Source organism: Sodalis sp. RH22, assembly GCF_047324165.1.
Taxonomy (GTDB): Bacteria; Pseudomonadota; Gammaproteobacteria; order Enterobacterales; family Enterobacteriaceae; genus Acerihabitans.
The window spans coordinates 2,528,981-2,586,651 of the sequence record NZ_CP178731.1 but is presented as its reverse complement, the minus strand read 5'-3'; the positions used below and the strand labels follow the sequence as shown (position 1 = coordinate 2,586,651).

The 57,671-nt window shown below is 58.6% G+C and carries 50 protein-coding genes (2 of these 50 running past the window's edge); 33 read left to right on the top strand and 17 right to left on the bottom strand.

The window, feature by feature from the left end; all coding sequences use genetic code 11:
- Positions 1-576, bottom strand: the 5' portion of a protein-coding gene (locus ACL2XN_RS11850; RefSeq protein ID WP_413730877.1) for a hypothetical protein. The gene continues 258 nt to the left of window position 1, outside the view; only the first 576 of its 834 coding nucleotides appear in the window; it begins with the start codon at positions 574-576; the stop codon falls past the left edge of the window.
- 179 nt (positions 577-755) lie between these two features.
- Positions 756-1,676 carry a hypothetical protein gene (locus ACL2XN_RS11845; protein WP_413730876.1) on the bottom strand — a complete coding sequence of 307 codons (921 nt, stop codon included), beginning with the start codon at positions 1,674-1,676 and terminating at the stop codon, positions 756-758.
- Between the two features lie 359 nt (positions 1,677-2,035).
- Between ACL2XN_RS11845 and ACL2XN_RS11840 the strand changes: the two genes are divergently transcribed.
- From ACL2XN_RS11840 to fusA, 3 genes are all read left to right on the top strand, one after another.
- Entirely contained in the window at positions 2,036-3,109 is a 1,074-nt protein-coding gene (locus tag ACL2XN_RS11840; RefSeq protein ID WP_413730875.1) for a fatty acid desaturase, read from the top strand.
- A gap of 554 nt (positions 3,110-3,663) precedes the next feature.
- Positions 3,664-4,362, top strand: coding sequence for an extensin family protein (locus tag ACL2XN_RS11835; protein WP_413730874.1), 699 nt, complete (start codon positions 3,664-3,666; stop codon positions 4,360-4,362).
- Between the two features lie 262 nt (positions 4,363-4,624).
- Positions 4,625-6,724 carry an elongation factor G gene (gene fusA, locus ACL2XN_RS11830; protein WP_410016238.1) on the top strand — a complete coding sequence of 700 codons (2,100 nt, stop codon included), beginning with the start codon at positions 4,625-4,627 and terminating at the stop codon, positions 6,722-6,724.
- Between the two features lie 906 nt (positions 6,725-7,630).
- On the opposite strand, the gene ACL2XN_RS11825 is transcribed toward fusA, so the two are convergent.
- Positions 7,631-9,529, bottom strand: a complete 1,899-nt coding sequence (locus ACL2XN_RS11825; protein WP_413730873.1) for an autotransporter outer membrane beta-barrel domain-containing protein — start codon at positions 9,527-9,529, stop codon at positions 7,631-7,633.
- Positions 9,530-9,827: 298 nt separating this feature from the next.
- Here ACL2XN_RS11825 and ACL2XN_RS11820 point away from each other — a divergent pair, with 298 nt between their 5' ends.
- Entirely contained in the window at positions 9,828-10,229 is a 402-nt protein-coding gene (locus tag ACL2XN_RS11820; RefSeq protein WP_413722236.1) for a hypothetical protein, read from the top strand.
- A gap of 536 nt (positions 10,230-10,765) precedes the next feature.
- Here ACL2XN_RS11820 and ACL2XN_RS11815 read toward each other — a convergent pair.
- Positions 10,766-11,590, bottom strand: a complete 825-nt coding sequence (locus ACL2XN_RS11815) for a DUF2076 domain-containing protein (protein WP_410016235.1) — start codon at positions 11,588-11,590, stop codon at positions 10,766-10,768.
- A gap of 303 nt (positions 11,591-11,893) precedes the next feature.
- Between ACL2XN_RS11815 and ACL2XN_RS11810 the strand changes: the two genes are divergently transcribed.
- From ACL2XN_RS11810 to ppnP, 7 genes are all read left to right on the top strand, one after another.
- Entirely contained in the window at positions 11,894-12,571 is a 678-nt protein-coding gene (locus tag ACL2XN_RS11810; RefSeq protein ID WP_413722237.1) for an epoxyqueuosine reductase QueH, read from the top strand.
- A 352-nt stretch (positions 12,572-12,923) separates the two neighbouring features.
- Positions 12,924-14,132 carry an OFA family MFS transporter gene (locus tag ACL2XN_RS11805; protein ID WP_413730872.1) on the top strand — a complete coding sequence of 403 codons (1,209 nt, stop codon included), beginning with the start codon at positions 12,924-12,926 and terminating at the stop codon, positions 14,130-14,132.
- A 222-nt stretch (positions 14,133-14,354) separates the two neighbouring features.
- Entirely contained in the window at positions 14,355-14,492 is a 138-nt protein-coding gene (locus tag ACL2XN_RS11800) for a hypothetical protein (protein WP_410016232.1), read from the top strand.
- Positions 14,493-14,615: 123 nt separating this feature from the next.
- On the top strand, positions 14,616-16,157 hold the full coding sequence (locus ACL2XN_RS11795) for an FAD-dependent oxidoreductase (protein ID WP_413730871.1): 1,542 nt from the start codon (positions 14,616-14,618) through the stop codon (positions 16,155-16,157).
- Between the two features lie 287 nt (positions 16,158-16,444).
- Positions 16,445-16,969, top strand: coding sequence for a shikimate kinase AroL (gene aroL / locus ACL2XN_RS11790; RefSeq protein ID WP_410016230.1), 525 nt, complete (start codon positions 16,445-16,447; stop codon positions 16,967-16,969).
- Between the two features lie 71 nt (positions 16,970-17,040).
- Complete coding sequence (locus ACL2XN_RS11785) at positions 17,041-17,232, top strand: hypothetical protein (protein WP_413722238.1); 192 nt, start codon at positions 17,041-17,043, stop codon at positions 17,230-17,232.
- A 217-nt stretch (positions 17,233-17,449) separates the two neighbouring features.
- On the top strand, positions 17,450-17,740 hold the full coding sequence (ppnP, locus tag ACL2XN_RS11780) for a pyrimidine/purine nucleoside phosphorylase (RefSeq protein WP_410016228.1): 291 nt from the start codon (positions 17,450-17,452) through the stop codon (positions 17,738-17,740).
- 280 nt (positions 17,741-18,020) lie between these two features.
- Here ppnP and rdgC read toward each other — a convergent pair whose 3' ends face one another.
- Together rdgC and ACL2XN_RS11770 are read right to left on the bottom strand one after the other, a co-directional pair.
- Positions 18,021-18,932 (bottom strand): recombination-associated protein RdgC, encoded by a 912-nt coding sequence (rdgC, locus tag ACL2XN_RS11775; RefSeq protein WP_413722239.1) that lies wholly within the window; start codon positions 18,930-18,932, stop codon positions 18,021-18,023.
- Between the two features lie 113 nt (positions 18,933-19,045).
- A complete protein-coding gene (locus tag ACL2XN_RS11770) occupies positions 19,046-19,936 on the bottom strand; it encodes a LysR substrate-binding domain-containing protein (RefSeq protein WP_413727077.1) in 891 nt (296 codons plus the stop codon).
- Positions 19,937-20,047: 111 nt separating this feature from the next.
- On the opposite strand from ACL2XN_RS11770, the gene ACL2XN_RS11765 reads away from it, so the two are divergent.
- Positions 20,048-21,130, top strand: coding sequence for an SDR family oxidoreductase (locus ACL2XN_RS11765; protein WP_413730870.1), 1,083 nt, complete (start codon positions 20,048-20,050; stop codon positions 21,128-21,130).
- On the opposite strand, the gene ACL2XN_RS11760 is transcribed toward ACL2XN_RS11765, so the two are convergent.
- The gene (locus tag ACL2XN_RS11760) at positions 21,090-24,764 is read right to left on the bottom strand and encodes an AAA family ATPase (protein WP_413730869.1); all 3,675 of its coding nucleotides are present in this window, start codon (positions 24,762-24,764) and stop codon (positions 21,090-21,092) included. The two genes, ACL2XN_RS11765 and ACL2XN_RS11760, sit on opposite strands and share 41 nt — an antisense overlap.
- On the bottom strand, positions 24,761-26,074 hold the full coding sequence (gene sbcD / locus ACL2XN_RS11755; protein WP_413730868.1) for an exonuclease subunit SbcD: 1,314 nt from the start codon (positions 26,072-26,074) through the stop codon (positions 24,761-24,763). The genes ACL2XN_RS11760 and sbcD overlap by 4 nt, the downstream gene beginning before the upstream one ends.
- A 211-nt stretch (positions 26,075-26,285) precedes the next feature.
- Between sbcD and phoB the strand changes: the two genes are divergently transcribed.
- The 6 genes from phoB (at position 26,286) to proY (ending at position 33,828) form a co-directional block, all read left to right on the top strand.
- Entirely contained in the window at positions 26,286-26,975 is a 690-nt protein-coding gene (phoB, locus tag ACL2XN_RS11750) for a phosphate response regulator transcription factor PhoB (RefSeq protein WP_162367673.1), read from the top strand.
- A 24-nt stretch (positions 26,976-26,999) separates the two neighbouring features.
- A complete protein-coding gene (gene phoR / locus ACL2XN_RS11745; RefSeq protein ID WP_410016222.1) occupies positions 27,000-28,337 on the top strand; it encodes a phosphate regulon sensor histidine kinase PhoR in 1,338 nt (445 codons plus the stop codon).
- A complete protein-coding gene (locus ACL2XN_RS11740) occupies positions 28,334-29,272 on the top strand; it encodes a PstS family phosphate ABC transporter substrate-binding protein (protein ID WP_413730867.1) in 939 nt (312 codons plus the stop codon). The genes phoR and ACL2XN_RS11740 overlap by 4 nt, the downstream gene beginning before the upstream one ends.
- A gap of 250 nt (positions 29,273-29,522) precedes the next feature.
- Entirely contained in the window at positions 29,523-30,626 is a 1,104-nt protein-coding gene (locus ACL2XN_RS11735; RefSeq protein WP_410016220.1) for a cobalamin-independent methionine synthase II family protein, read from the top strand.
- A 431-nt stretch (positions 30,627-31,057) separates the two neighbouring features.
- Positions 31,058-32,377, top strand: a complete 1,320-nt coding sequence (brnQ, locus tag ACL2XN_RS11730) for a branched-chain amino acid transport system II carrier protein (protein ID WP_413722246.1) — start codon at positions 31,058-31,060, stop codon at positions 32,375-32,377.
- A gap of 71 nt (positions 32,378-32,448) precedes the next feature.
- Positions 32,449-33,828 (top strand): proline-specific permease ProY, encoded by a 1,380-nt coding sequence (gene proY, locus ACL2XN_RS11725; RefSeq protein WP_413730866.1) that lies wholly within the window; start codon positions 32,449-32,451, stop codon positions 33,826-33,828.
- A gap of 974 nt (positions 33,829-34,802) precedes the next feature.
- Here the strand turns inward: proY and ACL2XN_RS11720 are convergent.
- The gene (locus tag ACL2XN_RS11720; RefSeq protein WP_331122721.1) at positions 34,803-35,405 is read right to left on the bottom strand and encodes a peroxiredoxin C; all 603 of its coding nucleotides are present in this window, start codon (positions 35,403-35,405) and stop codon (positions 34,803-34,805) included.
- 213 nt (positions 35,406-35,618) lie between these two features.
- Positions 35,619-36,206 (bottom strand): ACP phosphodiesterase, encoded by a 588-nt coding sequence (locus ACL2XN_RS11715; protein WP_413730865.1) that lies wholly within the window; start codon positions 36,204-36,206, stop codon positions 35,619-35,621.
- Between the two features lie 104 nt (positions 36,207-36,310).
- Here ACL2XN_RS11715 and queA point away from each other — a divergent pair, with 104 nt between their 5' ends.
- The 5 genes from queA (at position 36,311) to secF (ending at position 41,816) form a co-directional block, all read left to right on the top strand.
- Entirely contained in the window at positions 36,311-37,384 is a 1,074-nt protein-coding gene (queA, locus tag ACL2XN_RS11710; RefSeq protein ID WP_410016216.1) for a tRNA preQ1(34) S-adenosylmethionine ribosyltransferase-isomerase QueA, read from the top strand.
- Between the two features lie 97 nt (positions 37,385-37,481).
- Positions 37,482-38,630 carry a tRNA guanosine(34) transglycosylase Tgt gene (gene tgt / locus ACL2XN_RS11705; protein WP_410016215.1) on the top strand — a complete coding sequence of 383 codons (1,149 nt, stop codon included), beginning with the start codon at positions 37,482-37,484 and terminating at the stop codon, positions 38,628-38,630.
- Positions 38,631-38,963 (top strand): preprotein translocase subunit YajC, encoded by a 333-nt coding sequence (yajC, locus tag ACL2XN_RS11700; protein ID WP_162367683.1) that lies wholly within the window; start codon positions 38,631-38,633, stop codon positions 38,961-38,963.
- 27 nt (positions 38,964-38,990) lie between these two features.
- Positions 38,991-40,838 (top strand): protein translocase subunit SecD, encoded by a 1,848-nt coding sequence (gene secD, locus ACL2XN_RS11695; protein WP_410016214.1) that lies wholly within the window; start codon positions 38,991-38,993, stop codon positions 40,836-40,838.
- A gap of 9 nt (positions 40,839-40,847) precedes the next feature.
- Entirely contained in the window at positions 40,848-41,816 is a 969-nt protein-coding gene (gene secF / locus ACL2XN_RS11690; protein ID WP_410016213.1) for a protein translocase subunit SecF, read from the top strand.
- A gap of 79 nt (positions 41,817-41,895) precedes the next feature.
- Here secF and ACL2XN_RS11685 read toward each other — a convergent pair whose 3' ends face one another.
- Entirely contained in the window at positions 41,896-42,486 is a 591-nt protein-coding gene (locus tag ACL2XN_RS11685; protein ID WP_410016212.1) for a DUF3251 domain-containing protein, read from the bottom strand.
- Between the two features lie 176 nt (positions 42,487-42,662).
- Here ACL2XN_RS11685 and nrdR point away from each other — a divergent pair, with 176 nt between their 5' ends.
- The 6 genes from nrdR (at position 42,663) to pgpA (ending at position 46,805) form a co-directional block, all read left to right on the top strand.
- Positions 42,663-43,112 carry a transcriptional regulator NrdR gene (nrdR, locus tag ACL2XN_RS11680; protein WP_410016211.1) on the top strand — a complete coding sequence of 150 codons (450 nt, stop codon included), beginning with the start codon at positions 42,663-42,665 and terminating at the stop codon, positions 43,110-43,112.
- Between the two features lie 10 nt (positions 43,113-43,122).
- Positions 43,123-44,256, top strand: a complete 1,134-nt coding sequence (gene ribD, locus ACL2XN_RS11675) for a bifunctional diaminohydroxyphosphoribosylaminopyrimidine deaminase/5-amino-6-(5-phosphoribosylamino)uracil reductase RibD (protein WP_413730864.1) — start codon at positions 43,123-43,125, stop codon at positions 44,254-44,256.
- 84 nt (positions 44,257-44,340) lie between these two features.
- Positions 44,341-44,811 (top strand): 6,7-dimethyl-8-ribityllumazine synthase, encoded by a 471-nt coding sequence (gene ribE, locus ACL2XN_RS11670; RefSeq protein WP_413730863.1) that lies wholly within the window; start codon positions 44,341-44,343, stop codon positions 44,809-44,811.
- Between the two features lie 15 nt (positions 44,812-44,826).
- Positions 44,827-45,246, top strand: coding sequence for a transcription antitermination factor NusB (nusB, locus tag ACL2XN_RS11665; RefSeq protein WP_162367690.1), 420 nt, complete (start codon positions 44,827-44,829; stop codon positions 45,244-45,246).
- Positions 45,247-45,317: 71 nt separating this feature from the next.
- Positions 45,318-46,295 carry a thiamine-phosphate kinase gene (thiL, locus tag ACL2XN_RS11660; protein ID WP_413722249.1) on the top strand — a complete coding sequence of 326 codons (978 nt, stop codon included), beginning with the start codon at positions 45,318-45,320 and terminating at the stop codon, positions 46,293-46,295.
- A 15-nt stretch (positions 46,296-46,310) separates the two neighbouring features.
- On the top strand, positions 46,311-46,805 hold the full coding sequence (gene pgpA / locus ACL2XN_RS11655) for a phosphatidylglycerophosphatase A (protein ID WP_410016608.1): 495 nt from the start codon (positions 46,311-46,313) through the stop codon (positions 46,803-46,805).
- Between the two features lie 145 nt (positions 46,806-46,950).
- On the opposite strand, the gene ACL2XN_RS11650 is transcribed toward pgpA, so the two are convergent.
- On the bottom strand, positions 46,951-47,925 hold the full coding sequence (locus tag ACL2XN_RS11650) for an aldo/keto reductase (RefSeq protein ID WP_413722250.1): 975 nt from the start codon (positions 47,923-47,925) through the stop codon (positions 46,951-46,953).
- A gap of 216 nt (positions 47,926-48,141) precedes the next feature.
- Between ACL2XN_RS11650 and ACL2XN_RS11645 the strand changes: the two genes are divergently transcribed.
- The gene (locus ACL2XN_RS11645; protein WP_413722251.1) at positions 48,142-49,398 is read left to right on the top strand and encodes a dicarboxylate/amino acid:cation symporter; all 1,257 of its coding nucleotides are present in this window, start codon (positions 48,142-48,144) and stop codon (positions 49,396-49,398) included.
- Between the two features lie 690 nt (positions 49,399-50,088).
- Here the strand turns inward: ACL2XN_RS11645 and dxs are convergent.
- Genes dxs through xseB form a run of 3 tightly spaced genes read right to left on the bottom strand, consistent with a single transcriptional unit; the run spans position 50,089 to position 53,132 of the window.
- On the bottom strand, positions 50,089-51,951 hold the full coding sequence (gene dxs / locus ACL2XN_RS11640; RefSeq protein WP_410016205.1) for a 1-deoxy-D-xylulose-5-phosphate synthase: 1,863 nt from the start codon (positions 51,949-51,951) through the stop codon (positions 50,089-50,091).
- A 38-nt stretch (positions 51,952-51,989) separates the two neighbouring features.
- Positions 51,990-52,886, bottom strand: coding sequence for a (2E,6E)-farnesyl diphosphate synthase (gene ispA, locus ACL2XN_RS11635; protein WP_410016204.1), 897 nt, complete (start codon positions 52,884-52,886; stop codon positions 51,990-51,992).
- Positions 52,887-52,889: 3 nt separating this feature from the next.
- Entirely contained in the window at positions 52,890-53,132 is a 243-nt protein-coding gene (gene xseB, locus ACL2XN_RS11630; RefSeq protein ID WP_410016203.1) for an exodeoxyribonuclease VII small subunit, read from the bottom strand.
- 229 nt (positions 53,133-53,361) lie between these two features.
- Between xseB and thiI the strand changes: the two genes are divergently transcribed.
- Positions 53,362-54,810 (top strand): tRNA uracil 4-sulfurtransferase ThiI, encoded by a 1,449-nt coding sequence (gene thiI, locus ACL2XN_RS11625; protein ID WP_413722254.1) that lies wholly within the window; start codon positions 53,362-53,364, stop codon positions 54,808-54,810.
- 84 nt (positions 54,811-54,894) lie between these two features.
- Here the strand turns inward: thiI and yajL are convergent, their stop codons facing one another.
- Both yajL and panE read right to left on the bottom strand, forming a co-directional pair.
- Positions 54,895-55,488: a protein deglycase YajL gene (gene yajL, locus ACL2XN_RS11620; RefSeq protein WP_410016201.1), complete on the bottom strand. Its 594-nt coding sequence runs from the start codon at positions 55,486-55,488 to the stop codon at positions 54,895-54,897.
- Positions 55,448-56,365 carry a 2-dehydropantoate 2-reductase gene (gene panE / locus ACL2XN_RS11615; protein WP_410016200.1) on the bottom strand — a complete coding sequence of 306 codons (918 nt, stop codon included), beginning with the start codon at positions 56,363-56,365 and terminating at the stop codon, positions 55,448-55,450. Before panE ends, yajL begins: the two co-directional genes overlap by 41 nt.
- Positions 56,366-56,561: 196 nt before the next feature.
- Here panE and ACL2XN_RS11610 point away from each other — a divergent pair, with 196 nt between their 5' ends.
- Together ACL2XN_RS11610 and ACL2XN_RS11605 are read left to right on the top strand one after the other, a co-directional pair.
- Positions 56,562-57,053 carry a YajQ family cyclic di-GMP-binding protein gene (locus ACL2XN_RS11610; protein ID WP_331122703.1) on the top strand — a complete coding sequence of 164 codons (492 nt, stop codon included), beginning with the start codon at positions 56,562-56,564 and terminating at the stop codon, positions 57,051-57,053.
- 598 nt (positions 57,054-57,651) lie between these two features.
- Positions 57,652-57,671, top strand: partial view of an RHS repeat-associated core domain-containing protein gene (locus tag ACL2XN_RS11605; protein ID WP_413730862.1) — the 5' portion only. Its footprint extends 5,026 nt past the window's final position; 20 of the gene's 5,046 nt are visible here — the first part of the coding sequence; the start codon lies at positions 57,652-57,654; its stop codon lies off the right edge, out of view.

The following is a 57,671-nucleotide window of genomic DNA, read 5'->3' as shown; positions in this document are numbered from 1 at the left end:
CGCGTTGTTTCTGTCGCCGTCCATAAGATGATCCTCCAGGGACAGCGTAATAAGGCGGGGAGGATGGGGCAGCAGCGGCGCCAGGCTGTTTTCCAATGTGCAACGGGTTGTCTCGCGCGGTTTCCCCTCCTCGTCATGCAGTATCATTATCAGCCGTCGCCCGAGATCGGGAAAACGGTTCTGCAAGGCGGCCAGAAAACGGATTTCCGGCTGAGCCAGCCCCGGCTGGCCCGCGCCGTGGACATACAGGATCCAGTCCGCGCCGATAGCGCCGGCCAGCGCGCCGGCGGGGGAGTCGTTGATATCGTCGATAAAGAGACAGCGGCGGGAGGGGTGATCAACGCCGCTTTTTTCTGGCGAATGGCGGTCGCTCAGGGCCGTGCGCGCATTACCGCTGATGGCGGCAGGCAATACCTTCTCCAGGACGCGTTTGCCCGTACCGCGTAAACCGCACAGCGCGATACGGTGTTCGGATAACGGACGAGCATGATTTGTCCGAAATTCCCGATAAAAAATGGCAAATTCAGGATCTTCTTTGCATAAGTAGTGCAAATTATCGCGCTCAGTCCTGTTCATTCTTCATGATTTCCCATGACATACTTAAGTCCCGCTAAGGTTATCGGCAGACCTTGCCTGATGTTTAACCTTCTGTTGCCCGGGGATGGCAGGAATGGTTCGATAATGCCGGGTCGAAAGCCCGCCGACCCTCATGAGCCATGAGGTTTTTGCTTATCAATACGGCGAGATATAAAACTTCAGGCAAGAAATAATTTTACTGAGCGGCTAATAAGGTTAATGTCTTCTCCCATTTGTATTATGGCACTGATATTATTAGTTTCTCTTGGCGTTGACATGTGCTCATTGCGTGCCTGTAGCAATCTTTCATACAAGTATTGCCCAAGCGCTGTTTCAGCAGGGAGATCCGTAATAAATGTCTCTTCCGACAGGCTATGGGCCAGGGCCAGATATTTACTCATAAAAGGCACGACGAGATATTTTAGCAGATGGTTGCCTGGACTAAATACGTTGGCAAACATTTTGTCTAGACATTCCCGCAGACGTTCGGAGATGCTCTCCAGTTTATCCTGCAGGCGGCCGGTTTTCCCGGTGTTAAAATGCGAACGTTGATCATAGATGTCCGTTGCTAAGATAACACCCATTTCTTTCATGATGCTAAAATAAATAGGCGCGGTTATTATGGTTTTTTCAGGGTTGTTCTTAATGTAATCTTGCACCAGGTAATGTAATTCAGCATAACTTTTAATAAAATATAAATAATTTTTATCCCTTCGGTTATGGTATTTGTTTTTAACCTTGTGCGCCGACTTTCCCGCCAGGGCAAAAAAAAGGGTTAGACTGCGCTGCGAATATTCCTGCTCGAAACTGTCTGTTCCCATTCCCTTGGCGGCAAGGAGGGCGCGGACATCGCCTTGCGGCGCGTTTGTTCCGCGGTCACCCGGTGTATCAACGGCGGCGACTGGTGCGGCGCCGCTATCAGCGCGCGATTCATCGCCGGCCATAGTGACGTGGCGGGTAAAAAGGGGAACAGGAGCGGGTCTTGCCAGGACCAACGCGTTCCGATAGTTATTCTGCCGTGGCTGTGTTTCCCTGCCGCACAGGTTGGCGCCATAAGAAAACGTGCAGGCAATACTCGTTTGCGAAATAATGTTACCCATTATGCTCCGATGGCGTTTAAGCGAACCACTATCAATAAAATAATATGATTGTAGTTTGAAAATAACCGTTATTGTCTTTTGCCATGCCTGTTGTCAGGTCCTGCATGGGATATTAACAGAGGGAAATAACTTCGTAAACGCCGGTAATGACAAGAATATTGCGCGGACGATCATCCTACGTAATGAATTATAGATGATTATTATATTTTTTATAAAATCAGGATGGTGTTTTTTTAATGCCCCCAGCGCCGGCGGTACACCTATAACCTGATCTTTCGTCGTGGTGCTTGCTGAGGCCCCTTATCTCATTTCTCGCCATTCTATTGCCGTTTTAATTCGTTGGTTGCGCCGCCGGGGTGATGAATACTGACAAAAAAACCATCGGGGTAGACGCCATGTCAGAGCCAGGAAGAAAAACCGCGCACTATTTGCATGACGGCCAGCGCGATCGCATCAGGCAACTGGCGTCCACCCGATTGTGGCGCTGGGAACTGCCGACCTGGGGCCTGATCGCGCTTATTTATGCCGGGTGGTTCGGCACGGTGCATTACTGGACGGCGCTGGGGCCGTGGGTCGGCACGCCGCTGCTTATCTGGTTCACTACCTGGTATCTGTCGCTGCAACATGAGCTGATTCACGGTCATCCTACGCGCCTGCCGTGGCTGAACCAACTGTTTGGCCTGCTGCCGCTGGCGGTATGGTATCCCTATGGCCTGTACCGCGATTCACATTTGCGCCATCACCGCGACGATCATTTGACCGATCCGGTGGAGGATCCCGAGGGCTATTATTTCAGCGGCGAGAGCTGGCAGGGATTTTCCGCGCTCCGGCGGCGTCTGGTCCGGGTACGTAACACCTTGGCCGGACGTGTGCTTATCGGGCCGGCGCTGGATATCTACCGCGCGCTGCGCGGCATGGTGGCGGCCGTGGCCGGCGGCAATCGCCGCGCTGTCGGGATGTGGCTTATGCATGGCCTGCTGCTGCTGGCCCTGCTGCACTGGGTGGCGTCATCGGGTTTGCCGGTAGGGTATTTTCTGCTGGCCATAAGCTATCCGGCCCTGGCCATCACCAAAATCCGCTCGTTTATGGAGCATCGCGCCGCCCGCGATCCCCAGGCCCGCTCTGTTATCAACGAGGCGGCGTGGCCCTGGCGGTTGCTATTTCTTAACCTGAACTATCATTTAGTCCATCATGATTTACCCGCCGTGCCCTGGTATGCGCTGCGCCGGGTCTATCTGGCCGATCGGGCCGCCTATCAACGGCGCAACGGCGGCTTTGTCGTGCAGGGTTATGCTGAATGGCTGGGCGAGTACGCCTTCAGGCCGGCCGAGGTCGAAGTACATCCGTCATCGTTGGGCGACACCAGGCTTTCCGGGATGCCGGAACCTGTAAAGGACGCTTTTATTGCCGGAGCGGGATATCCACCGCAATGATGCCGGGATGGTCTGCAGCGCGTTGATTTACCATTGGATAAAGTATGCTGTGGCGAGGAGTAAGCCGGGAAAAGGGTTGGGAAAAACAGGAGGATGAAGCGGGTAGGATGCCCCGAACCGAAGTTCGAGGCGTAAAGTCTAGCTCATTGCTACATGAAACCGACGCAAGTATGGACCTAAATACCGGATCCGTAAATACGCATAGCGACAATTTTCGCATCCCGGCGGGTGATTGCTCAGCAACTGTTCAATACAGGCGGTAATGACGGACATGAAGAGCGGGCCTGGCCGACGGCGGGCGTAAAAAAAGCCCGCACAGAGGGGCGGGCAAAGACTTCACAGCAAATCAAACAGCTTAGTTGATGGATGAGTTCGATGGCGTAAAGCTGGGTATCGCCTTCATTTTAATCATAGCCAGTACAAATAAACATCAGTACAACCACTTTCAAAATTACTAATTGAATCATGTGGCAATAACTTAATTACTTCTACGTCTATACTGATTAACAACGTCGGCGATGGGCCGGTTTTAACGCTATAGGGGTGAAGTAAAGGTGCGACTGCTGACCTGCCTGTTGGTTCTGGTGGTGTTGTTAACGGCATTAGCCCCCCGTATCCGGCCCCTGCTGCCGCCCGGCTATGACCCTTTTTTGCCTTTGTCGGTCAGCGATCCGCCGACGTTTATCACCCGCTACAAACTTAAACAGCTGGCTGCCGATCCTCCGGCCTGCCTGGCGGCGCTTGAAAGGGCAAGCGCCGCCGGACGCCTTTCTTTCAGCAAGGTCGCCGATACCACCGGACCTTGCCCGCTATTGTCGCCCGTGAGGGTGCGCGGGTTCGGCCCGGTCGGGCTTAGCTCCAGTTTTCTCGCCAGCTGTCCGCTGGCGCTGAGCAGCGCCATGTTTGTCGGCCAGGCGGCGGCGCCCCTGGCGGCGGCAGGTCTTGCGTCTCCTTTAGCTCGGATTGATCATCTTGGCAGCTATGCGTGTCGTAACATCTATCACCGCAGCGAGGGGCGGCTTAGCGAACATGCAGGCGCGCAGGCGCTGGATGTGTCAGGCTTTATCCTCGCCGACGGACGGCGCATTACGGTGTCGCAACAGTGGCGGCGCCAGGATCCGGCCGGTGATTATTTACGTGACGTGTTTATGCAAAGCTGCGCTTTTTTCGGCAATTCGCTCGGTCCCGATTACAACGCCGCCCACGCCAATCATTTCCATTTCGGCATGCGCGGTTTTGGCGTCTGCCGCTAGACGCAGCATTTTGATTAACGGCCGTCCGGCAGCCCGCGCGCAGAGCGGGCGGCGACGGTAATGGCAATAAAGCCGTGGCTGACATTGAAGACAGGGCGCAAAAGGAGCATTCTGGCAAAGCGCGCCGGCATTTTTTAACCCTATTGCCGGAAAGCCTGGGATTGCGTTAATAAGACTTTTTATTACATATGCCCCGTCGCCATAGGCCGGCGGGGACGGTTAAACAGCAGGTTTTGTCCTGTAGGGCATTTAAGGTAATTGTATGGTCCGTAAAACTCCCATAGAGCGATATCGCAACATCGGCATCAGTGCGCATATAGATGCCGGCAAGACCACCACCACCGAGCGTATTTTGTTTTACACGGGCGTCAGCCATAAAATCGGTGAAGTGCATGATGGCGCCGCGACGATGGATTGGATGGAGCAGGAACAGGAGCGCGGCATTACCATTACCTCAGCTGCCACGACAACCTTCTGGAAAGGGATGGCCGGTAATTATCCGGAACATCACATTAATATCATCGATACTCCCGGGCATGTGGATTTTACCATCGAAGTGGAACGTTCGATGCGGGTGCTCGACGGCGCCGTGATGGTCTACGACTCGGTGGGCGGGGTGCAGCCGCAATCGGAAACCGTGTGGCGCCAGGCCAATAAATATAAAGTGCCGCGCATCGCGTTCGTCAACAAAATGGATCGCACCGGAGCGGATTTCTTCCGGGTCCAGACCCAGATTGCCAAACGCCTGAAAGGCGTGGCGGTGCCGATCCAGATTCCCGTGGGCGCGGAAGAGGGTTTCCAGGGCGTGGTCGATCTGGTCAAAATGAAAATCATTGTCTGGGACGATACTACCCAGGGGGTTAAGTTTACCTATCAGGATATTCCTGAAGATCTGCTGGCCCCGGCCCAGGAATGGCGCAACCATATGATGGAAGCGGCGGCGGAAGCCAGCGAGGAACTGCTGAATAAATACCTCAATGGCGAAACGCTTACCGAAGACGAAATCAAGGGCGCCATTCGTAAACGGACCATCGCCAATGAAATTGTGCCGATGCTGTGCGGCAGTGCGTTCAAAAATAAAGGCGTTCAGGCGCTGCTGGATGCGGTGGTTGATTATCTGCCGTCGCCCATTGATGTGCCGGCAATAAGCGGGCATGACGAGGACGATAAGGAGGCGGAACGTCATTCCAGCGATACCGAACCGTTCTCCGCGCTGGCGTTTAAGATCATGACCGACCCCTTTGTCGGCCAGCTGATTTTTTTCCGGGTTTATTCCGGCGTGATTGCCACCGGCGACTCGGTTTACAATCCGGTCAAGGGAAAGAAAGAGCGTTTGGGCCGGCTGCTGCAAATGCATGCCAATGAACGTAAAGACATTAAGGAAGTGCATGCCGGCGATATCGCCGCCACCGTGGGCATGAAGGATGTGACCACCGGCGATACCCTGTGCGATCCTGATCATCCGATTATCCTTGAACGTATGGTTTTCCCCGATCCGGTCATTTCACAGGCCATCGAGCCTAAAACCAAGGTCGATCAGGAAAAAATGGGTATTGCCCTGGGGCGTTTGATGCAGGAAGACCCGTCGTTTCGCGTCAAGACCGACGAGGAGTCCGGCCAGACCATTATCTCCGGCATGGGCGAGCTGCATCTGGAAATCCTGATGGAGCGTATGCGGCGTGAGTTCGGCGTGGCGGTGACGGTGGGTAAACCGCAGGTGGCCTATCGTGAAACCATCAAAAAGACCGTGGAAGAAGTGGAAGGCAAGTACGTTAAGCAGACCGGCGGCCGTGGGCAGTATGGGCATGTGGTGTTGAAAATCGAACCGCAGCCGGCGGGGAAAGGGTATGAATTCGTCGATGCCATCAAGGGTGGGGTGGTGCCGCGCGAGTATATTTCCTCTATCGATAAGGGTATTCAGGATACCTTGACCTCCGGCGTTTTGGGCGGTTATCCGGTGGTGGATGTGAAAGCTACGCTGTTTTTCGGTTCCTATCATGAGGTCGATTCCAACGAAAATGCGTTTCGTATGGCGGCGTCGATGGCGTTTAAGGATGGGATGCGCCAGGCGCAGCCAATTCTGCTGGAGCCAATGATGGCGGTGGAAGTGGAAACGCCGGAAGATTTCATGGGCAACGTGATGGGTGATTTGTCGTCACGGCGCGGTATGGTGCAGGGGATGGAAGATATTCTCGGCAGCAAGCTTATTCGTGCCGAAGTGCCGTTGGCGGAAATGTTCGGTTATTCCACCACGCTGCGGTCTATGTCGCAGGGGCGCGCCACTTATACCATGGAGTTTAAGCACTATTCGGAAGCGCCGAAAGCGGTGGCCGAGGCAGTGATCAAAACCCGCGGTAAGTAACGCTATATATGCCCGGTGATGGCGGGCTTATCGTGCCATGGGGCCTCGGTCGGGCGGGAAAACCACGCCCGATTCGGCCCCATCGGCACGCTCTCCCTTTGACACGCTCGTTGCAGGATTTGTGTTAGCGGGCCTACCGCGCCATGGGGCCTCGGTCGGGCGGGAAAAGCACGCCCGATTCGACCCCATCGGCACGCTCTCCCTTTGACACGCTCGTTGCAGGATTTGTGTTAGCGGGCCTACCGCGCCATGGGGCCTCGGTCGGGCGTGAACACCACGCCCGATTCAACCCCATCGGCACGCTCTCCCTTTGACACGCTCGTTGCAGGATTTGTGTTAGCGGGCCTACCGCGCCATGGGGCCTCGGTCGGGCGGGAAAAGCACGCCCGATTCAACCCCATCGGCACGCTCTCCCTTTGACACGCCTGCATTGAGATCGGGGTTGGCGGGCATACCGTGCCATGGGGTCTCGGTCGGGCGGGAAAAGCACGCCCGATTCGACCCCATCGGCACGCTCTCCCTTTGACACGCTCGTTGCAGGATTTGTGTTAGCGGGCCTACCGCGCCATGGGGCCTCGGTCGGGCGGGAAAAGCACGCCCGATTCGACCCCATCGGCACGGTCTCCCTTTGACACGCTCGTTGCAGGATTTGTGTTAGCGGGCTTATCGTGCCATGGGGCCTCGGTCGGGCGGGAAAAGCACGCCCGATTCGGCCCCATTGGCACGGTCTCCCTTTGACACGCTCGTTGCAGGATTTGTGTTAGCGGGCCTACCGCGCCATGGGGCCTCGGTCGGGCGGGAAAAGCACGCCCGATTCGGCCCCATTGGCACGCTCTCCCTTTGACACGACTGCGTTGAGATCGGGGTTGGCGGGCTTACCGTGCTTATCTTGAGCCGGGTTTAGTGTCAGAACTGGTATTTCACGCCCACTATGCCGGTGGTGTCGCTGTAGCCTTTATTGCCAACCTGTTGTGCGACATTGCCCCAAAGATTAACATTGCGGTTAATTTGTCCTTCAACCCCGAGCTTAAGTTCTGCGATATTGGCCGCGCCGTCTTGGCTGACCGTTATCCCATCCATGCTGACGCCAAAATCATCCGAATTGTGGATCCAGTTAGCCTCGACATAGGGCTGAAAGGCCCGATCCTTGTCGTTGTCCCGCTCACTGTAAGTGTGCATATAGGCTTTAACGCCCAAACGGGTCTGGATATTGCCGTCACCTTCTCCCGATACCCTGGTGCCGTTGGCTTCGGTATGGTCATCGGCTTTGACGCCCATCCAGATGGCTTGGACCTGGGGCTGGACATAATAGGTGGTGTTTTTAGCGGCGTTTTCGCCGAACTTAACGGCATAACCGCTTTCAAGCGAGGCGCTGGCTCCTTTGGACTTATACTCTTCCTCGTTTAAATCCTGGCCCGACACCCTATTGTTAAACCAGCCATATTGTGTCCAGCCGTCGATATATAAACCCGTTTTGTCCATCGCATTGGCGTACCAGGTCGCGTAGATACCCAGGCTATACCCGTCGACAGCACTGTTTGCACTGTAGCCGGATACGCGTGACCCGGTATTACTTTTAGCATTGCCGTAGCCGGCCATAACACCTAATCGAATACTATCGAGGCTGCTGCTGCTCCACTGGCCGATATCGCCGCCCAGTTGCAGTACATAACGATTGCTCTGGGTCCTGAGCTGGCCGTTGTCATCACGGGAACGGTTATGACCGCCTTCATTGATTAGCCACAGACTGGTGGACTTGTCCTCGCCCGTCAGCGCGTCGGTATAGTGAGCCATGCCCTGACGATTATCCAAACGGTTGGCGAATAGGGTATTGGCGGCGGCCAGATTGGCGGTATAGCTCCCTGCCTCCGGACGTTCAACCCGTCCCGGTTCTGGGGTGGGGACGGGTTCTGGCGATGGGCCGGGCCCCGGATTCGGATCCTCGACCGAGCTATGCAAATACCAGTTCGCGGCATCAGTTCCGGCGCCGCGCGTCAGGGTATAATCATAGGCGCCCGCCACAATACGGCCTGATTGCAAGAATTCACCGTCTGAGACGCCGTTGACCGAGATCAGTTCAATACCGTCCACGGTGGCGCCGCCGCCGCCGCCGGCATTATTGACGCTGACCAGGGTCGTGCCGGACGTATTGCCGCCGATAATCAGTCTTTCAGTCTTTGTCGCATCATCAGATAACCGGGCATTAAAATTAAGACGACCGTTATTGCCGGCATAATCACCCGTCACGTTAAGTACGGTTCCGCCATCACCGTTAAGGTTAATGGTACCCGCATTGTTCATGCTGGCGATAGTTTGGTTAAAACCCTGTAAATTCATCGTCCCGGCCGGGGCGACGGTATAGGCCGACCGGCTGCTGAAGGCATTAGCGCCTCCGGCGACTAACGTTGCGCCGTGAATAACGGTATCGCCGGTGTAGGCGTTTTCGCCGGTGAGAGTCAATATGCCGTTATTAACATTGACTATTAACGGCGCCGCAGACCCGGTGTTTTTAATATTGCCCGTTAACCTCCACTCCCCATCGCCATTTTTGGTCAGGGTTTGAAAATCGGTGATATCGCCCGACAGCAGATCCGCGGCGGGCGGCGATCCGGCCACGCTATTGAGCACCAGGGCATTGGCGCCTTCGCCGCCGCTGATATTACCTGTAAGCGTCGATCCTCCTTCAAGGGTTAAACGGTCATTACCGGGACCGAAGGCGATATTGCCGATAATTACCCCGCCGGTATGGTTGGTCAAGGACACCGCGGTGCCGGAGCTGCCGATAACCGTATTTGCCGGGTCCATGGCTCTGAGGGTACCGTAGTTGTCAATAACATTGCTGCCGATGTCGGGATCGGCGGATGCAAACCAGATTGCCGACCTGCCCGCGCCTTGAATTAAACCGCGGTTTGTAATGCTATTTCCGCTGCCCATGACAGTAATTGCGTCATTTGTGGGGGACGTCCCGAGGCCCAAGACCTGGGCGCCGGTTTCTACGTTTAAGTTGTTATTATTATTAAACTCAATGGTATTGTGACCCAGCCCCCACGCACCGGCGCCGGATAGGCCATCCGTGTCGTTTTGCACCGTCGCGCGTGCCTGAATGGCAATCGTGGCGCCCGTGTCAAACGTGATGGCGGTGACTGTACCGGTTTCAATCCTGGCGGCAGGCAGCACCAGAAGATTCACATCATTCATCCCCGGGCCGTTGCCGACGGTGTCGGTTTGTACCGACAAGTTGGTACAGGTGGTGGTTTTGCCATTCGTCGGCGGGGGGGTACACGCCGCCCAGGTGTTGCCCGGAGCGGTAAAAAAAAACCATATAGCGGCCATCATTATTATATTAAATTTATTTATTATTTTTAATTCAAATTGTCTTGTTATAGTAATAAATAAAGCTAAAGCATCACGGGTAAATCGCATCGCTACAGTTGTTTTGCGCATCATTACCGGTCCTTTCAGAGATAGGGTAAAGAGGGTTCGTGCGCCAGGCGAAAATATTTGACCCTGTGTTCTGGCTTAATTCACGACCCGTCCGGCTGCCGGTGCGCTCGACCAAATAACATCTAATGCGCGCGTAAATATCCGGCATTATATATTTAAATAAATAAAATCCACTTATGATTGCTATCCCTGCGATAAAGTAAAATTACTGACACGAGACAGGACGAAAGAAATAGAATAGCCAAAGAGTATGGTTTCAATAATTAGAATTATTTTTCAGGGGTTAAATATAAATAGATAAAGTTAGTGTAGGCGCTGGAGGTTTTTTTTCCAAGAATTTATATGGCGGAATAATTTTCCGTGGCATGAACATAAATAACCGGCGTGAGTGTTGATTACCAGCGCGGTACGATGCCATGTCGGTCTTGATTGCGCGTTGTCAATAAAGAAGCCCACGCTAAGCGTGGGCCCAGACTGCTGACAACGATGCGCATACCCTGAACGCGGGTATGCCGGGCAGGGAACGTAACGCGGCGACCCTGCCACCCTGCTTATCGGCCAGGCTACAGCCGGCCTCTTCCCCGCGGTCGGCGGCGATCAGACAAAATCATCGTCGTCGCTGAAGCCATCGTCCACGCCGAAGCTGTCATCCGTGCCAAAACCGTCATCTGTACCGAAGCCGTTGTCCGCGCCGAAACCGTTATCGGCATTGGTATCGTTGCCATAATCATTATTGGCGAACGTATCATCAGTGCCGCTGGCGCCAGGGAAAGGGTTGCCAGAGACATCATTGAAGGTATCGAGATTGTCGCTGGAGAAATCCTGGTTGGTCAGGGGATCGGTGGCGGCATCCAGGGGCTGATCGATAACATTGACTATCTCCTGCGGCTGGCTGTTATGGAACATGCCGGTAAGCATGTTGCCCAGCACCACACCGCCGGCGACCCCGGCGGCGGTTTGCAGCGCGCCGGCCAGAAAGCCCCCTCCGCGCGGCGCCGCCTGCGGCTGGTTATATCCCTGAGCATAACCGTTGTATCCGGGCGGCGGCGCGGCCTGGCCGCCATAGCCGGGAGCCGGTGGCTGCTGCTGGTTATTCCAGGCGGGGGCGGGCTGCTGCGCACGGGCGTTCCGGGCCGCCCCGCCGCCAAACAGGTTGCTGAGAAATCCTCCCTGGCTTGGCTGCGGCGCGTTTTTCAAGGCGGTAAGCTCAGATTCCAGCTGCTGTACCTGCTGGTGCAGGCGCTTAAGCGCGGCTTCCTGGATCAATATCGACTGCGCCATATAATAAGGGGCTGCGGGCTGCTGGCGGATAAATTCCTGGATTTGCCGATCCGCTTCGGCGTCGCGGGGGCCGGCTTTCTGCTCCGCCTGTTTCAGACGCTGAAAAAGACCCTCGATAATACGTTGCTCTTCTGATTGCATGGTAATGACCCTATAACCTTGTTCACATGCGCAACGGGCTGCGCTTTCTTTAAATCTAGTCTCATATTGGCGAATCATAAAGGCGCCATGCGTAAAGGTTTTTAGAAATGTGTTACCAGTCCACACACCGGGCGGGGGGATGCCGGGAAAGTGTGCCGGGCCGGCCGCGGTTTTTTTGTGGTCGACAGACCGGCGGTTAATAACTATTTGATACTCCTTGTTAAACCCCGCGCCGCCAACCCGCCCGGGATATGTGCTATATTGGCCAGCCAGACTCTTTATCTGACCTTAGAGAAAGCGCCCATGGCCGACTTCATCCGACCGCTACTGAAACTGCCGCAGGGCGCCGACAAACTGCTGCTGCATTCCTGCTGCGCGCCCTGCTCGGGGGAAGTGATGGAAGCGCTTAGCGCTTCCGGTATCGACTACACCCTCTTTTTTTACAATCCCAATATCCATCCCCAGCGTGAATACCTGATCCGCAAGGAAGAAAATATCCGCTTTGCCGACCAGCACCAGGTGCCCTTCATCGATGCCGATTATGATACCGACAACTGGTTCGCCCGGGCGAAGGGTATGGAGCGGGAACCGGAGCGCGGGATCCGCTGCACCATGTGTTTTGATATGCGTTTTGAACGCACCGCGCTGTATGCCTATGAACAGGGTTTTAGCGTCATCTCCAGTTCGCTGGGCATTTCCCGCTGGAAGAATATGCAGCAGATCAATAACTGCGGCCAGCGCGCCGCCAGCCACTACCCCGGCATGCGCTATTGGGATTACAACTGGCGCAAGCAGGGCGGGGCGGCGCGCATGATCGATATCAGCAAGCGCGAGCAGTTTTACCAGCAGGAGTACTGCGGGTGCATTTATTCGCTGCGCGACAGTAACCGGCACCGCAAATCGCAGGGGCGCGATATTATCCGTATTGGCGTCAACTATTATCATTACCAAACGCCGGAGAGCGAATCAGGGGAGGAATAGCCGCCCGCCATACCGCCGGCGCGCGCCGGCGAATAATATTATTATTTTTTTTGGTTGCCGTTCCAGGGTTAAATTTACCATAGAGTAAAATGTGTTAATTAAAGGATCGTTATTGGCCATGGCGTTTAATAATTGCCTATTTTTCGCAACCGATAAACAGCAATATTGCCCTGCTTGCCACCGCCGTAACATGTAATTATGCCGTTCATACCCCAAGGCGTGCATTTCATTCCTTATTAACGGTATCTCATGCTGCATTTAGACCGTCTCGTTAACCGCGCCTTTATAGTAAAGCCAGTTAACCCGTTTTACGGGCATCGATTCTAAAAGAATTGTTAATGCGAGGCAGAATATGAATACGCAATATGCGACCCACCTGCGGTGGCTTACATTGTTCGGGACCATTATGACCCAGTTCGCCCTGGGGTCGGTTTATACCTGGAGCCTGTTCAACGGTCCGTTGGCCGATAAGCTGCATCAGCCTGTCAGCCAGGTGGCGTTTGCTTTCGGACTGCTCAGCCTGGCGCTGGCGCTGGCGTCGTCGGTGGCCGGCAGGTTTCAGGACCGCTTTGGCGTGCGTAACGTTACGCTGGGCGCTGGTGTTTTGCTGGGCGCGGGGTTTTGCCTGACCGCGTATGCCGGCAACCTGACGATGTTGTGGCTTTCCGCCGGTCTGCTGGTGGGGTTTGCCGACGGCATCGGTTATCTGATGACGTTGTCCAATTGCGTAAAATGGTTTCCGGAGCGCAAAGGGGTGATTTCCGCCTGCGCCATCGGCGCTTATGGTTTGGGCAGCCTGGGCTTTAAATATATCAACAGCCGCCTGCTGGCCCAATACAGCCTGGAAACCACCTTTATGCTTTGGGGACTGATTGCCATGTTGCTGGTCATCGCCGGTGCCTTATTAATGAAGGATGCGCCGCAACAAAGCGTGAACAAGACCCGGGCAACACGCGATTTTTCCCTGGCGCAGTGCGTACGCATCCCGCAATACTGGTTATTGGCCCTGATGTTTTTAACCGCCTGCATGAGCGGGCTGTATGTGATCGGCGTGGCGAAAGATATTGGCGAGAATCTGGTGCATTTAACCCCGGCGGTTGCGGCCAATGCCGTGACGATTATCGCAGCGGCCAACCTGGGCGGACGCCTGGTGCTCGGCGTGCTGTCGGACCGGATGTCGCGTATGCGGGTCGTCTCGCTGGCGCAGGGAATTTCACTGCTCGGCATGGCGCTGTTATTGTTTGTGCATCTCAGCCCGGTCTTGTTTTTTATGGCGATTGCCTGCGTGGCCTTCAGCTTCGGCGGCACCATTACGGTATACCCGTCGCTGGTCAGTGATTTCTTCGGCCTGAACAATCTGACCAAAAACTATGGCTTGATTTACCTGGGCTTCGGCATCGGCAGTATTATCGGCTCAATCGTGGCCTCGCTGTTCGGGGGATTTATCGTCACCTTCCAACTGATCCTGGTGCTGCTGGTTATTTCGCTTATCATCTCCTTAACCTTGCATCAGCCCGGTGAAAAAATACGCTTACGGCTGAATGAAGTAACGGGTAAATAACTATATCCGGAATAATTATCTATTATCTGTAAGCCGACAGTCCGCCTGGCACGGTCTGTCGGCTTTTTTTGAAAGTATTCTAAATCAAATTACGTTTTAATCCTTTTTCATTATTACCGGCGCGTGAACAAATAATAAGAATGATTATCCTCAACCGCCTTGCTGGAAATAAAGGTTACAGGATAATTCCCATTCCCTTTATAGGCAAAGGAAGGATTAACCATGATGAAAGAACCCGCCGCCGGTGGAGGCATCTTGGGCGGCATGGCGCGGCAAAACGGTGGCGGTGATATCGGCGCCCTGGGCCGGGCGCTGAAAAAAATCATTGCCTGGCTGCGCGATCTCTTCAATAGCGACTAGCCGGCGGCGCTGCGCTTACCCGCTTCATCATCTCCCTTCGCCGGACTTCACAGCCGGCGTTTAGCTGCTAGGCTTAATCATAGCACTCCAGACTGTATGGTCTTTAACAAGAAGGAGCCTATCGTGGCCTATCAAGAAGTGATGTCGTTAACCGCATTGCCGGAATTGGCACCCAAAAAAATCAGCCTGGGCGATACCGATATTCTGTTGATAAAAAAAGGAGATCGGGTTTTCGCCCTCGAAGCCACCTGTCCCCATTCCGGCGCTCCGCTGGAAAAAGGCGCGCTTTGCGAAGGCAAGATTATATGCCCCTGGCATAAGTCGGTATTCACCATTGAGGAAGGCGCGCTGTGCGAACCTCCCTCCCTGCGCGATTTAAAGCGTTATCCGGTCAAGATTGAACAGGGCAAGCTCTGGGTCGACCCGCAGGCGGAACCGGGCGCGGGGCCGCTGGATAAGGTGACGACCCAGGATGCGCTGGTGGTCCTGGGCGTCGGCGCCGGCGGTAGCGCCGCCATTAAGGCGCTGCGCGAAAAGGGTTATCACGGTCGCCTGGTGGTTATCGAACGTGAAAAACAAGCGCCTTACGATCGCACCACCTTGTCCAAATTTGTTCCGCAGGGAGATATGGATATCGACGAGGTGCCGTCGCTCCTGGACGATGATTTTTATCAACAGCAAAAAATCGAGCGTATTAACGGCAACGTCGAAAAACTGAGCGCCGCCAAGCATCAGCTGCGGCTGGAAGACGGCACGATGATTCCTTATCGCCAGCTGTTGCTGGCCACCGGCGGCATCCCGCAGCGCCCCGATTTGCCCGGCAAGGCGCTGTTCGGCATCCAGGTCCTGCGAAGCTGGGAGCAGGCCGCCGTGCTGGTAGACACCGTCGAGAAGGAAAAACGCCTGGTGATTATCGGCAACAGCTTTATCGGCATGGAAGTCGCCGCGGCGTTCCGTAAGCAGGATGTGGATGTGACGGTGATAGCCGAGCATCCGCTGCCGTTCGAGAAACAGTTCGGCAAAGAGCTGGCGAGTTTCTTCCGGCGGCGTCACGAGCAGAAAGGCGTGAAATTTGTCGAAGGCCTGCCCGCGGAGTTTACCGGCGAGCGTCAGGTGGAGGCGGTAGTGTTGAAAGACGGTACGCGCATCGAGGCCGATTTGGTGCTACTGGCCACCGGTGTGGCGCCGGCGACCGGGTTTATTGACGATCTGCCACTGAATAAAGACGGTAGCCTTAATGTGGACGCCTCCATGTCGGCGGGCCAGGATATTTTTGCCATCGGCGATATCGCCACGTTTCCGCTTAACGGCAAACCCTCGCGCATTGAACATTGGCGTGTGGCCCAGCAGCATGGCCGCGTGGCCGCAAGCGTGATGGCGGGTCAGGATGAGATCTATGATTCCGTACCGTTTTTCTGGACCCAGCATTATGGCGTGCGCTATGAGTATCTTGGCCATGCCGGGAAATGGGATACCATCGATATGACCGGCTCGCCCGATAACGATGATTTTGTGGCGCTGTATGCCCTCCACGATGAACTGGTGGCGGTGGTCGGCACCGGTCGTATGCGCACCACGGGTACCTTGCTTATCAAAATGAGGGAGAAACTGACGCTGCAGCAGGCGAAACGCATCGTGGCGGAAGTGGTGGAGCCGGAAAGCTAACCGAGGCCGCCGGCCCGGGCGTGCCCGTCTGGGAGGGCCTTCCTGAAAAACTGTCCGTTGCGCGGGCGCGATCGCCGGTCTTTTTTTGCCGGTTCCGGCCGACGTAAGGGACAATCCTGTAATTAATATGGTATGTAATAAGCTGGCATGCGGCGGCCGTGGGGCGTCGCATGCCCGGCCCGCGACTTTTCGCCCAAAGGCCGTTCGCCGGTTAGTGCGCGTGCGAAGTCAATGCTATGATGCGCAGCTGGACTGAAAAAGTCGTTGGATAAAAGGATATGCGGTTAATGACACAGCCCATTTATTTGGTTGGCGCTAGGGGATGCGGTAAAACCACGGTTGGCCTCGCGCTGGCCGGGGTGTTGGGATTTGAGTTTATGGATACCGACCAGCTGTTGCTGAGCACCACCGGCCGCAGCGTGGCGCAGATCGTCAAAAGCGAGGGCTGGGCGGGATTCAGGGCAAGGGAAAGCGCTATCCTGCGCGCGATTGCCGGCGGGCGCAAAGTGATCGCCACCGGCGGCGGCATTGTGCTGGCGGAGGCCAATCGCCGGTTTATGCGGGCGAACGGCACGGTCATTTACCTCCATGCCCGGCCTGAGGTCCTGGCGCGGCGCCTGGAGGCGTTTCCCGAGGAAGACCAGCGGCCAAGCCTGACCGGGCGGCCGATTGCCGAGGAGATCGCTGAAATCCTGCTGGCCCGGGAAGCGTTATACCAGGATGCGGCCCACCATGTGCTGGATGCGTCCTCTTCCCCGGAAGCCGTGGTGTCGGCGATATTGCAGCAGCTCCACCCCTGCGCCGCCGGATAACGCGGCGCCATGCGCAACCCCGGGGATTGACCTATACTTACCCGACCAAATCATAAAATAAGGAAGTGATTATGGCGAGTAAACCCCCTTATCCCCGCGAAGCCCATATCGTTAAAAAAGAGAAGGGGCCGCCGGGTAAAACCAAGACGGTGTTTGAGCTGCGGGCCGATCATCCCAAGCCCGACACGCTTATCAGCGAGCATGATTCCGAACACGAGGCGCTGGACGCGAAAGAGCGCTACCAGGGCGAAGACAAGACCTGAATTCCCTGCCAGCCGGATCGGAACACTGCTTCCCGGTCCGGCTAATTATCTTCCCCTAAGACGGTTATTTTCTTTTTTCTCGCCGGTGAATCCGCCGCGCTCATCCGCGGGTATTTTTTTGCACGCCGGCCGGCATTTCCCGGTAATAAGGCGTGACAAATCAACGATCGTGCTTTTACTATGAAGTACTGAAAATATTATCGAAAGGAATGGATCTATGCTGAATGTAAATGAGTATTTTGCCGGGAAGGTAAAGTCCATTGGTTTTGATTCCGCCAGCATCGGCCGCGCCAGCGTGGGGGTGATGGAAACCGGCGAATACACATTCACCACGGCACAGCCCGAGGAAATGACCGTCATTAACGGCGCGTTGCGGGCATTGTTACCGGGCTCCCACGATTGGCAGGTCTTTATGCCCGGCGAAAAATTCTTTGTTCCGGCGCAAAGTGAATTTATTGTCCAGGTGGCGGAAGCCAGCGCGTATTTATGTAAATATATGAGCAAATAATGGGGCAAAACCGCGGGCAGGCTATGGTTTGCCCCGCAATGCCGGCAAACCGGCGCATAAGTCGCCGGGCAGGGAGAACGGAAAGCATAACGCGTCATGGACTCATCCGCCGGTAGCGTAGTGGTCCTGGTCCAAGGCCACAGGTGTTGGACCGCACAATGGCGCGCACGGATGGGCGCCATCGCTGCGCGTCCGGGCGCGGCCCCGCTAAAAACGGCACGGCTTCACGGTGTTGTTACCCGTCTGATCCTGGCCTCGTCACTCCCGCCAGCAACCTTTTTCAGCGCTGGGCTTCGCCGCCCAGGGCAACGGTCAATTCTTCAATAAGCGTCGCCAGTTCGCCGGTCATCAGGATAAAATCCGCGTCAAAACGCTGGGCAAAATCCTCGCGATCGATATCGTCGTTCTGTTCGCGTAAGGTATCGGAAAACTTAAGGCGCTTGATTGTGGCGTCGTCGGCCAGGATAAACTGCACCCGTTCCCGCCAGTCCAGCGCCAGTTTGGTCACCACCTTGCCGGCCTCGATATGGGCGGCAATTTCGTCGCTGGCCAAATCCTGCTTTTTACAGCGAATGATGCCACCGTCCTCCAGCAGCGCCTTGAGTTCGGCCTCGTCCTGCACCAGGAATCCGGCCGGCGGTTCACCGCCGCGCACCCACTGCGTCAGGGTCAGCTCAATGGGGTTTTCCAGTGTCAGGGGCACCACCGGCAGCGAGCCGAGGGATTTACGCAACAGCGCCAGGGCATCCTCGGCTTTCTTGGCGCTGGCGGCGTCGACAATCACCAGGCCTTTGACGGTGTCCAGCCAGATGAACGTCTGGCTGAAGCGGCTGAACGCGCGCGGCATCAGGCTGAATAACACCTCATCCTTCAGCGCGTCTTTTTCCGTTTTGCGCAGCTTACGGCTTTGCTCGGTTTCCAGCTTATCGATCTTGCCGTTCAGCTCTTGCTTGACCACGGAAGACGGCAGGATTTTTTCTTCTTTGCGCACGCAAATCAATATCTGGTCATTAACGGCATGGGTTAACGCGTCGCTTTTGTCGCCCAGCGGAGATACCCAACCCGACTTGGCCATATCCTGGCTGCCGCAGGGGGTAAATGATGAGGCCGCCAACTGTTTTTCCATCTCTTGCGCCGACAGCGTAATATCGCGGTTCAGGCGGTAAATCATGATATTTTTAAACCAAAACATAAAGTGAGATCCCTGATCCGGCACGTCGGTAAGCGTGCGGGTTAATCAAACGCAGCGCGCATGATAGCGCATCCCGGCGCTAAAATCGGCAAAAATCAACCTGGCCGCGGCGTCTACAGAATGTCCGCCAGGGCGGCGGCAAGATACTCCACCCAGGCCCGTACCTTGCCGGGAATAAAGCGCGCGGCGGGATACACCGCATGTACCGCCATCGGCGGAAAATAATAGTCGGGCAATACGCGTACGAGGGTTTTGGCGGTTAACTGCCGGCGGATCAGCGGTAACTGGACGCCGCCTATCCCGAGTCCCGCTTCTATGGCCTGGATAAGCGTAAAGGTATTATTGGCCAGGAACACCGGCCGGACGGTCAACATCTCCGCGCCCCTGGGGCCCAGCAGGGTGAGTCCGGCGCCGTCGCCACGGCCGCTGTAGCGAATGTAAGGACGATCGGCTAATTCCGCCAGGGTTTGCGGCGCGCCCTGCCTGGCAAGATAGCCGGGCGCCGCGGCCAGGACACGCTGCAGGGTGCCGAGCCTGCGCGCCACCGTGCCGGCGGTGCGCAGTTCCCCGAGACGTAGCGCGACATCAATTCCCTCGCTGATCACATCCGCCACCCGATCGTCCAGCAGCAGTTCGATAACGATATCCGGATGGCGCTGCTGAAAATCAAGCGCCAGCCGGGCGATATACTGCTGGCCGAGGCCCGTCGGCGCATGGATGCGCAAATGACCCTCCAGCCTCTGGTTCAGCCCCCGCAGCGTCTCTTCCGTTTCATTTACCGCCGCCAGGATCTGCCTGGCCTGCAGATAATAACGGCTGCCGCTTTCCGTCAGGGTGACGGAGCGGGTAGTGCGATAGAGCAATAATGTGCCCAGCAGTTTTTCCAGGGCGGCCACCTGCTGGCTTACGGCGGGCTGCGTCAGGCCCAGATCGCGCGCTGCCGCGGACAGGCTGCCCAGCTCGGCCACGCGCGCGAAGGTATGCATCGCGGTGAGTTTATCCATGGTGTTCCGTCTATTAGTTTTACTTATAACTGATAGTGGTTATGGTCCTATTATCACTTTTTTCCTTATCAATTATAGTGACGCATCGTCTTTTTTCAGCGGAGAAAACACATGCAAAATAATCGGATTGCCCTGGTGGTGGGCGCCAACGGCGTTATCGGCGGCCGGCTCGTCGCGGAACTGGAATCCCGGCGGTGGCAGGTTATCGGCCTGTCGCGCCGCGGCGGCCGCGACCGGCCCGGCGTCAGCTACCTGGCGGTGGATTTGCTGGACGCGCAGGCGACGGGCCGGGCGCTGCGCCCGCTGACCGGCATTACCCATATTTTCTACGCCGCCTACCAGGAGGCGTCCGACTGGGCGGGACTGGTTGTTCCCAATATGATGATGCTGAAAAACGTCGTTGAGGCAATCGAGCCGGTTGCCGGGAAACTGGAGCATGTCAGCCTGATGCAGGGCTATAAAGTCTATGGCGCGCACCTGGGGCCGTTTAAGACACCGGCGCGGGAAACCGATGCGGGACATATGCCGCCGGAATTCAACGTGGCGCAACAAACCTGGCTGGAGCAACGCCAGCGCAATAAACGCTGGACCTGGTCCGCCATCCGGCCGGGGGTGGTGGGCGGTTTTTCCCTGGGCAATCCGATGAACCTGGCCATGAGCATTGCCGTCTATGCCTCCATCTGCAAGGCGCTGGGGTTGCCGCTGCGTTTTCCCGGCAAACCGGGCGCTTACCACGCGCTGATGGAAATGACCGATGCGGGGCTGCTGGCGAGGGCCACGCTTTGGGCCGCCACCGAGCCCCGGGCGGGCAACCAGGCGTTTAACATCAATAACGGCGATCTGTTCCGCTGGAGTGAGCTGTGGCCGAAAATTGCCGGCTATTTTGAATTGGATCTGGCGCCGCCATTGCCCATGCCGCTAAAGGAAGTCATGGCGGATAAAACGGAACTCTGGCGGGAATTAACCCGCCGGCACCGTTTATCCGCACCGGATTATCAGGCGGTGTCGGGCTGGCCGTTCGCCGATTTCGTGTTCTCCTGGGATTACGATATGTTTGCCGACGGCAGTAAGGCGCGCCGCTTCGGTTTTCATGATTTTGTCGACACCGAAGCGATGTTCTACGCGTTGTTCGATGAATTCCGCCGGCGCCGCGTTATTCCGGGCGCACCGCATAACGCGCCTCCAGCCTGCTGATGCCCAGGCCGTTGATCTTTTTCACTTTGATTTGCACCGGGATGCGTTCCTTCATGGCGTCCACATGGCTGATGACGCCTATCATCTTGCCGGTGGCGTTAAGCGAATCGAGCGCATCCAGGGCAATATCCAGCGTTTGGGCGTCCAGCGTGCCGAAGCCCTCGTCGAGAAACAGCGAATCAATCTGGGTTTTGTGGCTGACCAGGTCCGACAGGGCCAGCGCCAGCGCCAGGCTCACCAGAAAGCTTTCGCCCCCGGAAAGGGTGCGGGTGTCGCGCACGGCATCCGCCTGCCAGGTATCCACCACTTCAAGCTCCAGCTCCGCCTCGGTTTTGCGCTGCAGCTGATAGCGGCCGTGCAGGCGGGACAACTGCTGGTTCGCCAGATAAATCAGGTGCTCAAGCGTCAGACCCTGGGCGAACTTACGGAACTTGTCGCCCTCTTTGGAGCCAATCAGCTCGTTGAGATAGCTCCAGTCGGCGTAGCGGCCTTCGCCCGCGCTGATTTCCGCCATCAGGCTCTGCTGATCGCGCTGGCGCTGGCGGTGGCTTGCCAGTTGCTGCTGTAGCTGGCCTTGCCGCCGCGCCAACTCCCATAATAATGCCTTAATATCGGCCAACGTTCGCTCCACGGCGGCAGAGTCGGCAGCCTCGTCCAGGGTGGCGGGACGATCGTCATGGTGTTGCCGCAGCGCCAGCTCCGCCTGCTGCCACATCACCTCCGCGCGCTGCCGCTCTTCCTTTATTTTCTCGCGCAGCTCACGCAGCCGGTCCCGCTCCTGCCCGGGCAACAGGGCCGCCTGCAGCTCGGCCAGCCCGGCGTACGGGCTGTTTGCCAGCGCCTGCCGCAGCGCCGTCGCCGCCTGCTGCGCTTGTTGTGTCAGTTCCTCAAGCCGCCGCCGCTGCGAGCGGATTTCACCGGCCAGCAGATGCAGCTTTTCCTGCGCCTGCTGTACACTGAGTTCGGACTGCCGCCGGTCCCGCTCCACTTCCCCGGCCCGTGTGCTCAGTTGGGCGTTGAGCTGCGCCACGCTGTCATCGCCGGCCAGTTTGCGGCGTTCTTCACGCGCCAGGCGCAGCGCGTTGCCGGTTGTCTGCTGCCGCTGCGCGAGGTCGGCCAACTGTTGCGCCAGTTCGGCCTGGGCTTCCCGGTGGCCGCGCAGTTCGCCTTCCAGCGCGATAAGGTCGTTTTTCAGCGTCTGTTCGCGCTCTTGCTGATACTGCCACTGCCGCCACTCCTCCTGGCGTTCGGCCAGCCAGGCGTCAACCGCGGAATCCGCCGGCAGGGTCAGTCCCAGTTGGGCGAGAGCCTCGCTGCTTTGCGCCGCCAGTTCGTCCATCCGTTGCTGTTGTTCCTGACGGCGCTGCTGCGTTTGCCGCAGACGTTGGGTCACCGCATCCTTCTGCTGGGCATTCAGCGCCAGACGGGCGTCGAGCCGTTGCCATTCGCCGTCGGCCTGGGCAAGGGCGTCGCGGGCCGCCTGCAGCCCCTGGTTGTCCTGTTCACGCGCCTCCAACTGCCGGGCCAATGCCTGCTCATGCGCGTCCTGCTCAGCCAGCCAGGCGGCGGCGTGTTCGCCGGGCGCCAGATCCAGCCCGGCGGCGGCCTGTCGCCAGGCGTCGTCCAGCAACGCCAGTTCCTCTTGCAGGCGTACCTGTTGCGCCGTCGCCTGGCGCTGCTCCTGCTGCAGCATCTCGAGACGGGTAAACGCCGCCACCACTTCGGCCTTGAGCCGCTCCACCTCCGGCAGCAGTTCCTGCCGCCGCCGATCGGTGTGTTGCGGCTGCAGGTCCTGGTATAGGGCGATGCCGGGATGCTCGGTGGCGCCGCATAGGGGGCAGGGATCCCCCGGTCGCAACGCTCCGCGCAGTTCCCCGAGCGAGACGATATGCATTTCCAGGCGATGGCGCGCGGTCATTTCGTCCAGCAGGGCGGACTTATCCGCCTCGGCGCGCCGCAGCGCCGCCAGCGCGGCGGTAATATCGTCGCAGTCGCGTCGCAGTTGATCTTCCCGCGTGCGGTTGGCCGCCAGATCGCGGCTTACACGCTCCATTTGCGGCAGCAGGGACGACATCAGGGCGCGCCGGCCGCGCTGCTGCTGGCTGTGCTGCCAGTCGGCGCGCAGCGCGGCCAACGGGAACCGGGATTCCTGCTCATCGTGCAGGCCCTGACGTTCCGCCAACTGCGCCGTGAAGGTCATTACCCGTTGCCGGCAGGCCTGCGACGCGCTGAGTTCCTTCTGGCGCGCAATATCGAGTTGTTCAAGTTCCCGCATGATTTGCGCGTCTTGCCGGGCCAGTTCGTCGATGTCGCGCTGTTCGCGCCGGCGGCGGGCAAACAGCTCGCGCCAGAGGGGGAGCTGCCCGCCCCATTGCCGGCAGGCGGCATGCTCAAGCAGATAGCGGGCGACAAGCTGCGCCTGTTGCCCGGCCTCCTGATGTTGTTGTTGTTTCAGCGCCTGCAGCGCCTGTCGTTTCCGCTGCTGTTCCGTTTGGGCTAACCGCTGTTCCTCCTGTTGCGCGGCCTGTTGCTCCAGCCCGGCGATTTTCTGGTCCAGCGGCACGAGATGGTCGTTTATCAACTGCTGTTGCGCCAACTGATGCCGGGCGTGCTGCTCCCAGCGCCGCCGGGCGGTATCCGCCTGCTCCCGCAGCGGTTGCAGCGCCTGCTGGCTTTGCAGATCCATCGCGCAGGCGCGGGCGAGCTCCTGCTCAGCCCGTTCCAGGTCCACGGCGCTGCGCTGCCGATCGTCGAGCAGGGGGCGCAGGGATTCCGCCGGTTCGCCGCGCGCCAGTCGCGCCAGCGGCGCCTGTGCTTCCTGCGCCGCCGCCTGCGCGGCCTGGCGCTGGGCCTGTGCCTGCGCCAGGGCGCCGGTCAACTGGCGCTGCCGCTCCAGCCAGGCGTGATGCTGTTGCGACTGCGATTGTTCGGCGTTCAGCCGGGCCTGCTCCAGGCGCAGGCTATCCAGCTCGGCGTCAAGTTCCCGCAGTTGGGGTTCGCTCAATAGTTCGATGGCGGCGGCGCGCGTACGCAGTGCCTCCAGTTCCCCGCGCACCGTTTTATGGCGTTCGAAAATTTCAGCGGAAATGCGGCCGTAGATATCGGTGCCGGTCAGTTCCTCCAGCAGTTCGGCGCGATTTTTCGCATCGGCGTTTAAAAATGCGGCGAAATCCCCCTGCGCCAGCAGCACCGATTTGGTAAAACGCGCGAAATCCAGGCCGGTCAGTTCGGTGGTCAGGCGCAGCTTATCGCTGATTTTATCCGCCAGGATGGCGCCGTCGGCCAAACGCGCCAGTTCGACCCTGGCGTTTTGCAGTTTGCCCTGCGGGCTGTTTTTCGCCCGGCGCTGGCTCCAGAAGGCGCGATAGCCCACGCCCTTGACCGAAAACTCGACTTCCGCCAGCGATTCGGCGGTCAGCCGGGTCATCAATTCCTGGCCGGGCAACGCGTCCAGGCGGGGCGTGCGGTGATACAGCGCCAGGCAGATGGCGTCAAGAATAGTGGTCTTGCCGGCGCCGGTGGGACCGGTAATGGCAAACAGGCTGGCGCGGTCGAAGGGGTCGGCAGTAAAATCAATTTTCCACTCGCCCCTGAGCGCATTGATGTTTTTCAGCCGCAGCGTCAGGATTTTCACCGGGCGTCTCCTTTGGTTGCGGCATCCGGCGCCGGCGGGTTTTCCGCCGCGGCGCCTTGCTGTACGTCCGCCGTTACCTGGCGATAGAGCAAGCGTATGGCGTCCAGGTTCTCCGGCGCGGGGGAGGGGATCAGCGCCAGGCGCCGCTCAAACACGTCCCCGGCGCTCAGTTCGACCAGCGTTTCCCGTTGCCGGCGCGCCAGTGCCGACAGCCGCTGCTCGCGGTTACGGCGCAACAGCACGATTTCCACCGGCAAATCGGCCGCCAACTGCTGGATACGCTGCTGGATATCATTCAGCCAGGCGTCTGTCACCACCTCGATATCCAGCCAGACGGGCGTGGGCCCCGGGTAATCGCTAAACGAGCGCAACTGCGCCTCGATGTCCGCCAGGTCGCCTTTTATCAGGCGCAGGGCCTGGGTCTCCGGGATCAAAACCGGGGAAATGTCCGCCACGCCCCCGGCGTCGAAACTGACTATATTGATCTGCTTGGGCTGCCCGGTCTCATCAAAACTCAAGGCGATGGGCGAACCGCAATAGCGGATATGCTGCTGTCCGCCCACGCACTGCGGGCGGTGGATATGGCCGAGGGCGATATAATCCGCCGGAGGAAACAGCTGGGCGGGAAACGCGTCCAGGCTGCCGATATAAATATCGCGTACCGAATCGGTGGTGGCGGCGCCCACAGTGGTCAGGTGTCCGGTGGCGATAATCGGCAGCCGGCCGGGCAACTTGGCGCGCAGGGCCAGCGCCCGGTCATATAGCGCCTGGTAATATGCGGCGATGGCGTCCATCAGCGCCCGCTGTTTATCATCCCCCGATTCTCCGGCGCGGCTGGTCAGCACATCCCGCGGGCGTAAAAAGGGGATGGCGCACAGTATCGCCCCCGGCTTTCCACTACGATCGTTCAGTACAAAAACCGGTTGCCCGCCGCTGTCTTCGCGGTCGCCGTCGGCGTTGTCGTCATCGTCCCGGGCGCCGAACCCGCCGCCGGCGATAACCCGGGTATGCATGCAGGCCAGCAGCGCCCGGGATTCGTTCAGTGTCGCCACCGCGTCATGATTGCCCGCCAGTATGATCAGCTGGCAACCGGTCGGCTGCAACGCCACCACGAAACGATTGAACAGTTCGCGGGCATAGCTGGGCGGGGTGCCGGTATCAAAGATATCGCCGGCCACGATCACCGCGTCGATATCCCGTTCTGCCACCTGCGCCACCAGCCATTGCAGGAAGGCGCGGTGCTCCCGGGCGCGGTTTTTGGTGAAAAACGACTGACCCAGATGCCAGTCAGAAGTGTGAATGATCCGCATGACGCTCCAGCCAGAGTGTAAAAGTCAGGGCGAGAGTATAAACCTTACCCCGGGCGATGCCGACGTAAAGCTGTTAATTTGGCAACCCGGGACGAAAAAAAACCGCCATCCGCTATGCTTCTGGCACGATGGGCTGATTTTAATAAATCTGTCATAAAAGTGACGCATAATGCCCGGGCACGTTAACCGCAGAGATTAATGGCAGGAAAAAATGGCAAAACGCATATTAGTCGTGGAAGACGAAGCGCCGATTCGTGAAATGGTGTGCTTCGTACTTGAACAGAATGGCTTCCAGCCCATCGAAGCCGAAGACTACGGCACGGCGGTCAGCCGTATGGCGGAGCCTTATCCGGATCTGGTATTGCTCGACTGGATGTTGCCAGGCGGTTCGGGAATTCAATTTATCAAACATATGAAACGCGAGGTATTGACCCGCGATATTCCGGTCATGATGCTGACCGCGCGCGGCGAGGAGGAAGACCGGGTGCGGGGGCTGGAAGTGGGCGCCGATGATTATATCACCAAACCGTTCTCGCCCAAGGAGCTGCTGGCCAGGATCAAGGCGGTGATGCGCCGTATTTCGCCGATGGCGGTGGAAGATAAGATTGAGCTGCAGGGCTTAAGCCTGGATCCGTCGTCGCACCGGGTAACCTCCAACGAACTGGCCCTGGAGATGGGACCGACCGAATTTAAACTGCTGCACTTTTTCATGACCCATCCCGAGCGGGTATATAGCCGGGAACAGTTGTTAAATCATGTCTGGGGCACTAATGTGTATGTTGAGGACCGGACGGTTGATGTGCATATTCGCCGCCTGCGCAAAGCGCTGGAAACCGGCGGTCACGATCGGATGGTGCAGACGGTCCGCGGCACCGGCTATCGTTTTTCCGCGCGCTATTAGCGCGGTATAAGGGGAGCTCTGCCGGTGCTGGAACGTTTATCCTGGCGTAAGATTTTGCTGGAACTGGGGCTGTTTTGCCTGCCGGCCCTGCTGTTGTCGCTTTTTGTCGGCCACCTGGCCTGGCTGTTGGTGGCGGCGCTGCTGGCCGCGCTGGTGCGCAACTATTATTACCAACTGCGGCTGTCCCGCTGGTTATGGGTCGATCTCCGGCATACGCCGCCGGAAGGGCGGGGAAGCTGGGAACCGCTGTTCTATGGCCTGCATCAGATGCAGTTGCGCCACCGGCGGCGGCGGCGTGAACTGGCGACATTGTTCAAACGCTTTCGCAGCGGCGCGGAAACCTTGCCTGATGCGCTGGTGATGTTGACCGACGACGGCCATATTTTCTGGTGCAACGGCCTGGCGCAGCAGCTGCTCGGGTTTCGCTGGCCGGAAGACAACGGCCAGCATATCCTTAACCTGCTGCGCTATCCCGAATTCAACAGCTATATCCAGGGCCAGTCGTTCGAGCGCCCCTTGACCCTGCTGCTCAATAAGCAACGTTACGTTGAATTCCGCGTGATGCCCTATACCGACGACCAGCTGTTAATGGTGGCCCGCGACGTGACCCAGATGCGCCAGCTGGAAGGCGCCAGGCGCAACTTTTTCGCCAATGCCAGCCATGAACTGCGTACGCCGCTGACGGTGTTGCAGGGATATCTGGAAATGATGAACGACCAGGATATGGATGAAGCCATGCGCGCCAAGGCCATCCACACTATGCAGGATCAGACGCAGCGCATGGAGCGCCTGGTCAAGCAGTTGCTGGTGTTATCCCGTATCGAGGCCGCGCCCCAGGGCGAGGTCAATGAACGCGTCGATATTCCGGCCATTCTCAAGCGCCTGCAGCAAAGCGCCGGGGCGCTCAGCCAGGAACGGCATGAGATCGTGTTCCGGGTTAATGAACAGTTGCTGGTGCGCGGCAATGAGGATCAGCTGCGCAGCGCGATGTCGAACCTGATATACAATGCGGTCATCCATACGCCGCCGGGCACCCGCATCGAGGTGTGCTGGCAGCGTACCGCTGAGGGCGCGCAGTTTCAGGTCAGCGATAACGGGCCGGGCATCGCCCCGGAGCATTTACCGCGCCTGACCGAGCGTTTTTACCGGGTTGACAAAGCCCGTTCGCGCCAGACCGGCGGCAGCGGCCTTGGGCTTGCCATCGTTAAGCACGCGCTCGGCAATCATGACGCCCATCTTGATGTTATCAGCGAGCCGGGCGCGGGTACCCGCTTCTTTTTTACCTTGCCCAACCGGTTGATTGTCCTCCCCGTCCTGGCCGAAAATAACCCCACTTCTCCTTCACGTGTCAAATCCCGATGATAAAAGCTGTAAAAACCCTGGGCTGGCTGCTCTGCCTGCTGTTGACCCTGCCGGCGGCGGCGCGGCCGCTGTCGGTGCTGTCGGGTAGCCTCACCAGCAGCGGTTCCGATACGCTGGCGAATATGATGGCCCTGTGGGCGGCGGATTTCAGACATGACTATCCGGATGTCGGCGTGCAGATCCAGGCGGGCGGATCGGCGACGGCGGCGACGGCGCTGGCCGCGGGCACGGCGCAAATCGGGCCGATGAGCCGCATGATGAACGCGACTGAAATCGCCGCGTTCCAGCGCCATTACGGCTACCCGCCCCTGGCGGTGCCGGTGGCCTTGGATGCGCTGGTGATTATAGTCAACCAGGATAACCCCCTGCCCAGGTTGCGCCTGCGCCAGTTGGACGCCATTTTTTCCATCACCCGCAGCTGCGGCGACGCCCCTGCCGTCACCCGCTGGGGGGAACTCGGCCTAACCGGGCGGTGGGCCGATATGGCCCTGCTGCGCTATGGCCGCAATTCCGCCTCCGGTACCTATGGTTTTTTCCGCCAGCGCGTGCTGTGCGGCGGTGACCTGCTGGCATCAGTCAATGAACTGCCCGGGTCGGCTTCGGTGGCGCAGGCGGTAAGCGCGTCGCGCAACGCCATTGGTTACGCCGGCATGGGGTTTCATACCGCCGGCGTGCGGATCCTGCCGTTAACCGACGAGGCCGGCCGCCAGGTGACGCCGGACGAGTCGGCCTTGCTTAACGGCGACTATCCGCTGGTGCGCTATCTCTATATTTATCTGAATAAGCCCCCTGATACCCCATTGGCGCCGGTCACCGCCGCCTTTATGGACCGTATTTTGTCGCCCCAGGGCCAAAACCTCGCCCGCCAGGGCGGCTACCAGCCCTTGCCTGAACCCATAAGGCTACAGGCGCGCCGGGATATCGGGCTGCAATGAGGTGTGTCGGCAGGGTGGGCCGTCGCCCGCGGGTGATCATGAATAATGTTCAACACGGGTGAATTTTCTTCGCCATGGCGATGCGCCGCCGCGTGCTAGTATGGATGCGGGCATTATAGACGTCCGGATGTCTATATGTCACCGACGGAAACTATTGCCCACCGGGAAAGTTTACATCCTGAACTATTCATTAAATCTTATTATCTTGCGGGCCTTGTCCAGGCCGGCAAAATAACGCCGGAGCTCAAACATGCAAAGAAATACGCCTCCCTTTCGCGCTGATGTGGTGGGCAGTTTATTACGCCCCGAGGCGATTAAACAGGCCCGCAGGCAGTTGCAGCAAGGGGCCATTACTCCCGCGCAGCTGCGTGCCGTCGAGGATACCGAGATCCGCCGGGTGGTGGAACTGCAGCGCGGTCTGGGGCTGCAGGTGGTCACCGACGGCGAGTTTCGCCGCGCCTGGTGGCATTTCGATTTTTTTGAGGGGCTGGACGGGGTGGAAGGCTACGATGTCGACCAGGGTATCCAGTTTTCCGGGGTGCAGACCAAGGCGCGCAGCATTAAGGTCACCGGCAAGGTGGCGTTCCGCCAGCATCCGATGCTGGCGGATTTCCGCTATCTGCGCAGCGTGGCCGGAGACGCGGTGGCTAAAATGACCATACCCAGCCCGAGCGTGATGCATTTTCGCGGCGGGCGCGGCGCCATCGACGCCGGCGTCTATCCTGATCTGGCGGCGTATTTCGCCGATCTGGCCCAGGCCTGGCATGACGCTATCCGCGCCTTTTACGATGCCGGCTGCCGTTACCTGCAGCTTGACGATACCGTGTGGGCTTATCTGTGTTCGACGGACCAGCAGCGCCAGATCCGCGAGCGCGGCGAGGATCCGCGGCAATTGGCGCGCATCTATGCGGATGTGCTCAATCAAGCGCTGGCGGGCAAACCGGACGATCTGGTGGTTAGCCTGCATGTTTGCCGCGGCAATTTCCGCTCCACCTGGATTTCCGAGGGCGGTTATGAGCCGGTGGCGCCTATCCTGTTCGGCGAGGTCAAGGTCGACGCCTTTTTCCTGGAATATGACACCGAGCGCGCCGGCGGTTTTGAACCGCTGCGGTTTATCAAGCCCGGCCGCCAGCAGGCGGTGCTGGGCCTTATCACCTCCAAAACCGGTGAATTGGAAGATCCTGAGGCGGTGCTGGCGCGCTTGCGCGAGGCCACCCGTTATATCAGCCTGGACCAGCTGTGCCTGAGCCCGCAGTGCGGCTTCGCCTCGACGGAAGAAGGCAATAGCCTGACCGAAGCCCAGCAATGGGACAAACTGCGGCTAGTGCTGGATGTTGCGGGCCGCGCCTGGTAACGCCAGCGCCCGGCTATCCCGCCCGCGGCAAAATACCGCGGGCGGGCATGGTCGCCGCGGGTTAAGGGGCGGCCCGGGGGTGCCACCGGTATCCATGCCGTTCTGTTATAGTTAAAAGCGCGTCCCTTCAACTATCTTGTAGCAGAAATTACCCAGGCTATGAAAGTATTCACTGCTTTTAGGGTATTTTTTTGGCTTATCATTCTGCTTTTATCTTCAACTATTGCCTTACCGCGCTTTAAACGTTTAAATTGCGCCGGTTATTGCATGTTTCACGCCGTTTTGCACCCTTTTAGCGCTCCGGTCCCGGCAAACAGGCCATTACGCCATGGCCCGCGAGATATCCCGTTGCTGTTGGTGATGTCATAACCGGCATGAGTCGTCATAGGTTTTACTTATTTTTCGCATCCAGACAGGCATTACATTATTCCATGAGCCAGCGTTTAAGCATCAGAGATATCCTCGCCCTGGGTTTTATGACCTTCGCCTTGTTTGTCGGCGCGGGCAATATCATTTTTCCGCCGATGGTGGGATTGCAGTCAGGCCCTTATGTCTGGTGGGCGGCGGCGGGGTTTCTGATTAGCGCGGTTGGGCTGCCGGTACTGACGGTGATTGCCCTGGCCCGGGTGGGGGGCGGCATTGACGCCCTCAGTTCCCCCATCGGCAGAAAAGCGGGACTGCTGCTGGCCGTGGTATGTTATCTGGCGGTGGGGCCGCTGTTCGCCACGCCGCGCACCGCGACGGTATCCTTCGCCGTGGGGCTGGCGCCGTTTACCGGCCAGGGGGATCTGCCGCTGTTTCTTTACAGCCTGGTCTATTTTGCGCTGGTCATCGCCATCTCGCTCTATCCCGGCCGCTTATTGGATACGGTCGGGCACATCCTGGCGCCGCTGAAAATGATTGCCCTGGCGGTCCTGGGCATCGCCGCGCTGCTGTGGCCGGCGGGCAATCCCATCCCGGCGACCGACGCTTATGCCCATATGCCGTTCTCCAACGGTTTTGTCAACGGCTACCTGACCATGGATACCCTGGGCGCCATGGTATTCGGCATCGTGATTGTCAATGCGGCCCGCTCGCGCGGCGTGAACGACGCCGCGCTGCTGACCCGCTACACCATACTGGCCGGGCTGATAGCCGGCGTCGGGCTGACGGCGGTCTATATCACGCTGTTTAAACTGGGTTCGGGCAGCAGCGTGCTGCTGCCGTCGGCGCAAAACGGCGCCGAAATCCTGCACGCCTACGTCCAGTATACCTTTGGCAATGCGGGCAGCGGCTTTCTCGCCATCCTGATTTTCGTCGCCTGCATGGTGACGGCGGTGGGGCTGACCTGCGCCTGCGCCGAGTTTTTCAGCGAACATCTGCCGCTCTCCTACCGCACGCTGGTGTTTATACTCGGTCTGTTTTCCATGCTGGTGTCCAACCTCGGGCTGAGCCATCTGATCCAATTCTCCATTCCGGTGCTGACCGCGATTTATCCGCCGTGCATCGTGCTTATCCTGCTCAGCTTCACGCTGCGCTGGTGGCGCAGCAGCACCCGGATTATCGCGCCGGCGATGCTGATAAGCCTGGTCTTCGGCTGCGTCGATGCCGTCAAGCTCTCGTCATTCCAGGTCTGGCTGCCCGCGTGGATACAGCACCTGCCGCTGTCGGCCCAAGGCCTGGCCTGGCTGCCGCCCACGCTTACCATCGGTATCCTGGTCGCGTTCTATGATAAATACGCCGCGCATCATAAGGCCACCGTCCGGTTATAACCTTTGCGCGCATTATTCACCGCGGGTCGTCCCGCGGCTATTTTTGACTGAAAAAACAGGGTAAATGGGTCATGCAACAACAACCCTCCGCATTAAAACGGGGTCTTACCACCCGCCATATCCGATTTATGGCCTTAGGTTCCGCCATCGGCACCGGGCTGTTTTACGGCTCCGCCGACGCCATTAAAATGGCCGGCCCCAGCGTGCTGCTGGCGTATATGATTGGCGGCGTGGTGGCGTATATCATCATGCGCGCACTTGGCGAAATGTCGGTACACAGTCCCCATGCCGGGTCCTTCTCCCGTTACGCCCAGGATAACCTTGGCGGGCTTGCCGGCTATATTACCGGCTGGACCTACTGCTTTGAAATCCTCATCGTCGCCATCGCCGACGTCACCGCCTTCGGCATCTATATGGGCGTCTGGTTTCCGTCGGTGCCGCACTGGGTCTGGGTGCTGAGCGTGGTACTGATAATCGGCGCCATCAACCTGCTCAATGTCAAGGCCTTCGGCGAAATGGAATTCTGGTTCTCGTTCTTCAAGGTGGCCACCATCATCCTGATGATCGTGGCCGGGTTCGCCATCATTATCTGGGGGCTGGGCAACGGCGGACAGCCCACCGGTATCCACAATCTCTGGTCCAACGGCGGTTTTTTCAGCCATGGGATAATGGGCATGATCCTGTCGCTGCAAATGGTGATGTTCGCTTATGGCGGCATTGAAATTATCGGCATCACGGCGGGCGAAGCCAATGAACCGGAAAAATCGATCCCTAAGGCAATCAACTCCGTGCCCTGGCGCATCCTGGTCTTTTATGTCGGCACGCTGTTCGTCATCATGTCCATCTATCCCTGGGATCAGGTGGGCACCGAAGGCAGCCCCTTTGTGCTCACTTTCCAGAAGCTGGGGATCCATACCGCCGCCGGCATTCTGAATTTTGTGGTGCTGACCGCCTCGCTGTCGGCCATTAACAGCGACGTGTTCGGCGTCGGGCGCATGCTGCACGGCATGGCCGGCCAGGGACACGCGCCCAAGATGTTCGCCCGCGTATCGCGTAACGGCATCCCCTGGGTCACGGTGCTGGTGATGATGTTCGCGCTGCTGCTGGCGGTTTACCTGAATTACATCATGCCGGAAAATATTTTCCTGGTGATCGCGTCGCTGGCCACCTTTGCCACCGTCTGGGTGTGGATCATGATCCTATGCTCGCAAATCGGCTTTCGGCGCAGACTCGGCCCACAGCAGGCCAAGGCGCTGGCATTCCCCCTGCCGGGCGGCGCGCTGACCTCGGCGGCGGGTGTATTGTTCCTGCTGTTTATCATCGGCTTGATCGGCTATTTCCCGGTGACGCGTATTTCGTTATATGTCGGCGGGATCTGGATTGTGCTGCTTCTTGCCAGCTACGCCCTGATGCAACGCCATAAAAACCGCCGCCTGGCAACCGCCCGCTAGGCCCGCCCACACCGATCTCAACGCAGACGTGTTCAAGGGAGACCGTGCCAATGGGGTCGAATCGGGCGTGTTATTCCCGCCCGACCGAGCGCCCCATGGCGCGGTATGCCCGCCCACACCGAGCTTAAAGCAGACGTGTTCAAGGGAGACTGTGCCAATGGGGTCGAATCGGGCGTGTTATTCCGCCCGACCGAGCGCCCCATGGCACGGTATGCCCGCCGATACCGATCTCAACGCAGACGTGTTAAGGGAGACCGTGCCAATGGGGTCGAATCGGGCGTGGTGTTCCCGCCCGACCGAGCGCCCCATGGCACGGTATGCCCGCCAACACCGGACTTAAAGCAGCCGTGTTCAAGGGAGACCGTGCCAATGGGGTCGAATCGGGCGTGGTGTTCCCGCCCGACCGAGCGCCCCATGGCACGGTATGCCCGCCAACACCGCGCTCAAAGCGGACGTGTTAAGGGAGACCGTGCCAATGGGGTCGAATCGGGCGTGGTATTCCCGCCCGACCGAGCGCTCATGGCACGGTATGCCCGCCAACACCGAGCTCAACGCAGACGTGTTCAAGGGAGACCGTGCCAATGGGGTCGAATCGGGCGTGTTATTCCGCCCGACCGAGCGCCCCATGGCACGGTATGCCCGCCAATACCGATCTCAACGCAGACGTGTTAAGGGAGACCGTGCCAATGGGGTCGAATCGGACGTGGTATTCCCGCCCGACCGAGCGCCCCATGGCGCGGTATGCCCGCCAACACCGCGCTCAAAGCAGACGTGTTAAGGGAGACCGTGCCAATGGGGTCGAATCGGGCGTGGTGTCCCCGCCAAACCGAGCCCCATGGCGCGGTATGCCCGCCAACACCGAACCCAAAGCAGAGCGTGCCGATACATCAATTGTATTCAGACATAAAAAAACCGCCGGTTATCCGACGGTATTTATCGCGCGCGCGCTTTAAGCGGGCAAAATCAACAGACTATTACAAACGGCTGGCATTTTCCGACAGATACTTCGCCACGCCTTCCGGTGACGCGCCCATCCCTTCCTGGCCTTTTTCCCATTGGGCCGGGCACACTTCACCATGTTCCTCATGGAACTGCAACGCGTCAACCATACGCATCATTTCATCAATGTTACGGCCAAGCGGCAAATCGTTGACCACCTGATGACGCACCACGCCCTCTTTATCGATCAGGAACGAACCGCGCAACGCAACGCCGGCTTCCGGATGTTCGATACCATAGGCCCGGATGATTTCATGCTTAACGTCGGCCACCATCGGATACTGCACTTCGCCGATGCCGCCTTCGTTCACCGGGGTTTTACGCCAGGCGTTATGAACGAACTCGGAGTCAAAGGACACGCCGATGATTTCCACGCCGCGTTTCTGGAATTCAGCATAACGCTTGTCAAAAGCGATCAGCTCGGACGGACACACGAACGTAAAATCCATCGGCCAAAAGAAGATAACGGCGGGTTTGCCTTTGATATGGCTTTTCAGATTGAAATTTTCAACGATTTCACCGCTGCCCAATACAGCTGCGGCGGTAAAGTCTGGGGCTTGACGGGTTACCAGTACCATGAGTACTCCTGTAAAAAGCGGTTAAGTGAGTTGCTAACAAAAGAAACAAAACGAGGGCCAGTATAAGGTCTCGCGCCCGGGTGTAAAAGGCCATGGCGCCAATCGGTGAGATAGCTTTGACCAATTGAAGCGCTTATAATTCAATATTTATAATACAAAATAACCCCTTCCGGTGAAAGGGCAAAATCGCTAACGATGATGCACAAGCGAAACTTACAAACTCCCGGCTCCCCGGCCCGCCATTTGCATTAAATCCGGATATAAACGCCAGAAGCAGGCTTCCAGCGCCGTGTAATGCAGTTCGATTTCAGGAAAGATGCCGCTTAGCGCCACAAGCCTGGGGCGACGGCTGGCCATACCGTTAAAGACCGGCGCCAGAAAACCCAGCTCGGCATAACGCTCCAGCCAGCGCTCGCGCCACAAATAGTCATTCAGCGCTTGAAAGGACTCCGGCGTCCCCGGCAGGGCGGGCTTTATTTCACCTTCAACCCGCTGCACGAAACGCCGCAGCGACACTTCAGGCTCGACCCGCCGCCAATGACGCGCCAGGAAATGATCCCACACCACATCCAGCGCAATCGGCGCCACCCGCCGGTAATCGGCGCTGAACAATGCCTTGGCGGCCTTCACTTCGGGATGGCTATCGGTAATGACATCAATCCTGCGATGCATACGAATGCCAGCCGCCACAGGCTCCGGAAACTGGCCGTCGGGATTGCCGCGGACAAAGTCCGCCATCAGGTTGCCCAGTAATGAGCTTTGCGCCAGGGAGGCGAGATGAAGATGGGCAAGAAAATTCATGCCATGAGTATAGGTTAAAAAAGGTTGGCATCCGCTTATTTCTTGCAGGCGCCGCCGCATAGCCCTAGACTAAGCCGCCTGTTTTTTGCGTAAAGTGAACCGAAATGCGAGTGGCCGATTTCTCATTTGATCTTCCTGAAAACCTGATTGCCCATTATCCCCAGCCGGAGCGCAGCGCCTGCCGCCTGCTCTCCCTCGACGGACCGACGGGCGGGATAAGCCATGGCGTATTTACCGATCTGCTGGATAAGCTGCGCCCCGGCGATTTGCTGGTATTCAACAATACGCGGGTGATTCCGGCGCGGCTGTTCGGCCGCAAGGCCAGCGGCGGCAAGATCGAAGTGCTGGTGGAACGGGTGCTGGACGAACACCGCGTACTGGCCCATGTGCGCGCCTCCAAGGCGCCCAAGCCCGGAAGCGCGCTGCTGCTGGGCGACGATGAGAGCATCAGCGCCACCATGGTGGCCCGCCACGATACCCTGTTCGAGCTGCGTTTCAACGAAGAACGGGACGTCTTGACGCTGTTGAACGATGCCGGGCATATCCCCCTGCCGCCCTACATCGATCGCCCGGACGAAGCCGCCGATCGCGAGCTGTACCAGACGGTCTACAGCGCACGTCCCGGCGCGGTGGCGGCGCCCACCGCCGGCCTGCATTTCGATGCGCCCCTGCTGGACGCGCTGCGCGGCAAAGGCGTCGAAATGGCATTTGTCACGCTCCATATCGGTGCCGGCACCTTCCAGCCGGTGCGCGTCGCCCAGCTTGAAGAACACGTCATGCACACTGAATACGCCGAAGTGCCGCAGCAGGTGGTGGACGCGGTACTGGCCTGCAAAGCGCGCGGCAACCGGGTGGTGGCGGTGGGCACCACCTCGGTGCGATCGCTGGAAAGCGCCGCCAGGGCCGCCGGCGATGGACCCCTGGCGCCATTTTTCGGCGACACCGATATCTTTATTTACCCCGGTTACCGCTTTCGCGTTATCGACGTGCTGGTAACCAATTTTCATTTACCTGAGTCAACCCTGATTATGTTGGTATCCGCTTTCGCCGGTTACCGGCATACTATGGCGGCTTACCAGGCGGCGGTTAACGAACGCTACCGTTTCTTCAGCTATGGCGACGCCATGTTCATCACCGCCAATCCCCGGGCGGCGCAGGAAAGCATCGGGGAAGCATAACCGGCCGGGCGGGGCTATCCGCCGGGCTTTTTTTTGTCGGGACAATAGGGTGCCGGCAATGACCGCATCGGACTGTTTATCCGGTGCCGGAGGACGAGTGAAGTATCAATTAATCAACACTGACGGCCTGGCGCGCCGCGGGCGCCTGACATTCGAGCGCGGCACGGTGGAAACCCCGGCGTTCATGCCCGTGGGCACCTACGGCACGGTAAAAGGCATGACGCCTGAGGAAGTGGCCGAAACCGGCGCGCAGATCCTGCTGGGCAATACCTTTCATCTCTGGCTGCGGCCGGGGCAGGAAATTATGAAACTGCACGGCGACCTGCATGATTTTATGCAGTGGCACGGCCCGATCCTAACCGATTCCGGCGGCTTCCAGGTCTTCAGCCTGGGGGATATCCGCAAGATCACCGAAGAGGGCGTGCATTTTCGCAATCCGATTAACGGCGACGCGATTTTCCTGAGTCCGGAAAAATCGATGGAGATCCAATACGATCTCGGCTCCGATATCGTCATGATCTTCGATGAATGCACGCCTTTCCCGGCCGAGCACGACTACGCGAAAAAATCGATGGAAATGTCGCTGCGCTGGGCGGCCCGCTCGCGCGAGCGTTTTGATCAACTGCAAAACAAAAATGCGCTGTTCGGCATAATCCAGGGCGGTATTTACGAAGATTTACGAGATGTATCGGTAAAAAGACTGGTAGAGATAGGCTTTGATGGTTACGCTGTGGGCGGCCTGGCTGTGGGCGAGCCGAAAGCGGATATGCATCGCATCCTGGAGCACGTCTGCCCGCAGCTCCCGGCGGATAAACCGCGTTACCTGATGGGCGTGGGCAAACCGGAGGATCTGGTGGAAGGGGTGCGGCGCGGTATCGACATGTTCGATTGCGTCATGCCAACCCGCAACGCGCGCAACGGCCACTTATTCGTCACCGGCGGCGTGGTGAAGATCCGCAACGCCAGCCATAAAAGCGATACATCGGTCCTGGATGAGCATTGTGATTGCTACACCTGTCGCAATTATAGCCGCGCGTACTTGCATCATCTCGACCGTTGCAACGAAATACTGGGTGCCCGTCTGAACACCATCCACAACCTGCGGTATTATCAGCGTCTGATGGCAGGTTTACGCCAGGCCATCGATGAGAGTAAATTAGGGCGTTTCGTGGAAGAATTTTATGGTCGGAGGGGGTTACCCGTTCCGCCGTTAGCCGTTGAGTTATATAACAATGAGGGAATTTAAATGAGCTTTTTCAGTTCTGACGCCGCCGGCGCAGCCACCGGCCCGTCCCAGGGAAGTCCTTACTCTCTGGTGATCATGCTGGTGGTGTTTGGTTTGATTTTCTATTTTATGATCCTGCGTCCGCAGCAAAAACGCGCCAAAGATCATAAAAAGCTGATGGATTCCATCGGCAAGGGTGATGAAGTGCTGACCACCGGCGGCCTGGTCGGACGCGTGACCAAAGTCGCGGACACGGGCTATATCGCCATCGCGCTCAACGATACCAACGAAGTGGTCATCAAACGTGATTTCGTGGCCGCCGTTCTGCCGAAAGGTACGATGAAAGCGCTGTAATTAACGATTTTCCCGAAGGGAACTGCCGTGTTAAACCGTTATCCTTTATGGAAGTACATCATGCTGATCCTGGCGCTGGTCGTCGGGCTGCTGTATGCGCTTCCAAACCTATATGGTGAGGATCCGGCCGTACAAATCACTGGCGCGCGCGGTGCCGCCGCCAGTGAGACGACGCTGGTCCAGATCCAGAATGTGTTAAAAGAACAAAATATCACCAGCAAGTCTATTGCGTTGGAAAATGGCGCCATCCTGGCGCGCTTCAGCAATCCGGACGTGCAGTTGCGCGCCCGCGAGGCGTTGTTAAACGCGCTTGGCGAAAATTATATCGTTGCGCTTAACCTGGCCCCGGCCACCCCGCCGTGGTTATCGGTGCTGGGCGCCGAACCGATGAAACTGGGCCTGGATCTGCGTGGCGGCGTCCATTTCCTGATGGAAGTGGATATGGATACTGCCCTGGGCAAACTCCAGGAGCAGACCATGGATACCCTGCGCACCGATTTGCGTGAAAAAGGGATCCCCTACGCCACCGTGCGTAAAACCGACAACAATGGCACCGAAGTGGGCTTTCGCGACGCGGCGGCCCGCGACCAGGCGGTTTCCTACCTGACCCCGCGCCATCGCGATCTGGTGTTCAGCAGCGTCGGCGACACCGGCCTGCGCGCCGTCATGGCGGATACCCGCCTGCGCGAGGCGCGGGAATACGCGGTACAGCAGAACATCACCATCCTGCGTAACCGCGTCAACCAGCTCGGCGTGGCCGAACCGCTGGTGCAGCGCCAGGGCGCCGACCGTATCGTGGTTGAACTGCCGGGCATCCAGGACACCGCGCGCGCCAAGGAAATCCTCGGCGCCACCGCCACCCTGGAGTTCCGCCTGGTCAATAGCACGGTAGACCGCACCGCGGCCGCCAGCGGCCGGGTACCGGGGGATTCCGAAGTGAAATCCACCCGTGACGGCCAGCCGGTCGTCCTCTACAAACGCGTTATCCTCACCGGCGATCATATTACCGACTCCACCTCCAGCGCCGATGAATATAACCGCCCGCAGGTCAATATCTCGCTGGACAGCACCGGCGGCACCAATATGTCCAACTTCACCAAGGACAATATCGGCAAGCCGATGGCGACGCTGTTCGTGGAATATAAGGACAGTGGTAAAAAAGACGCCAACGGCCGCTCGATCCTGGTGAAACAGGAAGAGGTTATCAACGTCGCGACCATCCAGTCGCGCCTGGGCAACAGCTTCCGCATTACCGGCATCGATAATCCGAATGAAGCGCGCCAGCTCTCGCTGCTGCTGCGCGCCGGGGCTTTGATTGCGCCGATCCAGATTGTCGAGGAGCGTACCATCGGTCCGACCCTCGGCATGCAGAATATTACCCAGGGGCTGCAAGCCTGCCTGTGGGGACTGGTGGCGTCCATTGTCTTTATGGTGGTGTGGTATCGTAAATTCGGCCTGATTGCCACCACCGCGCTGGTGGCCAACCTGGTGATGATCGTGGGCATCATGTCCCTGCTGCCGGGGGCGACGCTGACCATGCCGGGTATCGCCGGGATCGTGCTGACGCTTGCGGTGGCGGTGGATGCCAACGTGCTGATCAACGAGCGCATCAAGGAAGAGCTGAAAAACGGACGATCGGTCCAGCAGGCAATCCATGAAGGCTATCGCGGCGCATTCTCCAGCATCGTTGACGCCAACGTCACCACGCTGATTACCGCCATTATCCTGTATGCGGTCGGCACCGGCTCTATCAAGGGCTTTGCCATTACCACAGCGATTGGGGTTGCCACCTCGATGTTTACGGCGATTGTCGGCACGCGTGCCATCGTTAACCTGCTTTACGGCGGTAAACGCATCAACAAGCTGTCAATTTAGGAGTGGGCTGTGGCTCAGCAACATAGTGTTGAAGATTTGAATTACGGCCGTAGAGTCTATGACTTTATGCGCTGGGATTATGTGGCGTTCAGTATCTCGATTACGCTGCTGGTCATCTCGATCGCCATCATGTCGGTCAGGGGGTTTAACTGGGGCCTGGATTTCACCGGCGGTACGGTGATTGAACTGAACCTGGAGAAAACCGTCGATCTGGACGCCATGCGCGACGCGCTGGAGAAAGCCGGTTTCAAGGAGCCGCTGATCCAAAACTTCGGCAGCAGCCGCGATGTGATGGTGCGCATGCCGCCGGTGCAGGATGGCGCGGGTCAGGAACTGGGCAATAAAGTGCTCGGCGTGATCAACCAGACCTTCGAGCAGAACGCCGTAGTCAAACGCATCGAATTCGTCGGGCCGAGCGTGGGCAACGATCTGGCGCAGGCCGGCGGCATGGCGCTGCTGGTGGCGCTGATCTCCATCCTGATTTACGTCGGCATCCGCTTCGAATGGCGCCTGGCGCTGGGGGCGGTGCTGGCGCTGGCCCATGACGTGGTGATCACCATGGGGGTGCTGTCGCTGTTCCACGTGGAAATCGACCTGACCATTATCGCCTCGCTGATGTCGGTCATCGGTTATTCGCTTAACGACAGCATCGTGGTCTCGGATCGTATTCGTGAAAACTTCCGCAAGATCCGCCGCGGCAGTTCTTATGAAATCATCAACGTGTCCCTGACCCAGACCTTAAGCCGGACCATCATGACGTCGGCCACCACGCTGATGGTGGTGCTGATGCTGTTTATCTTTGGCGGTCCGATATTGGAAGGCTTCTCGCTGACCATGCTTATCGGCGTTTCCATCGGTACGGTTTCCTCCATCTATGTGGCTTCCGCCCTGGCGCTGAAGCTGGGAATGAAGCGCGAACACATGATGCAGCAGAAAGTCGAGAAAGAGGGCGCCGATCAGCCTTCGCTGCTGCCATAAAAGGCGCTGCCGGCATGACATTCAGGAACCCCGCAGCAGCGGGGTTTTTTTATGGCCGTTTACCGGCGGGCGGGCGCGGCTACTGCCGCGACAGTGGTTTTACCGCATCGGGGGCGGGCGGTGTCTCGGGGGCGTTGCGGATGATATCGCGCAGGCGGACAAAGCCCACCTGTTCCGGCGTCAGGCCGCTGAGCCGCAGCTCAAGCGTGGCTTCCGGTTTCGGCAGCAGGGAAGCCGGCACCACGATCGGCTGGCTAAGCGTATCGGCGGTCAGCGGCTTGCCGGAGGCGGGATCCACCTGGCCCCAATCGACCACCGCATGGAACGGGGGCAGCGCCGAACCGTCCGCGGTGCGGATGCTCAGCAGCGCCCGCGACCCGTTGGCCTCGGTTTCCACCGCGCCCAGGCTGACCTGCAGCCTGCCGATAGCGCTGTCCACCTGCGCCGCGGCCTGCGCCGCCGGATAGAGATAAACGCCGCTGGTGGACTGCTCATTGAGCGCGTTTTGCTGCATCAGCGCCGAGGCCTGATCGTTGAGGTATTGCAGGCGCTGGTTAAGCTGGCCGATTTCCTTTTTCAATTCGGGGATTTTAGGGTTCGGTTGTTGCGCGCAACCCGCAAGGGACAGCAGGGCGAGGGTGGCGTAAAGCGAACGATAACTGATTGTCATAGCAACAGTTTCCTTTTTCTGTCAGTTAAATACAGCTTAGCCCGGAACACGCGGAAAGTCATGAAATGTTAGCAGGCGGGGATACCGAATCCCGCGGTTACCGGCGGCGGCCCTCTTTGTTGTCGGCGCGGTTCGCGCTAAACTACCTTATCCGTTTCAGCCGCGCAGGACGCCTTATGCATTGTCCCTTTTGTTCCGCAGTCGATACCAAGGTCATTGATTCCCGCCTGGTGGGTGAAGGCTCCCAGGTCCGGCGCCGGCGCCAGTGCCTGGTCTGCAATGAGCGCTTTACCACCTTTGAGGTGGCGGAGCTGGTCCTGCCCCGGGTTATCAAGAGTAACGAGATCCGCGAGCCCTTTAATGAAGACAAGCTGCGCGGCGGATTCCTGAAAGCGTTGGAAAAGAGGCCGGTAAATTCCGACGACGTCGAAATGGCCATCAACCATATCAAATCCCAGCTGCGCGCGACCGGGGAACGGGAAGTCCCGAGTAAAATGGTCGGCAACCTGGTGATGGACGCCCTGAAAAAACTCGACAAAGTGGCGTATATCCGTTTTGCCTCGGTATACCGCAGTTTTGAGGATGTACGCGAATTTGGCGAAGAAATCGCCCGCCTCCAGGATTAAGGACCACGCTATGCCGCTTGATGAACTCTACATGGCGCGCGCGCTGGAGCTGGCGCGGCGCGGCCGCTTTACCACCGCGCCCAATCCCAACGTCGGCTGCGTCATTGCGCGCGACGGGCATATTGTCGGCGAGGGCTACCATCTGCGCGCCGGCGAGCCCCATGCCGAAGTCCATGCCCTGCGCATGGCGGGCGACGCGGCGCGCGGCGCCACCGCCTACGTTACCCTTGAGCCCTGCAGCCATCACGGCCGCACGCCGCCTTGCGCCGACGCGCTGGTGGCGGCCGGGATGGCGCGGGTGGTGGTGGCGATGCAAGATCCCAATCCCCAGGTTGCCGGGCGCGGCATGTATCTCCTGCGCCAGGCCGGCGTATCGGTTGAGCACGGTCTGATGATGAAGGATGCCGAGGCGCTGAATCCGGGGTTTCTCAAACGCATGCGCACCGGTTTTCCCTATGTGCAGCTCAAGCTTGCCGCCTCCCTTGACGGCCGTACCGCCATGGCCTCGGGTGAAAGCCAGTGGATAACCTCGCCCCAGGCCCGCCGGGATGTGCAGGTTTTCCGCGCCCAGGCCGGCGCCATTTTATCCAGCGCCGCCACGGTATTGGCCGACGATCCCGCCCTCACGGTGCGTTGGGACTCACTGCCGCCGAACATTCGCGAGATGTATCCCCAGGCATCGCTGCGCCAGCCGTTACGGGTGGTTATCGATAGCCGGAATCGGGTTACGCCCCGGCATCGTCTGGTGGCCCAGGCCGGACAGACCGTGCTCGCCCGTCTGCGGCCCGATTCGCAGCCATGGCCACAGGACGTCGAACAGCTGACGGTGCCCGCCGCCGCAGGCGCGCCGGGCGGAACGGCGCATATCGATATCGTGGCGCTGCTGATGTTGCTGGCCCGGCGCCAGGTAAACAGCCTGTGGGTCGAGGCCGGAGCTTCGCTTGCCGGCGCCTTGCTTGACGCCGGGGTGGTGGATGAACTGATCGTCTACCTGGCGCCCAGGCTGCTCGGCGCCGGCGCGCGCGGGTTATGCGACCTGCCGGGACTGGAGACATTGGCGCAGGCGCCGGCGTTTGACTTTACCGACCTGTGCCAGGTCGGGCCGGATATCCGCCTGCGGCTTAAACCGCGCCACGGGCAGTAATTGGCCCGAGCAGCGGGCAAAAGAATATGTTAGAATCCGCCCCCTTGTGGGCAATTACCGCCATTTGTCAATTGAAGGAAAGCCATGAACGTTATTGAAGGTGTTGTCGCCACTCCGGATGCCCGCATAGCGATTGCGATTGCGCGCTTTAACCACTTCATCAATGACAGCCTGCTGGAAGGCGCTATTGATGCCCTCAAGCGTATCGGCCAGGTGAAAGACGACAATATCACCGTAGTCTGGGTACCGGGCGCCTACGAGCTGCCGCTGGCAACCCGCGCATTGGCCAATAGTAAAAAATTTGACGCCGTGGTGGCGCTTGGCACGGTAATCCGTGGCGGCACCGCGCATTTTGAATATGTCGCCGGCGAGTGCAGCTCCGGTTTATCAGACGTCGCCATGAGCAGTGAGCTGCCCGTGGCCTTCGGCGTGCTGACGACGGAAAGCATTGAACAGGCAATAGAACGGGCCGGCACCAAAGCCGGCAACAAAGGTGCGGAAGCAGCGTTGACCGCACTGGAAATGATTAACGTACTGAAAGCTATCAAAGCGTAAGTAAAGGGGAAATTCGTGAAACCTGCTGCTCGTCGCCGTGCCCGTGAATGTGTCGTTCAGGCGCTTTACTCATGGCAGTTATCTCATAACGATATCGCGGATATTGAAGTCCAGTTCCTCGCGGAGCAGGATGTCAAGGATGTGGATATCGCTTATTTTCGCGAGCTGTATACCGGTACGGCGACGCATGCAGCGGAGCTGGATCAGCTTATGGCACCCTACCTTTCACGTCAGCTTGACGAGTTGGGCCATGTGGAGCGCGCCATTTTGCGCCTGGCGCTGTATGAATTAAGCAAGCGCCTGGACGTGCCGTATAAAGTGGCCATCAATGAGGCGATTGAGCTGGCCAAGACCTTCGGCGCGGAAGAAAGCCATAAGTTTGTCAACGGCGTGCTGGACAAAGCGGCCCCGCATATCCGTCCCAACAGGAAGTAACGTTTTTCCGGCCGGTTCTCCGGCCGCGGCCCTTTTCCGCAATAACATAGACAACACTATTTGGATAGGTTATGGCCTGTGGCGAATTTGACCTTATTGCCCGCTATTTCAATCGCGTAAGAAGCGTTCGGCGCGATGTGGTACTGGGCATCGGCGATGATTGTGCACTGCTGTCGGTTGATGAAAAACGACTGATAGCGGTCAGCACCGATACCCTGGTGGCGGGTATTCACTTTTTGCCGGATATCTCTCCCGCCGACCTAGGTTATAAATCCCTGGCGGTAAATCTCAGCGACCTGGCCGCCATGGGCGCCGATCCCGCCTGGCTGTCGCTCGCCCTCACCTTGCCCGACGTTGATGAATCCTGGCTGGCCGCCTATAGCGACAGCCTGTATGAACAGCTGGATTATTACGGCATGCAGCTGATCGGCGGCGATACCACGCGCGGTCCGCTCAGCCTGACGCTGACCATCCATGGGCTGATCCCCGCGGGGCGCGCCATCACCCGTTCGGGCGCGCGCATCGGCGATTGGATCTACGTCACCGGTACCCTGGGCGACAGCGCCGCCGGCCTGGCTATCCTGCAAAACCGGCTTGATGTCGATTCGCCGCGGGACCGCCAATACCTGCTGGGGCGCCACCTGCGTCCCCAGCCGCGCATCCTGCAAGGGCAGGCGCTGCGCGATCTGGCCAGTTCGGCGATCGATATCTCCGACGGCCTCGTCTCCGACCTGCGGCATATCCTCGACAGGAGCGAATGCGGCGCGCGCATCCATTTGGACGATCTGCCTTATTCCACCGCCCTGCGACGCCACGCCACGCCGGAGCAGGCGTTGCGCTGGGCCCTGGGCGGCGGCGAAGATTACGAACTCTGCTTTACCGTGCCCGAAATAAACCGCGGCGCGCTCGATGTCGCCTTAGGCCATACCGGCGCCGATTTTACCTGCATCGGCCAGATTGGGCCGCGTAGCGAAGGCCTGCAATTATTGCGCGATAATCAGCCGGTCACGTTCGATTGGCAAGGTTTTGACCATTTTAATCAGGAGTAAGCCATGACCATGGAAATGGCCCTTGCCAAAGGGCGGGTAAGGCTGCGCAATCCCTGGCACCTGCTGGCCACCGGATTCGGCAGCGGATTGTTTCCCTGGATGCCCGGCACCGCCGGCTCCCTGGCGGCAATCCCCTTATGGTGCCTGATAATCCAGCTTCCCTGGCAGCTCTACTCCCTGGTGGTCATGTTAAGCATCTGCCTGGGCGTTTATGCCTGTCACCAGACCGCCAGGGATATGCGCGTGCACGATCACGGCTGCCTGGTCTGGGATGAATTCGTCGGCATGTGGATTACGCTGATGGCCTTGCCGGTCAACGACTGGCGTTGGGTAGCGGCGGCCTTTGTGCTGTTTCGCGTGCTGGACATCTGGAAACCCTGGCCGATCCGCTGGTTCGATCGGGAGGTGCATGGCGGCATGGGGATCATGATTGATGACATCGTGGCCGGTATTATCGGCGCCGGCATAATTTTCGCCGTGGGCCATTACTGGCCGCTGTTCCTGACCTGATGTATCGGTACGCCTGGCGCCGGCATGAACCCGATACGTCGGTGGAGGCTACCGGCATGGGGCGGCGAATCCGCCGGGCGGCATCAGGACGGTACCCCGCCCATGGCGGGCGGGGTTGGCCGCCGGTTAGCCCACCGGCGGCGGATCATTGAAAACCGACCGGATAATGCGGGGCGTAGGCGGTTTCCAGCTCGGCAATGTCCTGCTCATCCAGGATAACGTCCAGGGCGCCGACCAGGTCGTCAAGCTGTTCGGCGCGTGACGCGCCGACGATCGGCGCGGTAACCGCCGGTTTGCTCAGCACCCACGCCAGCGCCACCTGCGCCCGCGACACGCCCTTGCTGTCGGCGATGGCCGCCACGCGTTCGGCTATGCGGGCGTCGGCGTCGGCGCTGTTATCATAGAGCGCCTTGCTGACCAGGTCCGACGCTTCCCGCGCGGTGGTTTCGCCCCAGGGGCGGGTCAGCCTGCCGCGCGCCAGGGGGCTCCAGGGTAGCACCGCGATCCCCTCGGCCCGGCACAGGGGGTGCATTTCACGCTCCTCCTCGCGCTGGATCAGGTTGTATTGATCCTGCATGCTGACAAAACGGGTCCAGCCATGCAAATCGGCGGTATACAAGGCGCGGGCAAACTGCCAGGCGTACATCGACGACGCGCCGATAAACCGCGCCTTGCCGGATTGCACCACGTCGTGCAGCGCCTCCAGCGTCTCCTCCAGCGGCGTGTCGTAGTCCCAACGGTGGATCTGCAGCAGATCGACATAGTCGGTGCCGAGGCGGGAGAGACTGTCGTCGATGGATTGCAGGATATTGGCGCGCGACAGGCCGCCCGACAGATTGCTCATGGGGAAAAAGACCTTGGTGGCGAGAACGATGTCCTCGCGCCGCGCGAAATCGTTTAACGCCCGCCCGACGATTTCCTCGCTGCTGCCGTCCGAATAGCTGTTGGCGGTATCGAAGAAATTAATACCCAGCTCCAGCGCCTGCTTTATCAACAGCCGTGAGCTTTCCTCGGGCAGGGTCCAGGCATGCTTGCCCCTTGTGGGTTCGCCAAAGGTCATACAACCCAGGCACAGGCGGGATACGCGAAGATCGGTCTTGCCAAGCGTGGTAAACTGCATGTTTTTCTCCTGAGGGTGATGTTAATCATTACATTATAGTCAGATTGTTATGGGCGGCGGGGTGATTGCCATCCAGCCCCCGGGCCGGCAAACCCATTAATGCGGTTTTCCTTGACCCATTGCATGGAATCTTACCTCTTCATTAAGGATGATTGTGCGACTTACTCTCAACCCCTCGTCACTATAAACGCGTAGTACATTGAACACCGGGAAATTATGTCTAAATCTAATAAGTTAACCACCTTTATCCTGGCCTTTATGCTGCTGGGCATCGTCATGGGCGCCCTGGTGCACCAGTTTGCCAGCGCGGAGAATGCGCACGCCTATGCGGACAATATTGCATTATTAACCGACATCTTTCTGCGCCTGATTAAGATGGTCATTGCGCCGCTGGTATTTACCACGCTGACGGTAGGCATCATGAATATGGGCGATACTTCGGCCATCGGCGCCCTGGGCGGCAAAGCCTTTCTCTGGTTTATCTCGTCCTCCGTGGTGTCCATTTTGCTCGGGCTGACGGTGGTCACCCTCATGCAGCCCGGCGCCGGCCTTAACCTGCAAATCCCCGCCCAGGCGGTGGATACCGGCCTTGCCGCCAGCGGCATGTCGTTCAAGACCTTTATTGCCCATACCTTCCCCACCAGCATCGTTGACGCCATGGGGCATAACGAAATTCTGCAAATCGTGGTGTTTTCGTTATTCTTCGGCATCGCCGGGGCGTCGCTGGGGGAGAAATTCAATAAACCGCTGGCGGACGGACTGAACGTGGTCTCCCATATCATGCTGAAGGTGACGGGCTATGTGATGTATATGGCGCCGCTCGCCATCTTTGCCGCCGTGTCGTCGGTTATCGCCAACGAAGGGTTGGGCATCCTGAAAAGCTACGCGTCGTTTATCGGCGGCTATTACCTGGCCATCGCGCTGTGCTGCGTGCTGATGATAGGGTTCTGTTACCTGGTGTTGAAATCCGCCACGTTTCGCCTGCTGAGCATGCTGAAAGAGCCGGTGATCCTGGCGTTCACCACCAGCAGCTCCGAGGCCGCCTATCCCAAGACCCTCGAGCAGCTGCGGCGTTTCGGCTGCCCGAACAATATCGCCTCGTTTGTGCTGCCGCTGGGGTATTCGTTTAATCTGGTGGGGTCGATGATCTACTGCTCGTTTGCCGCCATGTTTATCGCCCAAGCCTATAACATCCGGCTCACCGGCGCGGAAATCACCATGCTGATGCTGACCCTGATGCTGGCGTCCAAAGGCATTGCCGGCGTGCCGCGCTCGGCGCTGGTGGTGCTGGCGGCCACCATTCCAAGTTTTAATATCCCGGTGGCGGGTATCCTGCTGTTGATGGGTATCGACCATGTGCTGGATATGGGGCGGTCAGGTATTAACGTACTGGGCAACGGTATCGCCACCGCCATGCTGTCGCGTCCGGAAACGGAGCCTGAAGCATCGGGCGAATGGCAGGAAAATCACTGAAAAATAGCCCGCCACCACCGCGCTTAAAGCAGACGTGTTCAAGGGAGAGCGTGCCAATGGGGTCGAATCGGGCGTGATTTTCCCGCCCGACCGAGCGCCCCATGGCTCGGTATGCCCGCCACCACCGCGCTTAAAGCAGACGTGTTCAAGGGAGAGCGTGCCAATGGGGTCGAATCGGGCGTGATTTTCCCGCCCGACCGAGCGCCCCATGGCACGGTAGGCCCGCCGGCACCGCGCTTAAAGCAGACGTGTTCAAGGGAGAGCGCGCCAATGGGGTTGAATCGGGCGTGATTTTTTCGCCCGACCGAGCGCCCCATGGCGCGGTATGCCCGCCGGCACCGCGCTTAAAGCAGACGTGTTCAAGGGAGAGCGTGCCAATGGGGTCGAATCGGGCGTGGTTTTTTCGCCCGACCGAGCGCCCCATGGCACGGTAGGCCCGCCGGCACCGCGCTTAAAGCAGACGTGTTCAAGGGAGAGCGTGCCAATGGGGTCGAATCGGGCGTGATTTTCCCGCCCGACCGAGCGCCCCATGGCGCGGTATGCCCGCCACCACCGCGCTTAAAGCAGACGTGTTCAAGGGAGAGCGCGCCGATGGGGTCGAATCGGGCGTAATTTTCCCGCCCGACCGAGCGCCCCATGGCACGGTAGGCCCGCCGGCACCGGGCTTACCTAAGGCGCCGCGCCAAACCCTCAGGCCAGCCAGCGCTCAATCCGGGCTTGGATCCCGGCGCTGTCCAGCCCGAGCGCGGCGCGCATTTCCTCCTGGCTGCCCTGCGGGATAAACCGATCGGGCAGGCCGATATTCAAGACCGGCACCAGCAGCCGCTGGTGCATCAGGAATTCATTCACGCCGCTGCCGGCGCCGCCCATGACGGCGTTCTCCTCCAGCGTCACCAGCGCTTCGTGGCTGGCGGCCAGTTCCTCGATAAGACTTTCATCCAGCGGTTTAACAAAACGCATGTCCACCAGGGTGGCGTTTAGCGCGTCGGCGACGACGCGCGCGTCGGCCAGCAGGGTGCCGAAGTTAAGGATGGCGATCTTTTCGCCCTGGCGGCGGATGATCCCCTTGCCGATGGCCAGCGGCGCCAGCGGCGCCAGCGCCGCGCCGGTACCGCTGCCGCGTGGATAACGCACCGCCGACGGCCCGTCCTGATAGTGATAACCGGTATGCAGCATCAGCCGGCATTCGTTTTCATCGCTCGGCGTCATGATAACCATGTGGGGCACGCACCGCAGGAAGGATAAATCAAACGCGCCCTGGTGGGTCGGCCCGTCGGCGCCGACGATGCCGCAGCGATCGATGGCGAACAACACCGGCAAACGCTGGATGGCCACGTCATGGATCAGCTGATCGTAGGCGCGCTGCAAAAAGGTGGAGTAAATGGCCACTACCGGTTTATAACCGCCGATGGCCAGGCCCGCGGCGAAGGTCACGGCATGTTGTTCCGCGATGGCCACGTCGAAATACTGGCCGGGGTACTGCCGCGAAAAGCGCACCATGCCCGAGCCTTCGCGCATGGCGGGGGTGATTGCCATCAGTTTATCGTCAGTCGCCGCCGTCTCGCACAGCCAGTTGCCGAAAATCGCCGAATAGGTGGGCAGCCCGCCGGCGCTTTTGGGCAGGGTACCGGTCTCGGGATCAAATTTCGGCACCGCATGCCAGCTGATGGGGTCTTTCTCCGCCGGGGCGTACCCCTTGCCCTTTTTGGTCATGATATGCAGGAACTGCGGGCCTTTCATGGCGCGCATGTTTTTCAGCGTATGCACCAGTCCCAGCACATCGTGCCCGTCCACCGGGCCGATATAGTTGAATCCCAGTTCCTCGAACAGCGTACCGGGCACCACCATGCCCTTAATATGTTCCTCGGTGCGCTTGACCAGTTCCTTAATGGGCGGAATGCCGGACAGCACCCGCTTGCCTCCCTCGCGCAGGGTAGAGTACAGCTTGCCGGAAAGAATCTGCGCCAGATGGTTGTTCAGCGCGCCGACGTTTTCGGAGATCGACATTTCGTTATCATTGAGGATCACCAGCAGGTCCGACTTGATATCCCCCGCATGGTTCATCGCCTCGAACGCCATGCCGGCGGTAATGGCGCCGTCGCCGATGACGCACACGGTACGACGCCCTTTGCCTTCATGTCCGGCGGCCACCGCCATGCCGAGCCCGGCGCTGATGGAGGTGGAGGAGTGGCCGACCGACAGCACGTCATAGTCGCTTTCGCCGCGCCAGGGAAAAGGATGCAGGCCGTCTTTCTGGCGAATGGTGCCGATCTGGTCGCGGCGTCCGGTCAGGATTTTGTGCGGATAGGCCTGGTGGCCGACATCCCACACCACATGATCAAACGGGGTGTTATAGACATAATGCAGCGCAACGGTAAGTTCCACGGTACCCAGACCCGAGGCGAAATGGCCGCTTGAGCGGCTGACGCTGTCCAGCAGGAACCGCCTCAGCTCGTCGCAGAGCCTCACTAAACTCTCTTTCGGCAGCAGCCGCAGCTCGGCGGGTACTTCGGCTAAGGCCAACGTCGGGTACTTCGTCAGATCAATACTCATCGGATACTCATATCTGGGATGGAAAAAGACGCTTTTTTTTACTTATCGCGTTCAATGACAAACCGTGCCAGCGCGTTCAGGGCCGACGTATCATAACCCAGGCTTTCGACATGCGTTAAAGCCGCCAATGACTCCTGGATCAGATCATGTGCCTTGGCGCGCGCGTTATCAAGCCCCAGCAGCGCCGGGTAGGTGCTTTTGCCCAGCTGTTGATCCGCGCCCTGGCGTTTACCAAGCGTCGCGGTATCGCCCACCACGTCGAGAATATCGTCCTGGACCTGGAACGCCAGGCCGATGGCGGCGGCATAACGATCGAGGAAGGGCAGGGCCGCACGGCCCGGTTCCCCGGCCGCCAGCGCGCCCATGGTTACCGCCGAGCGGATCAGCGCGCCGGTCTTATAACGGTGAATGGTCTCGAGATCCGCCAGGTTGACCGGCGTCACTTCCGCCGCCAAATCCTGCGCCTGGCCGAGGCACATGCCGGCCGCGCCGCTGGCCTGGGCCAGCGCCGAGATCATCGCCAGGCGATCCCGCGTCGCCACCGACGGCATCGGCGCGTCGGCCAGAATGGAAAACGCCAGGGCTTGCAGCGCGTCCCCGGCCAGGATGGCGGTGGTTTCACCAAATTTAATATGGCAGGTCGGTTGACCGCGCCGCAGGTCGTCGTCGTCCATTGCCGGCAGGTCGTCATGGATGAGGGAATACGCGTGGATGCATTCCACCGCCGCCGCCGGCGCGTCCAGGTCCGCCAAAGGCAGGCCGAACAGCTGGCCGGTACGGTAAACCAGGAACGGCCGCAGGCGCTTGCCGCCCAGTAACGCGCCGTGGCGCATGGCCTGGGTCAGCGGTTCCCGGGGATCCAGGGAAGCGAAAAACCGGTCCAGCGCCCCGTCGACCCGCAGATGGCAGGCCTTTAGCTGCAGCGCGAACTCCATGGTTTATTCCGCGTCCGGGGTAAACGGCGTCAGCGGCGCAGTGTTCTCGTCGCTAAGCAATATCTGCACCCGCTGCTCCGCCTGCTGCAAGGTCTGCTGGCCGTGGCGCGCCAGCTGCACGCCCTGTTCAAATGCGTTCAGCGCCTCTTCCAGCGGAAGCTCGCCTGATTCCAGGCGGGTGACAATCTGTTCCAATTCTTTTAGTGCAGTTTCAAAACTGGCGGGCTGTTCGGTTTTTTTCGGCATAACGATTTTTTCACCAACGTAAAGGGCATGGCATATGAAAACAGACAACGTTAGCCCAGAGTGCGATGATAAGCAAATTGGGCTCAATGCCGCGGCGTAAAGTGATATACTGCGCGCCTCGGATGCTAAGGGTAATATCCAGGCGTACTGCGCCGGATTATCCCTATCTTATTATATGACGTGTTCCGCTACGTTACCTTTTTCTTCTGATCACATAACGACTATCGCCATGAAGTTTATCATCAAACTGTTTCCGGAAATTACGATAAAAAGCCAGTCGGTACGGTTGCGCTTTATTAAAATTCTCGCCAGCAATATCCGCAACGTCATGAAACATTATGACGAGTCCCTGACGGTGGTGCGTCATTGGGATCATATCATCGTACGCGCCAAGGACGAGAGCAAGCGCCCGGTTATCTGCGAGGCGCTGACCCGTATTCCCGGCATCCATCATATCCTGGCGGTGGAAGAACACACCTATACGGATATGCACGACATTTATGTGCAGACGCTGGCGCAGTACCACGACCGGCTGGTGGATAAAACATTTTGCGTGCGCGTAAAACGCCGCGGCACCCATGAATTTACTTCGCAGGATGTGGAACGCTACGTCGGCGGCGGCCTGAACCAGAACGTGTCCGGCACCCGCGTGCGGCTCAACCATCCCGAAGAAACCATCCACCTGGAAATCGAAGACGATCGCCTGCTGCTTATCACCGCGCGCTATGAAGGCATTGGCGGATTCCCTATCGGTACCCAGGAAGATGTGCTGTCGCTGATTTCCGGCGGTTTCGATTCCGGCGTTTCCAGCTATATGCTGATGCGCCGCGGCTGCCGGGTGCATTACTGCTTCTTTAACCTGGGCGGCGCGGCGCATGAAATCGGCGTGCGCCAGGTGGCGCATCATCTCTGGAACCGCTACGGCAGTTCCCACCGGGTGCGGTTTATCGCCATTGATTTTGCCGCCGTGGTGGGCGAAATCCTGGAAAAAGTCGATGACGGCCAAATGGGCGTGGTGCTCAAGCGCATGATGATCCGCGCGGCATCGGAAATGGCGGAACGCTTCGGCATCCAGGCGCTGGTGACCGGTGAAGCCCTGGGGCAGGTCTCCAGCCAGACCCTCACCAACCTGCGCCTGATCGATAACGTCTCCGATACGCTGGTGCTGCGGCCGCTGATTTCCCATGATAAAGAGCAGATCATCAATACGGCGCGCGCCATCGGCACCGAGGAATTCGCCAAAACCATGCCGGAATATTGCGGCGTAATTTCTAAAAGTCCGACGGTCAGGGCCGTAAAGCATCGTATCGAGCAGGAAGAAGCGCATTTTGACTTCAGCGTGCTCGAACGGGCGGTGGCGGAGGCCAGCAGCATAGATATCCGCGAAATCATCGAGCAGACCCGCCAGGATGTGGAGGAAGTGGAAACCGCGGCCGACGTCGGCGGCAATGATATCGTGCTGGATATCCGTCCGGTGGACGAGCAGGAAAGCCAGCCGCTGCTGATGGACAACATCGTGGTCCAGGCGCTGCCGTTCTATAAGCTCGGCACCCAGTTCGGCACGCTTGACCAGAGCAAGTCCTATCTCCTGTACTGCGAGCGGGGCGTCATGAGCCGGCTGCAGGCGCTGTACCTGCGCGAGCAGGGCTTTCACAACGTCAAGGTTTACCGGCCTTAAAGCCGCGTCCCGGCCGTTTGCCGTACGCTAAATACGGCAAACGGCAAGCGTGTTCGCCATCGCCGGCCGGGATCCCGGCGTGAGTTACCCGGCGAAATCCCGTATGCCCGCAGGCAGCACCAGCTGCGCCGCCACTTCCGCCGCTTTGCTTCCGCCCAGTAGCAGCCCGATAATATGCAAGGCAAACTCCATCGCCGTACCCGGACCCTGGCTGGTCAGCAGGTTCGCCGTTTTATCGTAAACAACCCGCTCGTCCCGCCATTGCGACGCCGGGATCCGGTCTTTCAACGCCGGGAACCCCGTTAACGCGGCATCAGGAAACAGGCGATGATGTACCAGCACCAACGCCGGCGCCGCGCAGATGGCGGCAATCAGTCTGCCGGCGCGACTTGCCAGACGCAGGCAATCAATCAGCGCCGCGCTGTCGCGCAGGGCCTCGGCGCCCTTGACGCCGCCCGGCAGGACGATAACGTCGAACGCCCGGCCGGCCACCGTCGCCAGCGGGGCATCGGCCAGCAGCCGTACTCCGCGCGAGCAGACAATCCCATGGCTCGCGTTGCCCACGCCCACGCCCGTCACCGTCACCTCAATGCCGGCCCTGACCAGCAGATCGATCACGGTCACCGCTTCGGTTTCTTCACTCCCAGTCGCCAGACATACCATCGCCGAGACGCCCATAGTGGTCCTCCTTCTGTTTGATCAGCTCATACAACCGCTGGTTTTCCGGTACGCTCAGGCCATGTACCCGCGCCCGCCGCACCAGGTAACCATTAATATAGTCAATCTCGGTATGACGCTGGGCGCGAATATCCTGCAGCATCGACGACGTATTGCCCGCGGTGCTTTTAATGGTTTGCCCAACGTAAAACAGCAGGCTTTCATAAGAAGTATGGTATCCCTCGCGATCCATGACCATCGCCACTTCGCGGCACAGCGCTTCGATCTGATCGATATACTGTTCTATCTCGCCGTTACGGCACTCATAGGCCGCCGTCAGCGGGTTGATGACACAGTTGGCGGCCAGTTTAAGCCAGCAGGAAGCGGCGATATTGTTATGCCAGGCCACATCCGGCAACGCCTCGTGCAGCTTTTCCGCCAGGTGGCTGATGGACTGCGCGTTTTCCGTCAGCGGGCCGATACGGGTGGTACCGTTATAGACATGGATAATGCTGCCGCTCTCGCTGCGATAAGCCGCGTGGGTGGTGATGCCCTGCAACAACGGCTGGGTAAGCGCAGGCAGCTCTTCGCGGGTGCCCAGGCCGTTATGCAGCAATAAAATGGCGCAGTCCGCCCTGAGCTGCGGCAACAGCGTGCGGATGGCGCCGGAAACCTGCCAGGCTTTCAGCGTCACCAGCAAGAGATCACTCCCGGACAAAAGCGCGGCGTTGTTGGCGGGCAACTGATGCCGCACGTTCTCCCCCAGGGGCGTCACCACATCCACCGTACAAGACGACTGCGGCACGCGCAGCCATCCCTGGACGTTGTGCCCCTGGCTCACCAGTCCGGCCAGCCACAACTGGCCGATGGCGCCACACCCGAGAACGGTAATATTCATGTTTTAACCTTTGCTATGCATTAAGCCAACCAGCGCCTGCCTGCGCGTAGATTGCTCTGATTATAGACATATTCGCTGCCTATCAAGGGCCGTTTTAGGCCTATTCATTTTTTTGCCGACGCCGCGGACAGTATTTTGTATCTGGCAAACCAAGCGGGTATGATGCTAACCAAAGAATGGCAGCCGGAGACACATTATGCCCTCATTTGACATCGTTTCAGAAATAGATATGCAGGAAGTTCGCAACGCGGTGGAGAATGCCAGCCGCGAGCTCACCACCCGCTGGGATTTTCGCAACGTACCGGCAAGTTTTGAGCTCAATGAAAAAAACCAAAGCATCACCGCCACCAGCGAATCCGATTTCCAGGTGCAGCAACTGGTCGAGATCCTGCGGGAAAAATTGGCCAAACGCGGTATTGAGGGCGGGGCGATAGAGCTGCCGGACGAGATGGCGCGCAGCGGCAAAACCTATAGCGTCGAGGCCAAGCTCAAGCAAGGCATCGAATCCACCCTGGCCAAGAAGCTGGTGAAACTGATCAAAGACAGCAAGCTGAAGGTACAGGTGCAAATCCAGGGCGAGCAGGTACGGGTTACCGGCAAATCCCGCGATGATTTGCAGGGCGCCATGGCGCTGGTCAAAGGCGGAGAGCTGGGCCAGCCGTTTCAGTTTACTAATTTTCGCGATTAAGTGCTGGGCTGACGGCAGGGCGACTTGCCCATTTTAATCTATATAACTTAATAAGATAGGCGTCTGTTATTAAATAGAGCGGGCGCGGTTTTTAGTTTTAGCGTATCAAAAAATGCCGCCTGAATACCCTTTTTTGCATAATCAATGCATGCCTATTGAAATGAATCCCTCTGTTTGCTATCACTATGGGGAATAGATATCTTTGTAGAGGAACGAGTAATATTAATTAAAAAGTCACTCTATGTAAAATTTATAACATATCTGTTTATATAACATAAATGTATGCATTGATTTTACAGTGATCTTCTTTAGCGTTTTTAACTTAACAGAAAATTATTTAAACGATTGGTGGCATTAATGTGTGAAGTCTAACGCCAAGGCTTAATGTCGTTTTGGCGTGGGCATCATAATGCTTTCCCCAAGAGTTAGCGAGTCGACAGTATTTATATGCTTTAAGCCTTATTTCTTAATTTCTATAAATTTTTTCACGCGGGAATAAATGATTATACCTTTCTCACATTACGCGAAAAGTACTTATACCGTTTGTTACTCACTGTGAAAAATTTGTCATAATAGCAACAGTAGGTGAGGTGTCATCATGAGTAGACAATTTTCATC

What these genes read in the sequence shown, in the direction of transcription:
- ACL2XN_RS11785 (WP_413722238.1), top strand. Translation starts at nt 17,041, where the DNA reads ATGGCGAGTAAACCCCCTTATCCCCGCGAAGCCCATATCGTTAAAAAA.
- xseB (WP_410016203.1), bottom strand. Translation starts at nt 53,132, where the DNA reads ATGCCGAAAAAAACCGAACAGCCCGCCAGTTTTGAAACTGCACTAAAA.
- proY (WP_413730866.1), top strand. Translation starts at nt 32,449, where the DNA reads ATGCAACAACAACCCTCCGCATTAAAACGGGGTCTTACCACCCGCCAT.
- ispA (WP_410016204.1), bottom strand. Translation starts at nt 52,886, where the DNA reads ATGGAGTTCGCGCTGCAGCTAAAGGCCTGCCATCTGCGGGTCGACGGG.
- ACL2XN_RS11820 (WP_413722236.1), top strand. Translation starts at nt 9,828, where the DNA reads ATGGCAATCGTGGCGCCCGTGTCAAACGTGATGGCGGTGACTGTACCG.
- phoB (WP_162367673.1), top strand. Translation starts at nt 26,286, where the DNA reads ATGGCAAAACGCATATTAGTCGTGGAAGACGAAGCGCCGATTCGTGAA.
- aroL (WP_410016230.1), top strand. Translation starts at nt 16,445, where the DNA reads ATGACACAGCCCATTTATTTGGTTGGCGCTAGGGGATGCGGTAAAACC.
- ACL2XN_RS11715 (WP_413730865.1), bottom strand. Translation starts at nt 36,206, where the DNA reads ATGAATTTTCTTGCCCATCTTCATCTCGCCTCCCTGGCGCAAAGCTCA.
- nrdR (WP_410016211.1), top strand. Translation starts at nt 42,663, where the DNA reads ATGCATTGTCCCTTTTGTTCCGCAGTCGATACCAAGGTCATTGATTCC.
- yajL (WP_410016201.1), bottom strand. Translation starts at nt 55,488, where the DNA reads ATGGGCGTCTCGGCGATGGTATGTCTGGCGACTGGGAGTGAAGAAACC.
- rdgC (WP_413722239.1), bottom strand. Translation starts at nt 18,932, where the DNA reads ATGTTTTGGTTTAAAAATATCATGATTTACCGCCTGAACCGCGATATT.
- ACL2XN_RS11645 (WP_413722251.1), top strand. Translation starts at nt 48,142, where the DNA reads ATGTCTAAATCTAATAAGTTAACCACCTTTATCCTGGCCTTTATGCTG.
- ppnP (WP_410016228.1), top strand. Translation starts at nt 17,450, where the DNA reads ATGCTGAATGTAAATGAGTATTTTGCCGGGAAGGTAAAGTCCATTGGT.
- fusA (WP_410016238.1), top strand. Translation starts at nt 4,625, where the DNA reads ATGGTCCGTAAAACTCCCATAGAGCGATATCGCAACATCGGCATCAGT.
- brnQ (WP_413722246.1), top strand. Translation starts at nt 31,058, where the DNA reads ATGAGCCAGCGTTTAAGCATCAGAGATATCCTCGCCCTGGGTTTTATG.
- ACL2XN_RS11815 (WP_410016235.1), bottom strand. Translation starts at nt 11,590, where the DNA reads ATGCAATCAGAAGAGCAACGTATTATCGAGGGTCTTTTTCAGCGTCTG.
- thiL (WP_413722249.1), top strand. Translation starts at nt 45,318, where the DNA reads ATGGCCTGTGGCGAATTTGACCTTATTGCCCGCTATTTCAATCGCGTA.
- ACL2XN_RS11740 (WP_413730867.1), top strand. Translation starts at nt 28,334, where the DNA reads ATGATAAAAGCTGTAAAAACCCTGGGCTGGCTGCTCTGCCTGCTGTTG.
- ACL2XN_RS11720 (WP_331122721.1), bottom strand. Translation starts at nt 35,405, where the DNA reads ATGGTACTGGTAACCCGTCAAGCCCCAGACTTTACCGCCGCAGCTGTA.
- ACL2XN_RS11825 (WP_413730873.1), bottom strand. Translation starts at nt 9,529, where the DNA reads ATGGACCCGGCAAATACGGTTATCGGCAGCTCCGGCACCGCGGTGTCC.
- ribD (WP_413730864.1), top strand. Translation starts at nt 43,123, where the DNA reads ATGCCGCTTGATGAACTCTACATGGCGCGCGCGCTGGAGCTGGCGCGG.
- pgpA (WP_410016608.1), top strand. Translation starts at nt 46,311, where the DNA reads ATGGCCCTTGCCAAAGGGCGGGTAAGGCTGCGCAATCCCTGGCACCTG.
- ACL2XN_RS11765 (WP_413730870.1), top strand. Translation starts at nt 20,048, where the DNA reads ATGCAAAATAATCGGATTGCCCTGGTGGTGGGCGCCAACGGCGTTATC.
- queA (WP_410016216.1), top strand. Translation starts at nt 36,311, where the DNA reads ATGCGAGTGGCCGATTTCTCATTTGATCTTCCTGAAAACCTGATTGCC.
- ACL2XN_RS11810 (WP_413722237.1), top strand. Translation starts at nt 11,894, where the DNA reads ATGGCCGACTTCATCCGACCGCTACTGAAACTGCCGCAGGGCGCCGAC.
- sbcD (WP_413730868.1), bottom strand. Translation starts at nt 26,074, where the DNA reads ATGCGGATCATTCACACTTCTGACTGGCATCTGGGTCAGTCGTTTTTC.
- ACL2XN_RS11805 (WP_413730872.1), top strand. Translation starts at nt 12,924, where the DNA reads ATGAATACGCAATATGCGACCCACCTGCGGTGGCTTACATTGTTCGGG.
- ACL2XN_RS11840 (WP_413730875.1), top strand. Translation starts at nt 2,036, where the DNA reads ATGAATACTGACAAAAAAACCATCGGGGTAGACGCCATGTCAGAGCCA.
- ACL2XN_RS11685 (WP_410016212.1), bottom strand. Translation starts at nt 42,486, where the DNA reads ATGACAATCAGTTATCGTTCGCTTTACGCCACCCTCGCCCTGCTGTCC.
- yajC (WP_162367683.1), top strand. Translation starts at nt 38,631, where the DNA reads ATGAGCTTTTTCAGTTCTGACGCCGCCGGCGCAGCCACCGGCCCGTCC.
- ACL2XN_RS11800 (WP_410016232.1), top strand. Translation starts at nt 14,355, where the DNA reads ATGATGAAAGAACCCGCCGCCGGTGGAGGCATCTTGGGCGGCATGGCG.
- ACL2XN_RS11650 (WP_413722250.1), bottom strand. Translation starts at nt 47,925, where the DNA reads ATGCAGTTTACCACGCTTGGCAAGACCGATCTTCGCGTATCCCGCCTG.
- dxs (WP_410016205.1), bottom strand. Translation starts at nt 51,951, where the DNA reads ATGAGTATTGATCTGACGAAGTACCCGACGTTGGCCTTAGCCGAAGTA.
- ACL2XN_RS11735 (WP_410016220.1), top strand. Translation starts at nt 29,523, where the DNA reads ATGCAAAGAAATACGCCTCCCTTTCGCGCTGATGTGGTGGGCAGTTTA.
- ACL2XN_RS11610 (WP_331122703.1), top strand. Translation starts at nt 56,562, where the DNA reads ATGCCCTCATTTGACATCGTTTCAGAAATAGATATGCAGGAAGTTCGC.
- ACL2XN_RS11845 (WP_413730876.1), bottom strand. Translation starts at nt 1,676, where the DNA reads ATGGGTAACATTATTTCGCAAACGAGTATTGCCTGCACGTTTTCTTAT.
- ribE (WP_413730863.1), top strand. Translation starts at nt 44,341, where the DNA reads ATGAACGTTATTGAAGGTGTTGTCGCCACTCCGGATGCCCGCATAGCG.
- thiI (WP_413722254.1), top strand. Translation starts at nt 53,362, where the DNA reads ATGAAGTTTATCATCAAACTGTTTCCGGAAATTACGATAAAAAGCCAG.
- ACL2XN_RS11770 (WP_413727077.1), bottom strand. Translation starts at nt 19,936, where the DNA reads ATGGATAAACTCACCGCGATGCATACCTTCGCGCGCGTGGCCGAGCTG.
- panE (WP_410016200.1), bottom strand. Translation starts at nt 56,365, where the DNA reads ATGAATATTACCGTTCTCGGGTGTGGCGCCATCGGCCAGTTGTGGCTG.